Source organism: Haliea sp., from assembly GCF_040222615.1.
Classification (GTDB): Bacteria; Pseudomonadota; Gammaproteobacteria; order Pseudomonadales; family Halieaceae; genus Haliea.
This window is the reverse complement of the sequence record NZ_JAVKCQ010000108.1, coordinates 1-56,445: the sequence shown is the minus strand read 5'-3', so window position 1 is coordinate 56,445 and position 56,445 is coordinate 1. Positions and strand designations below refer to the sequence as shown.

Sequence of the window (56,445 nt, the reverse complement as noted above, 5' to 3'; positions counted from 1 at the left end):
ACATAGGAAAAGACAAACACCAGCACCAGGATCAGCGCCACTTTCTGGTCGATCGGGAACAGCCCGGTCAGCAGCAGGCTGCAGCCCACCAGGATGAGCACCACAAAAGTGATCGACAGCAGGTTGATGAACGCGAAGAACAGGCTCAGACCCCGGTGGTTGTAGCGGTAGAAGATCCACTGGGGAATGGTCAGGGCCTGGCTGCTTTCACCCAGGCGCAGAAACCCCCGGGTCAGGACCAGAAACGCGGAGAGAATGCCCAGGGATCCGGCGAGCCCGTAGTGCAGGTAGGCGCTCAGGCCGTGGCTGTAGACGAAGCCCGGGTTGATCACGAAGGTCGCGGTAGAGGCGATGGACGCCGCCAGCGTAATCCCGATCAGGTAGGGGCTCATATCCTTGTTGCCGATGGAAAAGCCGCGGATATCGCGGGTGCGGCGCATGCCCACCCAGGACAGCCACAGCACCAGCACAATGTAGCTTGCGGTGATCAGATACTTGAAAATTTCGGGAGTCATGGCAGGGGCCTGATTATGGTTATGGTGTCTGTCCGGACGGGATTCTGGACAAATCCGGCGCACATTTCAACAAGCGTTGAAATTTAAACTGTGCTATTGTCCCGCTGGTCAGGACCACGCATACCGCCAATGAGCAATTCCCGCAGCCTTCCCAAACGAGAACGCATCCTGGACGTCGCCGAGGAGCTTTTTGCGCTGCACGGCTACGACGGTGTGACCCTGCGCCAGATCGCCAAGGGCGCCGGAGTCGATGTGGCCCTGGCCAGTTACCATTTCGGCAAGAAGCTCGACCTGTTCAATGCGGTATTCGAGCGTCGGGCCGCGCTGCTCAACAGCGCGCGCCAGGACGCGCTGCGCGCCTGCCAGCTGTCGGCCGGCAGCGAGGGGCCCAGTGTTGAGCAGATCATCGAGGCCTTCCTCCGCCCGCTGGAACTCGCGCAGGAGACCGGCGACCCGGGCTGGCAGCACTATCTCGCGCTGATCGCCTACATCAACAATTCGCCCTACTGGGGGCCGCGCATGATGTCCAAGCTGTTCGACGGTCTGGTAGGCGAATTCATTGCCGCCCTGCGCAAGGCACTGCCTGAGGCGCGGGACGAAGATATCTACTGGTGTTACCACAATCTCTCGGGGGCGCTCACCCTGACCCTGGCCCAGACCGGGCGCATCGACAAGTTGTCCGGCGGCAAATGCCGCTCCGCTGATTTCGAGGCTGCCTACAACCACATGATTCCCTTCGTTGCGGCGGGCTTCAGGCAGGTGTGCGGCAGGGGGACCTCCTCATGAACGAGCTCGCCTCCTTCTGGAGCGGGGCCTGGCCGGCCCTGCTGACCGTGGCCCTGGTCCTGTCGGGCGTGCACGTCGCCAGGCTGGTGGCACTGCGAGGCCCCCAGGGCATGAGCAGCATTGCGTTCCAGCTCGCCGTCTGGCTGATTGTCTCCGGGGGGATCATCGCCCTGGTCGTCGTGCTCCCGATCAGTGATGAAACCCAGGGCCAGGTGCTGAGCCTGATGGGTGTGCTGCTCTCCGCAATCATTGCCCTGGCTTCCACAACCTTCGTCGCCAACGCAATGGCCGGTGTCATGCTGCAGGTCACCCGCCCTTTCCGCCCCGGAGACTACATCCGGGTGACTGACCTGTTCGGTCGGGTGACCCGCCGGGCACTGCTCAACACCCAGATCCAGAGTGAAATGCGCGACCTCGTTACCCTGCCCAATCTGCTGCTGGTCTCTCAGCCCTTCACCGTGCTGCACCGGGAGGGCACCATCATCTCCGCCGATGTTTCCATCGGCTACGACGAGCCGTACACCCGGGTCCAGGACCTGCTGTTGGCGGCCGGCGAAGCGGCTGGTCTCACCGAACCTTTCGTACTGGTGCAGGAGTTGCTGGACCATGCCGTGCTCTACCGGGCCTGCGGCTTCCTCGAGGAGGTCAAGCATCCGCTCACCGCGCGCTCCAACCTGCGGAAGAAGATTCTTGAGCAACTGCATGGCAACGGCGTGGAAATCGTCTCGCCCGGCTTCGTCTACCAGCGCCAGGTGGACGCGGGGCAAAGGGTCATTCCGGAACAGCCGGTGCTGGTCGCCGGCACGAGCGAAGTGGAGACACCGGCACCTGAAGAGAAGATTTTCGATGAGGCCGAAGAAGCAGCGAGCCTGGAAGAGCTGCGACTGCACCGGGAGCAAATCCACCAGGACTTGAAGGCCGGTCGCGAGCAACTCAAGCAGGCCGGTCCCGAGGAAAAGGCCGCGCTGGAGAGCCAGCTCGCACAGCTGGAGCGGCGGGAGGCCTGGCTGGTGGAGCGGATCGACAGCCAGAAAGAGAGCAAATCCTAGAGATCGATCTCGCGCTGGAAGTCCGCCTCTATCCGCTGCTGCAACTCGAAGCGGGTAACACCCTGTTCCCGCTGGCTGTCCCGAAGGCGCTGCTGATAGCGGTTGCGCCGATAGTGGGCCACCAGCCGCGGGAAGCGCTCCGGTTCCAGCTCGCCGGCGATCAGGGCCTCGATAAAAGCGATATCGATACCCACCCGGTAGGCGATGCGGCTGGGACGGATCCGGTGGGCGTGGAATTCCGCCACAATGTGCATCTGCTGTTCGCGACTGTAGTCGCACTCCCGGGAATAGCCATAGGGCGGCGATGGCGTGCGGGGGTCTTTCCTGGCGGGCGGGTTTTTCATGGCGCTGTTGTAGCAGGAGAAAATCCCGTTGCCAAGCCAAAACAGGCGGAAGCGTCGACAACGCTCCCCGCGGCCGACGCTGGCTGGCCATAAAAGACCTCTGCTGCCGGTTAATTTCGGCCCCCACGACTACTATACTTTGCTGGCAGGCAGAGTAGTTCAGCAACCCGGGCCAACAAGAGGATAGCCACCATGAATGCACCGCCATCCATCCCGCCGACCGCGGAAACCGGGCAGCGCATGCTGCTGGTACTGGAGGCCCAGCGCAAGGACTACCTGCGCGAAGGGGACGTGTCCGCCACAACCCGCATCGACCGCATTGATCGCGGTATCGATGTGCTGCTGAAGTACCAGGACAGGATTGTCGAGGCGCTGAACGAGGATTTCAGCTGCAGGGCCCGCCAGGTCAGCCTGCTGACCGATGTTGCCGCCTCAATTACGCCGATGAAACACGCGCGCAAGCACCTGCACAAGTGGATGCGGCCCCGGCGCCGGGCCACCATGTTCCCACTCAACCTGCTCGGCGGCCGCTCCCGCATCGAATACCAGCCGCTCGGCGTTGTCGGCGTGATCTCACCCTGGAACTTCCCGGTCAACCTGACCTTCGGCCCACTGGCGGGGATTCTTGCAGCCGGGAACCGGGCCCTGATCAAACCCTCCGAGTTTACCCCGGCAACGTCGGAAATCATGGCGGAAATGGTCGCTGCGGCCTGGGACGAAAAGGAAGTCGCGATCTTTACCGGCGGACCGGAAGTGGGGCAGGCTTTTTCCGCCCTGCCGTTCGACCACCTGCTGTTTACCGGAGCGACGTCCGTGGCCCGCCACATCATGACCGCGGCAGCCCGCAACCTGGTGCCGGTGACCCTGGAACTGGGCGGCAAGTCTCCGGTGATCATCTCCCGCAGCGCGAACCTCGAGCAGAGCCTCGAACGCATCATGCTGGGCAAGACCCTGAACGCCGGCCAGATCTGCCTGGCCCCGGACTACCTGATGGTACCGGAGGAAAAACTGCAGGAGGTGATTGCCGCGGCGGAGAAGGCCGTCACGGCGATGTACCCCAGGATTCTCGACAACCCGGAGTACACCGCGGTGGTGAACCAGCGCCACTATGAACGCCTGACCGGCTACCTGCGGGAGGCCGAGGAGCGGGGACTGAAGACCATCGCGATCAACCCGGCGAACGAAGATTTCAGCGCCCACCGGGACAGCCGGAAGATTCCCCCGACCCTGATCCCGCAACCCGCGGATGACCTCAAACTAATGCAGGAGGAGCTGTTTGGCCCCCTGCTGCCGATCCGCACCTACAAGGATTTCGGCGAGACCATCGATTACGTCAACGCCAACCCCAGGCCACTGGCAGCCTATTACTTCGGTACCGACAAGACTGAGGAAGAGGCCGTGCTCAAGCGCACCACCTCGGGCGGCGCCTGCATCAACGACGTTATCATGCATGTGATGCAGGAGGAGCTGCCCTTTGGCGGGGTCGGGCCCAGCGGCATGGGCGCCTACCACGGCGAGGCCGGCTTCCGCACTTTCAGCCATGCCAAGTCTGTCTACCGGCAGTCGGGAATCAACGTCGGCAAGCTGGGCGGAATGCTGCCTCCCTACAGCAAGGCCACGGAAAAGACCATCGGCATGCAGGTCCGGAAATAAGCTCCGGGGGACAGCGGCGGTACGATAACAGTTACAGCTTGTCGCCCTGATCGCCGCTGTCCTGCTACCATGGGCGGCTATGACCACAGCCGCCAGCTCACCGATTGTTATTGCCCACCGCGGTGCCAGCGGCTATGTGCCGGAGCACACCCTGGCCGCCAAGGCCATGGCCCATGCCATGGGCGCGGATTTCATCGAGCAGGACGTGGTATTGAGCCGCGACGGGATCCCGATTGTCCTCCACGATATCTATCTGGAGTCCACCACGGATGTAGCGGCACGCTTCCCCGACCGCGCCCGGGCGGACGGTCGCCACTACGCCATAGACTTCACCCTGGCCGAGATACGCAGCCTGCGGGTGCACGAGCGCACGGGGCCGGACGGCGCCGCCGCCTTCCCCTCCCGCTTTCCACTGGGCCCCGGGCTGCAGGGCGTCCCCACGCTGGCCGAGGAAATTGATTTCATAGCCGGGCTGGACCGCAGCCGCAACCGCCGGACCGGGCTGTATATTGAACTCAAGGGGCCCAACTTCCACCGTCTGGAGGGCCACGATATCGCCGTACGGGTGCTGGAAGTGCTGGTGGAGAGGGGCTATGACCAACGCCGGGACCAGGTCTTCCTGCAGTGCTTCGACGACGCTACCCTGCGCTATCTGCGCCATACCCTGCGCACCCCGCTGCCGCTGATCCAGTTGGTTGCCGATAACAGCTGGGGTGAAGACAGCGAGGTGGACTACGATTTCCTGCAAACGCCCGCCGGCCTGGACGCAGTCGCCGACTACGCCGATGGCATCGGTCCCTGGCTGATGCAGATCTACCGCGGCAGGCGCGCCGACGGCAGCGTCGAGCTCAGCAATCTGGTGCCATTGGCGCACGAGCGCGGATTACAGGTACATCCCTACACCTTCCGCGCCGACGCGCTGCCGACGGGTATCGACAATTTTGGAGAATTGCTGGATATTTTCTTCAACCAGGTCGGCGTCGACGGCCTGTTTACCGACTTTCCCGACCTCGCCAGGGATTTCTTGCTTCAGCACTTCGTCAACAGGACTGCATCGTGACACCCAGAGTCAACCGGCGCACCAAGATCGTAGCCACCATAGGCCCGGGCAGTGAGTCCGAGGACATGATAGCCCGGCTCATTGCGGCGGGCGTCAATGTCTTCAGGCTCAACTTCAGCCATGGCTCCGCTACCCAGCACGCCCAGGTCGCCCAGCGCATCCGCAAGCAGGCCGCCGTCGCCGGGCGCTATATCGGCATCCTGGCCGACCTGCAAGGTCCGAAAATACGCATCAGCAGCTTTCGCAACGGCTCTGTGCGGCTGGAGAACGGGGACCGGTTCCGCCTCGACCTGGGGCTGGGCGAGGGTGAAGGGGATGCCCACGGAGTAGGCCTGGACTACCGGGAGCTGACCACCAGCGTGTATCGCGGCGACACCCTGCTGCTGGATGACGGCCGGTTGCGGTTGCGGGTGGACGAGGTACAGGGCAACGCGGTGGACTGCACAGTTCTGGTCGGCGGTGTCCTCGGGTCCCGCAAGGGGATCAATCGCCTTGGGGGCGGACTCGCCGCGCCGGCGCTGACCACCAAGGATATCGCCGACATCGACAGCCTTGCCGAAGTGCGTCCGGATTTTGTCGCCGTATCCTTCGTCTCCAGCGCCGAGGACATTTTCCAGACCCGGGACCTGCTGCGCGCCCACCAGCTGGAGCCGTCCATCATCGCCAAGATTGAACGGGCGGAAGTCGTGGCGGACGATGTCACCCTGAACGGGATCATAAACGCCTCTTTCGGGATCATGGTCGCCCGTGGTGATCTCGGCGTAGAGGTGGGCGATGCGGAGCTGATCGGCCTGCAGAAGGACCTGATATCCCGGGCCCGCAAGATGGACCGGGTGGTGATTACCGCGACCCAGATGATGGAGTCGATGATCAACAGCCCCATGCCCACCCGGGCCGAAGTCTTCGACGTGGCCAATGCGGTTCTCGATGGTACCGACGCGGTCATGCTCTCGGCGGAAACCGCCGTTGGCAATTACCCCGTGGAAGTGGTCGCCGCGATGGCTGACGCGGCCCTGGGTGCGGAGCGCCACCCCGTGGCCCGCACCTCCCGCTATCGGCTAGACAAGCAGTTCGCGAGTGCCCAGGAGACGATTGCCATGTCGGCAATCTACGCCGCCAACCACTACAAGACCGTGCGCGGCATCGCCTGCCTGACCGAGTCCGGAACCACGCCGCTGCTGATGTCGCGGCTGAGCTCCGGGCTGCCCATCTTCGCCCTGAGCAACCGCAGCGAAACCCTGCAGCGCCTCTGCCTCTGTCGCGGGGTGGTACCGCTGTTCTTCGATGCCAGCGTTTTTGACCAGGATTCAGTCGACAGCTGTGCGATCGAGTTCCTCTGTGACGAGGGCCAGTTGCACAAAGGCGATGCAGTCCTGTTAACCAAAGGCGCCGTCATGGGCAGTCCGGGTTCCACCAATATCATGAAAATTCTGCCGGTGCCATGAGCACGGATACTGACAGGAGCGGACGGCTGGTAGCGGATATCGGTGGCACCAACACCCGCATTGCCCTGATCGCGGCGACAGGCAACAGGCTGCAGTACGTAGGTCGCTACCAGAACCGCGAGTTTGTCGGGCTCGATGCCGTCATTGCCCGCTGGCTGGACGAGCATCCCGACGCCCGACCCCGGCAGGCCTGTCTCGCGGTCGCCGCTCCGCCCGATGGCGACACCGCTACCATGAGCAATTGCAGCTGGTCCTTCAGCGGGCGCGAGCTGGCGGCGCGTTTTGCCTGGGATCGTGTCCGCCTGATCAACGACTTCCAGGCCAATGCCTACGCCCTGCCATGGCTGCAGCCGGAGGACTGCCACGAGATCCAGCCCGGCACCAGCGCCTACCCCCGCCTCGCCGTCCTCGGACCCGGCACGGGGCTGGGCGGGGCGGTGCTGGATACCAGTCACCGGCATCACCTGGCGGTAGCCTGCGAACCCGGACACATGGACCTGGCGCCGGGCGGAGCAGAAGAGCTGGAGCTGTGGCGGGTATTGATGCGTGAGCACGGCCGCATCTACACGGAACTGCTGCTGTCCGGGCCTGGCCTGCAACGTCTCCACCGGGCGCTGGGGCTGCTGCAAGGCCTCACCGCGGAGCCGCTGCGCAGCGAGGATATCACCGCCCGGGCTGTGGCGGGAACAGATGCACTGTGCAGGGCAACCCTGCACCAGTTTTGCGCGCTGCTGGGGGCCGCGAGTGCCGATTTCGTCCTGGCCAGCGGCGCTTTCGGCGGACTCTACCTGGCCGGAGGCATCCTGCCCACTATCCCCGCGTTCCTGCAAACAAGCGATTTCCAACGACGGTTTGCCGACCACGGGCCCATGCAAACGCATCTGGAGAGGATGCCGGTGCGGCTTGTCACCCACGCAAACCTCGGCCTGCTGGGTGCCGGGCACGCACCCCTGGCCTGAGACAGAAACACGACAACCGGCTATAAACGGGTAAAATTGCCCAAATTTTTTGTTCCTGCTGTAATCCCAGCAACTGGCGGCAGTGCTACACTTCTTGAAGCTGAGAAATCAGTGGTATTTATGCGCGTGGTCGAAGTTCCCTCAAGTTCCTCGGTACGTCGAACATAAATAGTGACTAAACCCCTGGGGCCCTGAAGGGCTTTCCATTGCTATACAGGTAACACTTATGTCTACAGAAACCGGCACCGTTAAGTGGTTTAACGAGACCAAGGGATTCGGCTTTATCGAGCGCGAAAACGGCCCCGATGTATTTGTTCACTTCAGCGCCATCAAGGGCGAAGGGTTCAAGACACTGACTGACGGTCAAAAGGTACAGTTCACTGTCACCAATGGCCAGAAAGGCCCCCAGGCCGAGAACGTAACTCCTGTCTAAGGAGCCTCGTTCGGGGAGATAAAAAAAGGAGCACCTGGTGCTCCTTTTTTTTGCCGCAACCAGAGCGGGATCAGCCGCTTTCCAGCTGCCTCTGGCGCTCGATCTCGGAGTCCATGTACTGGATCCACTGCCTGGCGTACTGCGCTGAACGCTCGTCGCGACCAGCTGCCTGGAACGCTTCCCGCGCCTTCTCGTACTGCTTGGTGTTGAAATATGCCATACCGAGCACCAGCCTCGCGGAATCCGGACGTCTTACGCCCCCGCGCTGCAGGCCCCGGGTAATCGCCCTGATGGCATCCTCATTGCGGTCGCCGTCCAGGTATATATTCCCCAGGCGCGCGTAAAGCTCACCATCTTCGGCTTTCTTTGCCGCCTCTTCCATGGCCGGAATGGCCTTGTCGACCTCCTGCGCCTGGCGCCAGGCATTACCGAGGATCTCGTAGTTGCGCGAGTTGGTCTCGATCGACTTGTTCTTGAGGCCCTTGTCCATCACCTTGGCCGCCTTGTAGGGCACCTCGGCATTCAGGTACAGGTAAGCCATCGTGACCTGCTCGGTGCCCTTGTCCAGCATGTCCTGGACATAGGCGGTCTCCATGGCCGCGAGCTGCTCGCCATCACGCTTCTGCTCACCGTACATGTGGGACAGCTGTACCCAATACTGCTTGTCCGGATAGTGCTTCAGCAGTTCCTCCAGCACCCGCACGGTATTGGTGACATCGCCTTTCTCAAAATAGAGGAAGCGAGCCAGGTTGTACCACTGTTCCTTGGGAGTCTTGTCTTCCTCCTGGTACAGGGAAATCGCCTTCTCCACATTGCTCAACGCCTTGGTGTAGTCGTTCAGCTGGTAGTAGCCCTGGGCCAGCAGGACGTAGGCTTCCTCATTGGGATTCTCGGTCAGCTTGAACCAGTCCAGCAGCGCGTTGACCCCCCGCTGCCACTGCTCCTGCACAAAGTACAGCTGGGCAATCGTATAGCGGGTATTGATCTCCATCGCCAACGGGATATCGGGCTGGCGCGCGACATTTTCATAGGCCTGCAGCGCCGCGTTATAGTCTTCACGGGTGTAGTGGATAAACGCGTACAGGTTGTAGACGTTGGCCAGCTCGTAGCTGTTCAGTTCGTTCTTGCCACCAGAGGCAAGCATCCCGTCCAGTACACGTGACGCGGTTGCCATATCTCCGGCTTCCGCGGCGGCCTGGGCCTCTGCCAGTTTTTCGTAGACGGCGTTGCGCAGTGCCGGGGTGCGGCGCGTCTCACGCTGCTCACCTTCCTGGGCCTGGGCCGCAGCAAACGTGCGCATGCCGAGTTCGGACTGGACCTGGGTGACGGCGACCTGGGCTACCGCCACCGGCAGAGCCAGGAGGGCTGCGCGCAGCCAGACACCGGAATCATGGAGTTTCATACGTACCAACCTTCCTAGTTTTCCAGCTCGTAGGTAAACAAGTTCTGCACACCCGCCACCTCGATAGGCTCGCCATCCACAACGCGGGGCCGATACTTGAATTTCTCCGCCGCCTTGATGGAGGCCGACTCAAACACGCCCGAGGGCTGGCAGTCCACCGCGCGCGGATCCCGGATCGAGCCCGTACGGGTCACCGTGTATTCCACGATGCAGTACCCCGAGATGCCGCGGGTCTGGGCCCGGCGCGGGTATACCGGAGCCACCTTTACAATCGGCAGATACTCGCCATCGCCACTGATGCCCGTCGCGCTGATCGATACATCGACGGAGGCCCGGGGCGCGGTGTTGACCACGTTCAGGTCCATGTCCATGTCCAGGTCAGGGGTAGGCAACTCTGGCGGCGGCTCTTCCGGATCTTCCACTTTCTCCGGTTTCGCCTGTTTGACGTTCACCTCGATCTCGTTCTCGGGGACCACGATGTCCGCAATTTTCCGCGCCTCGATTTCCTGCTGCTCATACTCACGGTTAATGAGGCTGTGCATCACGAAAAACAGGCCTATCGCGACGGGAACCGCTACCAGTGCTCCGACCAGTACCCTCACAAAGCTACTGCCCATTTCGATTAAACCTCGTCATCCGTTGAAATACACGGCGGCGCTGTCAGCATGGGCCGCAATTCATCAATCAGCTGTTCCACGGCAAATGCCGGTGTCTCACGATCGACCTGCACGACCACGTTGGCCTGCGGCGCCTCTTTCTTGGCCGCTTCGGCAAGGCGCATGGCGCGATCCAGGGACACCTTGTTCTTGTCGTAGTGGATCTCGCCGCGGCCATCCACCGCAAAGATTATGGTGCCGCGCTCGCAGGCCTCGGTGGTTGTCGCCTGGGGCTTCATCAACTCGACCCCGGGCTCCTTGACGAACGATGATGTCACGATGAAGAAGATCAACATGATGAACACCACATCCAGCATGGGCGTCAAGTCGATGGTGCTGTCGTTGCCGGAGGGCTTGCGCGCGCCAGCTTGTCTCATGCTCATGGCTACTGCTTCCCTTCGCTGGCCCAGTTAACCGAGGGTGCACCCGCCTCGCGGGCGGCGTCGGCGACGTCGACGACGGCACCGGCTCGTGCTCCTTTCTCGACCTTGATGGTCACGCCCTGCTCGGGATCGTTGGCCAGCAGACGCTGGATGTTGGCGCGGACCGCTCGCGTATCAACGCGACGGTTCTCCATCCAGATCTGGTTGTCGCTGCGGATCTGGACCAGGATACTGGTGGCATCACTGGGGTCTGACTTGGAACTGTCGGGCCGGTTGATCTCGACCCCGGCTTCCTTGATGAAGGAAGCCACCACGATGAAGAAAATGAGCATGATGAACACGACGTCCAACATCGGCGTCAGGTCGATTTCCGCTCCTTCATCTTCGCTATGCTTTGCAAGTCTGCGCATCTGATATGTACCTTTGGACGTTCGCTCAGTGATCGGACGTCAAGTTATCCTGAAGGAATTCCTGTTCCCGCGCGGCAATACGGCTGATATAGGTATTGGCAAACAGACCGGACAACGCAGCAACCATCCCGGCCATGGTGGGGATCGTTGAGCGCTCGACCCCGCCGGCCATCGACTTGGCATCGCCGCCACCTGTAACCGCCATCACGTTGAACACCTCGATCATCCCGGTCACCGTGCCCAGCAGACCGAGCAGCGGGCACAGGGCCACCATCGTGGTGATGATGGGCAAGTTGGCATTGATCGCTTCGCGGCTTTGGGAGAGCAGGCGCATGCGCACCTGCTTCGCGTTCCAGGACTTGCGCTCCGGGCGGGCCTCCCAGGCCTTGATGACCTCAAAGACTTCCTTGCGCCAGGTAAAAGTGAAATACCACAGGCGCTCGAATATCAGCGTCCACATCACGAAGACGAGGATGGCGATGAGCCAGAGCACATCCCCGCCCTTGTCCATAAAGGCGAGAATGGCTTCGAATATACCTCCCATGGTCGAACCCCTGTCTACTTAGCGTTGGATTCGGAGTGTTCTGCCACGATACCGGTCGCCTGCTCATTGAGCACGTGAATGATGCGCTGGGCGCGGCCATTCACGATCGTGTGCAGGAGCACCGTGGGTATCGCCACCAGCAGACCCAGAACCGTGGTCACCAGAGCGCTGGAGATACCGCCGGCCATGGCCTTTGGATCGCCCGCACCGAAAATGGTGATGGCCTGGAAGGTGATAATCATACCGGTTACGGTACCCAGCAGACCCATCAGCGGCGCGACCGCGGCAATGATCTTCAACAGGGTGAGACCGGATTCCAGCTTCGGAGTTTCGCGCATGACACCTTCGGCCATTTTCAGCTCCAGGGTCTCCGGGTCCATGCTGGGGTTGTCCTCGTGGATCTTGAGCACGCGGCCCAGCGGGTTGTTGGTGCTGGCGGTGCTGCTCTTCAGCTGACTGCTAACCTTGGTGCTGACCACAGAGAGCACAAGCAGGCGGAAGATAGCGAGGATGAAACCAAACACGCCCACTGCGGTAATCGCGTAGCCCACGTAACCGCCCTGGTGCCAGCGCTCTTCCAGCGTCGGGCTGTCGATGATGGCAGCCAGGAACGAGCCCCCGGTGGGACCGGTGGGATCGATGCCGAACTGGTGCATGCCGCTGTCGGCGTTGGCCAGTGACTCGGCCCAACCGGTGAAGCGACCGGCCGGCTGGCGGGGCAGCACACTCAGGGTGTCGTTGTTGTAGGCGAGATAGTTGCCGTCGGTGTCGATCACGTTGAACGCGCCGACCCGGACCACTTCGCGCTCGGAGCGCTCACCGGCTGCGCTGGCCACTTCGGTAGTGAACTTGACCACTTTGCCGGTCTCGGTGATTTCACGCAGCATTTCGTACCAGACGCGCTCGATCTCCTCGATCCGCGGCAGTTTGTCAGAGCTGCTCATCTTGTTGATCAGTTCGCGCAGGAAGTCGCCGCGATCGGGGTACTGCGCGGAAACCAGCGACACCTCGATGTTCGAAGCGAGGTCGCCAGAAGCGGCTGTCAGGTGGCCGAACAGCTCGGTCAGCGAACCGAGGCGCTCACGCAGCTGCTCTTGCTTGGCAGCAACCAGCAGCTCGTTCTCTTCAAACTTGTTCTCCAGGCGAGAGGATTCCTGCTCCTGCCGGGTCCGCTCAGCTTCAGCCTCCCGCAGCAGCCGGGCCTGGTCGGCCTTGGCGGCGGCGAATTCCCTTTCACGCTGGGCATTTTCACGTGCTTCGGTAGCCTGTCCCTGCTTGACCAGACCGAGCAGCTGGTCGAGAGTGGCGGCCTCCTGCGCATTGACAGCACCAGACACGGCCAGCGCACCACCCAGCACCAGGGCCGGGAAAATCTTGTTAAGCGCTTTCATTAGTTAGCCTCCGGTGCAGCTACGGGCATGTTGAGAAGATCGATGGTGGCCTGGCGCTTGGCAATGCGGACACCCTTGCGGATGTCGTTGGCATAGTCGCCAGATGGCAGCGGATCCCAGCTCTTGGTCTCGTTGTTCCAGACGCCGCTTTCGTTGCCGTCGGTGGTCTGGTAGACCAGGGACAGACGACCGATGCGCAGGAAGTCCACGTCACGAATCACGCCGTTGATTTCGATTGAGTCGCTGTAGCTGTCGAAGCCGCGACCATACTGCAGCTCGATGTTGTAGGCTTCCAGCACCTGGCGGAACTTTTCGGCAACGGTCAGATCCGAGCGATCGACGTTGCTGCGCAGGAAGGCAATACGCTCGCGACGCTCGTCTATGTTGAACGGCACATCCAGATTGACGAACTGCTCAAGGCTGTCAATCATGCGGATTACCAGTGGCGTCATCTGACGCTGGATGACCGTCACCTCGTTGATGGACTCCTCGATGTCCGCAATGCGGCGCATCTGGTTGTCTATCTGACGCTGCAGGCGCGCGTTGTAGACCTTGAGGCCATCAACCTGCTTCATCACCGCCTTGTAGTCGGTCAGCAGGTCACGGGTTTCGTCCGCCAGGCGGTCGATCTTCACCTGCGACTCACGGGCAGCCTTGTTGCGGGATTCCCCGACCTCCAGAATGGAGTCCAGGGTATTGGCTTGCACTGCTGCCGTGGCGCCCAGGAGGGTGCCAGTGGCTACCAGCGCAGCGATCAATACGTTCTTCAATCGATGCATAGTCATGGGAATTGTGCTTCCTATTTCCAACAAGAGTGATTCAGTGCTGAGACAGCGCGACTCGGTACTAGGTTCTACGATACTACGTTAATCAGTGGAAATCTGCGTGCCGGTAAACCGAGGTGAAGAATTTAAACTCAATACCCCACCATTTTCAATCAATCCTCTGCAGAGCTCCCGGCATTTTCCAGAAACGTGTAGAAAGGTTACGGGGAATGGCGAAAAAGATGGTAAAGGTAACACTTGTTGGCGTCAAGCAACTGTGAATCTAGCCCTGAGCCCGCTCGTAAACCACAACAGCGTAGGGATAAGGATTGTCGGGGCTTGCTGCGTGCTCTTCCCTGGCGATTTCCCGCCACCGGGCGAGATCTACCGGGGGAAACCAGGTATCGCCGGCAACCGCGGCGTGAACTTCAGTAACGTAAAGGCGGCTCGCCAGCGGCAGCGCCGCCTCGTAGACCTGCGCGCCACCGATCACTACCAGCTCTTGCGCGCCGCTCTCCTGCGCCAGCGCCCGCGCGCACGCCAGGGCAGACTGCAGGGAATCCGTCACCGTCACACCGGCCGCCGACCACCCGCCACTGCGGGAAACCACGATATTGGGGCGCCCGGGCAGTGGCCGGCCGATGGACTCGAAAGTCTTGCGCCCCATGATCACCGGCTTGCCCAGCGTAGTGCGCTTGAAATAACGCAGGTCTTCGGGCAGATGCCAGGGCAGGCCATTGTCGCGACCAATGACCCCGTTCGCAGCCATCGCCACCATCAGGGCGAGCCGGGCGGGCACAGCTAGACCGCCACCGGCGCAGCGATATGGGGGTGCGGGTCGTAATCGTGCAGGCGGAAGTCCTCGAACCGGTAGTCGTAGATCGAGCCCGGGCGACGCAGGATTTCCAGCCGCGGCAACGGCCGCGGCGCACGTCCCAGCTGCTCGCGTACCTGATCGAGGTGATTGCTGTAAATGTGGGAGTCGCCGGTACAGATGACGATCTCTCCCGGTTCCAGGTCGCACTGTTGCGCCAGCATCAGGGTCAGCAGGGCGAGGCTGGCGGTGTTGTAGGGCAGGCCGAGGAAGGAATCGCTGGAGCGAATCAGCAGCTGGGAGGACAGCTTCCCCTGCGCCACGTAGAACTGGTAGAGAAGGTGACAGGGAGGCAGGGCCATTCGCCCCGCGCGGACGTTGTCCTGGGGGCTCAGCTTTTCGTCTGGCAGGAACTCGACGTTCCAGCCATGAAACAGGATCCGCCGGCTGTCGGGATTGTTGCGCAGGCAATCGATCACGTAGTCAATCTGGTTGATGCTGCCGCCATCGCGGGTCGGCCAGGCGGTCCACTGGGCGCCATAGATCGGCCCCAGATCGCCCGTTTCGGTAGCCCATTCATCCCAGATGCTGACGCCGTTTTCCTTCAGCCAGCGCGTATTCGTATCGCCATTCAGAAACCAGATCAGCTCGTTGACGATGCTCTTGAGGTGCAGTTTCTTGGTGGTCAGCAGCGGAAAGCCGTCCGCCAGGTCGTGACGGAACTGGCGGCCGAACACCGACAGCGTGCCCGTGCCGGTGCGGTCTCCCTTGTGAGCGCCGTGGTCGAGTATATCCTGCAGCAGATCCAGGTACTGGCGCATATCAACGCAGCTCCTTGCCGGCTTCAACCGGGTGACGATAGGCCCACCACAGCAGGAACAGGCCCAGCACCAGCATGGGCAGGCACAGAAGCTGGCCACGGGTCAGCCAGCCGAAAGCCTGGAAGCCGATGTGAATGTCCGGCTCGCGAAAAAACTCCGCGAAGAAGCGCAGGCAACCGTAGCCCACGCAAAACACCCCGCTGGCGGCCCAGGTCGGGCGCGGCCGGGCGGTGAACCAGAGCATGACAAAAAACAGCAACAGACCCTCCAGGGCGAACTGGTACAACTGGGAGGGGTGGCGCGCGAGCTGCAAGGGATCATTGGGGAACACCATCGCCCAGGGAACATCCGCGGGACGGCCCCAGAGCTCCTGGCCGATGAAATTGCCCAGCCTGCCCAGCGCCAGCCCCATGGGGGTCAGCAGGGCGGCCAGGTCCAGCACCGAGCCCACGGCCAGCTCTCGGCTGCGGGCAAACCAGAACATGGCGATGATGACGCCGAGCAGGCCACCGTGGAACGACATCCCACCCTGCCAGACCTGCAGCAACCAGAGCGGGTTCTCCAGCAGGCGGTCGCCGCCATAGAAGATCGCGTAGCCAATCCTCCCGCCCAGCACAACGCCGAGGGCACTGAAGAAAATGAGATCGTCTATGTGCTCGCGCTGCAGCGGCACATCGGGCCGGGCACTGCGCCTGACACCGAGCCACCAGGCAAAGGCGAGCCCCGCCAGGTAGGTGAGTCCATACCAGTGCACCTGGGCCGGTCCCAGCGAAAAGGCAACGGGGTCTATATCGGGATAGGGCAGCATAGTCTCCGGTCTTGAAGCAATGTCGCGCGCAGCGGTGGCAGTGCCTGTCCGGACGGCGGCGAGTCAGGGCCGCTCATTATCCTGCACGGCGGGCCGATTCACAATTACAGCGACAACTGGCACGATGGCTCCCTGACGCGAGGAGCACTGCGACGCGATGTGTCTGATTGTATTCGCCTGGAAAGTCAGGCCTGCCTTCCCCCTGCTGCTGGCCGCCAATCGCGACGAGTTCCACCGCCGCGCGACAGCGCCCTCAGGCTTCTGGCCCGAGCACCCGGACCTGCTCGCCGGCCGGGACCTTGAGGCCGGCGGCACCTGGATGGGGGTCACCCGCCAGGGCCGATTCGCGGCGATTACCAATTACCGCGACCCCGGCCGGACCCAGCCTGCGCCGCGGTCCCGGGGCGAGTTGCCGCTGGCGTTCCTGACCGGGACCGGGAGTCCCGCTGCCTTCCTGCGGGGAGTAGAAGAGCGCGCCGGTGACTACGCCGGGTTCAACCTGCTGGTGGGCGATACCGCGGGCCTTTGGTACTTCAGCAACAGCACGGCCGAGCACCGGCCACGAGCGCTGGCGCCAGGGGTTTACGGCCTGAGCAATGCACAGCTCAACACCCCCTGGCCAAAACTGGCGAGAGCCAGGCAGCGGCTCGAACCGCTGCTCGACTCGCCCAGCCTGGACCACGAGGCGCTGCGCCGGGCAGTATCGGACCGGAGCCTGGCGGACGAAGCCGACCTGCATCCGCTGGGTTTGCGGGAAACCATGGACCGTCTGTTATCGGCCCAGTTTATCGTTTCGCAGGATTACGGCACCCGCTCGACCACCAGCTTGTGGCTGCAGCAAGGCGGGCGCGCGGGAGGTGTGACTGCGAGCTGGGAAGAGCTCAGTTTTGACCCGTGGGGCCGCGAGACCGCCCGCAACAGCGCGACTTTCAGCTGCGCCGCCGGGCCTCAATCCAGCGGCGCGTGAATGAATTGCTGCAACCCGGTCTCGGCCACCAGCCGCTGCAGGCGCTGGAGTACCTCGCTGGAGTGCTCCAGCAGCATTACTTCCTCCAGCAGATCGCAGGCATCGGCCCGGGTGATGCTGCGCAGTGTTTTCTTTACTCTCAGTAGAGCGGTCGCGTTCATCGACAGCACGTCGTAACCCATTGCCAGCAGCAGCACCGCTGCCAGCGGGTCTCCCGCCAGCTCGCCACAGATGCTGACCGGTTTACCCTCCGCTCGCCCCGCCTCGGCCACGTCGCACAGGGCCTGCAGAACCGCGGGATGAAACGAGTGGTAGAGATCCGCCACCCGTGAGTTGTTGCGATCCACCGCCAGCAGGTACTGGGTCAGGTCATTGCTGCCCACCGACAGGAAGTCCGCCCGCCGCGCCAGGGCGCGTGCCTGGTAGACCGCGGAGGGCACCTCCACCATCACCCCGATGGGCGGCAGCGGCACATCGGTACCTTCCTGCACGATCTCCCGGTGCCCCCGCTGAATCAGGCGCATCGCCTCCTCCAGCTCGACGATATTGCTGATCATGGGCAGCAGAATACGCAGGTTGCCGAGGCCGGCATTGGCCTTGATCATGGCCCGGACCTGGGCGAGGAAGATCTCCGGATGATCGAGGGTGACGCGGATGCCGCGCCAGCCCAGGAAAGGGTTGTCCTCGCTTATGGGGAAGTAGGGCAGCGCCTTGTCGCCGCCGATGTCGAGGGTGCGCATGGTGACCGGCCTGGGGGCAAATGCCTCCAGCTGCTCGCGATAGATCTGGCGCTGCTCCTCTTCACTGGGAAAGCGTTCGCGCAACAGGAACGGGACTTCCGTGCGGTACAGGCCGACACCCTCCGCGCCCTGCTCCAGCGAGCGGGTCACGTCCGCCATGAGACCGGTGTTGACCCAAAGCGGCAAGCGGTGGCCGTCCAGGGTTTCGCAGGGCAGGTCACGCAGGGACTCCAGGTCCCGGGATACCGCGTGGTCCTGGTCCACCAGGTCCTGGAACCGCGCACGCACCTCCGGCAAGGGGTTCAGGTGCACGATGCCGTTGTAGCCATCGATCACCACCTCGCGGTCCTGGAGCCGGGTATAGGGGAGGTCCACCGCGCCCATGACGGTGGGTACGCCCATCGCCCGCGCGAGAATAGCGACGTGTGAGTTGCCGGAACCGCGCACCGATATCAGCCCGGCCAGCCGCTCTCTGGGCACCTCTCCCAGGGCCGATGCCGTCAGCTCCTCGCCAACCAGAATGGTCTGCTCCGGGTAGGACTTGAGCTCTTTCTCTGCCTCATCCTGCAAGTAAGCAAGTACTCGCGTACCCAGATCCTTTACATCGACTGCGCGCTCCCGCAGGTAACTGTGCTCCATGCGCTCGAAATGGCGTATGTGTTTGATCATCACCTCGCTGAGAGCGCCCTGGGCCCACTGCCCGGCCTTGATCAGGCGGGCCACTTCGCCGCCGATAGCGGAGTCGTCGAGTATGCCCAGGTAGACATCAAACAGGGCGTGGTCTTCCGGATTCATTTCCCCGCGCAGGTTCTCGGATACCGCCTGGATATCGTTGCGCACCGCCGCCAACGCCGCCTTGAAGGCGCGTAACTCGGCGCGCCGGTTGCCGGCCTGCTTGCGGGGCACCGCGTAGAGGTCCGCGACCGGGGAGACCACCACCGCGGTGCCAATCGCGATTCCCGGCGCTCCGGCGATACCGTTGATGCGCGCCGGGCCACCGGCGCCGTTGCGCAGCTCTTCCTGCACCGCGCCGGTAACCCGGGCGTGGGCAATGACCCCCGCCAGCTGCGCCGACATGGTGACCAGAAAGGCTTCTTCGCTCTCGTCGAACCGACGCCGCTTGGCCTGCTGGATAACCAGCACCCCCAGCACGTCGCGCTGGTGGATGATGGGTACGCCGAGAAAGGCGTGGAAGGACTCCTCACCGAGTCCCTTGAGCAACTGGAAGCTGGGGTGGCTCTCGGCATCCTCCAGGTTGACCGGCTCTTCGCGACTGGCCACCAGGCCCACCAGCCCCTGCCCGGGAGCAAGGCTGGCTTCGCCAATCTGCAGCGGGTTCAGGCCTTCGGTGGCGCGGAACACGAGGCGCCCGCTGTGCTCATCGCGCATGTAGACACTGCAGACCTCCGTGCCCATCGCATCGCGGACCCGCTTGACGATGATATTCAGGGCATCATTGAGGCCTTCGGCAGCATTGACCTCCTGGACAATGTTGCGGAGTGTTTCCAGCATCATCGCCGCCATCAGGCGCGCTCCCGGGTAATGCGTGCCAGCGGTGGGGCCAGTTCCTTGAGGGCGCGGCGGTACACCTCGCGCTTGAACGCAACCACCTGGTTCAGCGGATACCAGTAGCTGACCCACTGCCAGTGGTCGAACTCGGGCTTGCTGTTGGCATCCAGGCGGACGGCGTCATCGTCGGCCCGCAGATGCAGCAGAAACCATTTCTGCTTCTGGCCAATGCAGACCGGCTGCTCCCCTTTGCGGATAAAGCGCCGGGGCAACCGATAGCGCAGCCAGCCGCGTGTCGCAGCCACCACCCGCACAGCGTCCTCGGCCAACCCGACTTCCTCTTCCAACTCGCGGTAGAGGGCCTGCTCGGCGGATTCACCGGTGTTGATCCCGCCCTGCGGAAACTGCCAGGCATCGCGGCCGCCTATGCGCCGCGCCCACAGCAACTGGCCGGCATCATTGGCCAGCATGATGCCGACGTTGGGCCTGAATCCATCCGAATCAATCACCGCAGACTACCTTTTTATCAGGCGGGCTATTGTTCCACACTTTCCCGTCGCCGTGAAATTTACTCTGGGTACTCCCCACGCTACCATAAACGGCTGCCTGGAGACGCCATGACACTTGCCATATTCGACCTCGACAACACCCTGATAGGCGGCGACAGCGACAATCTCTGGGGCCAGTTCGTCTGTGAACAGGCCCTGGTGGACAGCGCTTCCTTTGCCCGCGACAACGAACGCTTCTACCGCGATTACCAGGCCGGCACCCTGGATATCGATGCCTACCTGCGCTTCGCGCTGGGCCCGCTCAAGGGCCACTCGCCGGAAGAGCTGGCGCCCCTGCACCGGCAGTTCATGCGGGACAAGATCGAACCCATCATGCTGCCGCAGGCACTGCGGCTGATAGACAGCCACCGGCGCCAGGGGCACCGGCTGCTGGTCATCACCGCCACCAACCACTTCATCACCCGCCCCATTGTCGACGCGCTCGGCATCGCCGACCTGCTGGCCTGCGAGGCAGAAATCAGCGATGGCCGCTACACCGGGGAACCCGTTGGCGTTCCCTCGTATCACAGCGGCAAGGTTGTGCGCCTGCGGGCCTGGCTGCAACAACAGCAACTGAACCTGGCCGGGAGCTGGTTCTACAGCGACTCACACAACGACCTTCCCCTGCTGGAGCAGGTGGACTACGCCGTGGCGGTGGACCCGGATCCGACCCTGAAAGCGCGCGCCCTGGAGGCCAGCTGGCCGATCATATCCCTGCGGGGCTGAGGCGGCGCGCAAACACCGATTTCAAATACTCGGTTTCCGGGATCAGCGGGTGGACCGGGTGGTCCGGGCCCTGCCCGCCCTGCTCCAGTATCCGCAATTCGCAGTTACTGCGCCGGGCCGCGCCCTGCATGGCCGCAATGAGATCCGCCCGCGCCAGGTGCATGGAGCAGGAACCCGAAACCAGTACCCCGCCGGGGCGCAGCACACCGAGCCCCAGCTCATTGATCCGCTGGTAAGCCTTGATGCCCTTCTTGATATCCTTGCGGCGCTGGATAAACGCGGGGGGATCCAGAATCACCAGGTCGAAGCTCTCGCCCTCGCGCTGCAGGGCCTGCAGGGTTTCCGCCGCCTGGCCCTGGCGCACATGAACCCTGTCCTCGAAGCCGTTCAGCGCGGCATTGGCCAGCACACCCTCCAGCGCGGTGGCCGAGCTGTCGACGAAGTGCACCTCGCTGGCGCCGAAGGCGGCGGCCTGGATACCCCAGCCACCGATATAGCTGTAGACATCCAGTACCCGCTGGCCGGGGGCATAGCTGGCGAGCCGCGCCCGGGCCATGCGATGGTCGTAGAACCAGCCGGTTTTCTGGCCCTGAAACACCGGCACCTGGAAGGACACGCCGTTTTCCCGCAGCGGCACCGTGTCCGGCACCTCGCCATAGACTACCTCGATCCGCTCCGGCAGGTTCTGCTCGCGGCGGCTGCGGCTGTCGGCGCGCAGCAGGATACCCCGCGGCTGCAGCAGGGCCACCAGCGCCGCCACAATTTCCGCCTCGTAGCGCTCAATGCCGGCGTTGTGGAACTGCATCACCAGGTAATCGCCAAACCGGTCCAGCACCAGCCCGGGAATACCGTCGCTGTCGCCGTAGACCAGCCGGTAACAGCTGTCCGCCAGCAACGCTTCGCGGCTGGCCAGGGCGCGCGCAGCCAGGGCCTGCAACCAGGCGGCGTCGAGGACCTGGTCCCGGCCTGGAGCATATATCCGGGCGCAAATCAGTGCCTGGGGCTCCATGTAGGCCGAACCCAGCAGAGCGCCGTCAGCCTTGCGCACAGCGACCCGGTCACCGGCGCTGAAGGCCTGCAGAGGGCTGCGCTGAACATCGACTTCGTTGGAGTAGACCCAGAGATGCCCCGCCCCGATGCGGCGGTCAGCGCCGGCGCGGAGGAAGAGGTCGGCGGTCACTCGTCGGCACAGTGCTCGGTGTAGTCCTCCGCACTCAGCAGGTTTTCCAGTTCAGCAACGTCATCGGGCTGGATCCGGAAGAACCAGCCATCGTTGTAGGGGTCACCGTTGACCGTCTCGGGCTCGTCTTCCAGAGCCTCGTTGATGGCGATGACCTCGCCGCTGATGGGGGCGTAAATATCGGAAGCTGCCTTCACGGACTCTACCACGCCGGCCTCATCCCCCGCCGCCAGGCGGTCGCCAACTTCCGGGAGCTCCACGAAAACCACGTCGCCGAGCGCTTCCTGGGCGTGATCGGAGATACCAATGGTCACCGTGCCGTCTTCCTCGAGTCGCGCCCACTCGTGGCTGCTGGCGTATTTCAGTTCACTGGGGGTCTGGCTCATGGTACATCCTCTCGTTCAGAATCCGGCGGCCGCCGCGATTGGCAATGCCGCACATTCTAACGGCAGGACCATGAAAAACAATCTGCCCCGGCAAGGTACCGCGGATTGCTGCGATCAGTCGCGGGGCGCTACGCCCATGGCCTGTTGCATCAGGCGCTGTTTCAGCGGGCGGGCGCGGTCCACCCCACGCATACCGACGTTGCGCAGCCAACGCAGCGGCAGGGCGGGCTGCTCGAACAGGCGCTTGAAACCGTCCATCGCCACCATCATGGCCAGGTTCTCACCCTTGCGCCGGCGCTGATAGCGCTTCAGCACCGCCAGACTGCCGGGGTCCTCGCCCCGCTGTCCTGCCCGCAGCAGCTCTTCCGCCAGGACGGCGACATCCTGCAGGCCCAGGTTGATCCCCTGGCCGGCGAGAGGGTGAATCGTGTGCGCGGCATCCGCCACCAGCGCCACTCCCGGCTTTATATAATCAACCGCGTGACGCTGGCGGAGCGGGAAGGCGTGGCGACGGGAACAGGCCAGTACCCGGCCAAGACGCCCCTCGAAGGCGCGTTCGAGGGCTTGGCAGAACGCCGTCGCTTCCAGGTTCATCAGCGCCTCCACCCGCTCCGAATCCACGGACCAGACCAGCGAGCAGAAATGCATCCTTGCGCCCCCGGGCAGCGGCAGGAAGGCCAGTGGCCCGGTGCTGAGGAACCGCTGCCAGGCCGTGGCCTGGTGATCGTGCTCAACCTGCACTGTGGCGACAATGGCGTGGTGGCCGTAGTCCCACTCGCGGGTGCGAAATTCCAGCATCTCCCGCACCCTGGAGTTGGCGCCATCCGCGGCCACCAGCAGCCCCGCCCGCAGCTGGCTGCCGGACTCCAGCTCCAGCAGCATCGCGCCCGCCGCGTCGCGACTGCAGGCGAGCAGCCGCTCCGGCGCGAGCAGGCGCACATCGGCGCAGGCCTGCACCCGGGCCAGCAGTGAGCGCACCAGGGCCCGGTTTTCCACGATATGACCGAGAGCGCTGGCACCTGCATCGTTGCTGTCGAACTCGATCGCGCCGGTACCGTCCGCATCCCACACCGTCATGTGGCGGTAAGCGCAGCTGCGGTAGTCTTCGATACCCTGCCAGGCACCCCACTGCGCCAGCAGGGCCTGCGAGCGGGGATTCAGGGCCACCACCCGCGGATCGAAATCCTCCAGCTCACGGCCCGCAGGCAGTTGCCCCGAATCCAGCGGCTGAGCCTCGATCAACACCACCGACAGGCCGTGGCCGGACAGCGCCAGCGCCAGGGCGCTGCCGGCGATACCGGCCCCGACAATCGCCACGTCGCAACCCGGCGACTCAGCCACGGACAGCCTCCAGGCCAGCGGCATGCTCGACAAAGGCGCGCTTCAGTGGGGTCGCCCAGTCCAGCCCGGACAGGGCAAGGTCGCGGGCCAGTGCCAGCATTGGGTCAGAGTGCATGAACAGCGCCGGCAGCCGGTCACTGAACTGGATGGTGCGGAGCTGGTCCGCGCGCTGCTGCTCTTGGTATCGCCGCAGCACCGTCAGCGCGCCGGGGCTCTCCCCGGCAGCCACCGCCGACGCCAGCACCCGACCCAGGGCGGCGATATCGCGCAAGGCGAGGTTGAAGCCCTGCCCGGCCACGGGATGCAGGGCGTGAGCCGCATTGCCCATGACCACCACACCGGCGCGCACCTGCTCCTCGCAATGCCTGAGGACCAGGGGATAGGCCTGGCGCGCCCCCGCCTGCTGCAGGCGCCCGAGGCGGTAGCCGAAGCGTTGCTGCAGGGCCGCCAGGAATTCGCTGTCGGAACAGGCCAGAAGATGTTCTGCCCGCTCCGGGGGCAGCGTCCAGACCAGGGCACTGCGTTTGCGCGTGCCCGCTGCCGGCAACAGTGGCAGCAGGGCCAGTGGCCCCTCGTCGGTAAACCGCTCGAAGGCGCAGCCCGCATGCGGCTGTGCGGTGGCGATGTTGCAGATCAGGGCGTGCTGGCGATAGGACTTTTCACTGCTGCCGACACCGAGACCTTGGCGCAGGCCCGAATCGGCACCGTCGGCGACCACCAGCAAGGCCGCCTGCAAACGCGAGGGGACGGCTCCTTCCAGCGTCAGCTCAACCCCGCCACTGACCGGCGTGGCAGCGACCACTTTCGCCGGGTTCAGCAGTTCCACCCGGCCCTGGTCGCGCAGGGCGTGCAGCAGCGCCTGGCCCAGCCAGGGGTTTTCAACCACATGGCCCAGGGCCTGCCAACCGTAATCCGCCGCCCGCAGCAGAGTACTGCCGAAATGGCCGCGGCTGGAAACGTGAATGGTGGCAATCGGGCACAGCCAGCGCTGCAGCGCGGGCCACAGCCCCATGGCCTGGTAAATCAGCTGCGAGCCGTAGCCGAGTGCGGTGGAACGGGCGTCGAATGAGGGATGGTAGTCCGGCATCCGGGCGGCCGGGGGTGGCAGGGCAAACCCTTCCACCAGCGTGATGCGGGTGCCCGGGGGCAACAGCCGACCCAGTTCCAGGGCCAGGCTGATGCCCACCATGCCGCCGCCGGCAATGACTATGTCCCGCTGTTCCGCCATGAGGTCAGCCCGCCATCAGCGCTTCAATCGCGTCGGGCTGGCGCGGCACCCCGTCGGTCAGGACCCGACAGCCCGACTCTGTCACCACGACATCGTCCTCGATCCTCACCCCGATCCCGCGCCAGCGCGGCGCAACCCGGGTATTGCCGGGGGCGATGTAGATACCCGGCTCCACCGTCAACACCATGCCCGCTTCCAGCTGCCGCCACTCACCGGCGACCCGGTAGTCGCCGACATCGTGGACATCCAGGCCCAGCCAGTGGCCGGCTCGATGCATGTAGAATTCCTTGTAGGCCTCGGCGGCGACCAGCTCCTGCACATCCCCCTGCAGCAGGCCGAGATCACGCAGGCCGCGGGTGATGACGTCGACCGTCGCCTCATGGGGCGCGTTCCAGTGATTGCCCGGGCGCACCGCCTCGATGGCCGCCTGCTGCGCCTCCAGCACGAGGGCGTAGATGGCGCGCTGCTGGCGGTTGAAGCGCCCCCCCACCGGGAAGGTACGCGTGACATCCGCGGCGTAACCCTGGTATTCGCAACCCGCGTCAATCAACACCAGCTCTCCCTTGCGCAGCGCCCTCGCATTCCCGGTGTAGTGCAGGATACAGCTGTTGGGACCGCTGCCGACAATACAGGGATAGGCCGGGTGGCGGGCCCCGCCGCTGGCAAATTCGTGCAGCAGCTCTGCCTCCAACTGGTACTCGAACACTCCCGGACGGGCGTGGCGCATGGCCCGGCAATGCGCCCGGGCGGTGATCTCTCCGGCGTGGGCCAGCAGTCGCAGCTCAGCCGCGCTCTTCTTCAGCCGCAGGTCGTGCAGCATGTGGTCGAGATCGGTAAATTCTCCCGGGGGCACCGCCCCGCTGGACTCCTTGCTGCGAATCAGGTTGACCCACGCCATGATCCGGCGATCAAAGTCGGCGCTGCGCCCCATGGAGTAATAGACCCGGTCACGCCCCTCGATCAGTCCCGGCAGGATGTCGTCGATGTCGCCTATGGGAAAAGCATCATCGGCGCCGTACTCTGCGCAAGCGCCCTCGGGACCGGCTCGATAGCCGTGCCAGAGTTCCAGCCTGGTATCGCGCTCGCGGCAGAACAGGACGAACTCACCGTGCCCGCGACCGGGCACCAGCACCAGCACCGCATCCGGCTCCGGAAAGCCGCAGAGATAGTGGAAGTCGCTGTCCTGGCGAAACGGGTACTCCGTGTCCCGGCTGCGCATCTGCTCTCTGGCGGCGGGAACAATCGCAATGCTGTTGGGCTCCATAAGCGCCATCAGGCGCTGTCGACGCCGTTCGAATTCACTCTTGCTGATTTTCACCAAAGTTGCGAACTCCCGTTCCGCCGGCCGCCGGGCAGGCCGTTAATGCAGGGAATCCTGGCCCCGGGCCGCCTTGTCCCGCTCTTCACCCCGGGCACGGCTATCGAGAAACACGTTGACGGCAGCAACCCGCATATACTCCACCAGCTCGGCGTAGCTGTTTTCCGCATCTTCGTCATCCTCCTGCTGGGCGTCCGCATCGGCCTGCGCCATGGCGGCAAAGTCGCGCAGTATCTCGGTGCTGTCACCGGGTAGTGTCTCGGCGCCGGTACCCGACACCGCAATGGCCCGGGCAAAACCGGCGAGGAAACCCTGGCACCAGTGCGCCAGACACTGGGTCCGCACCGCAAGTTCATGACTGTCATCCGGCAGCAGTGGGCAGAAGTCAAAGAGATCCTCGGCCAGGGCCTCACCGCTCAGTGTATACAGCTGCATGACCTCATCCGCCAGGTCACCATGCAGGTCCAGCTCCAGCGCCTGATTGACGGCGGCGAGCCCCGCACCGGGGTCTTCACTATGGCCTGCGGCCAGCAGACCGACCAGGCAACCGTGCAGTTCCGATGGTGACAGGGCCACCCCCTGCTCCAGCAATTGATCCGCCACTTCATCAAAAACAAACAGATCCGTTTCACCCGGCAACCTGTCAAACATCGAAGAAACCCCCGCAGCCTTCGCCGCACCTCGACCGAAAACTGCGAAAAGGCGGGCAGGCTATTGAAATATCGCAACTTTTGCTGCGTTGACCTGTTCCACAGGCAGCTCTATAGTAAGCCCTATACTCACACAGCCCAAGTACAGCGTCATGGCCGATACCCCGCTTCAGGCACTGGAGTCAAAAATAGACGAATTGATAGCCCTGTGCCGGGAACTCAATCGTGAAAACCAAAAGCTGAAGGTCGAAAACGACAACTGGCGCCACGAACGGGAGGACCTTGTCAGCAAGAACGAGCTGGCCCGGTCCAAAGTCGAAGCCATGATAGCCCGACTGCGGTCAATGGAGTAACGCTGGTGAATCCTGTCAACACAGTTTCCGTGCATATTCTCGATAAAGAGTACCAGGTCGCCTGCCCGGAAGAGCAGCAGGCTGAGCTGATAGTATCGGCCCGCTATCTCGACCGGCAAATGCGTGCCATCCGCGACAGCGGCAAGGTTATCGGGCTGGAGCGCATCGCTGTCATGGCGGCGCTCAATATCAGCCACGAGTTGCTGAAAGCCTCTGATCAGGGCGGCAGCTCCGCGGCGGCCGCGGGCCCGGACAACCAGGCTGTCCAGGGTCTGCAACGCAAAATCGACCAGGCCATGTACCAGCTACGGCAGCTGGAGATCAACTGAGCCCCAAGCGCGGCCCCGGATCGTGTATAATTCTCCCCGGATCCCTGGCATAGACGCCAGGCAGACAGTCCTCGAGCCGATAAGTCTGTACCCGGAGGATCCTCGTTGCTGTTGGTGTGCATGTCCGGCCCGTTCCGGAAAGCCTGAAACAGTGCAGGAACCTCCTCCTTGAACCGTCGGGTTCAGGGCAACTCTGCCAACGCTATGCCGGGAATCCATCTTCTTCCATGAGCCTTGAGCATCAGGCCAAGCCAGCCCTCCGCCAGCAGTTGCGCGAGCGCCGGCAGCACCTCGCTCCGGCCTTCAGGGCACAGGCGGCTACTGCCGCCGCCGCATTGGCCCCGGGCCTGCCCGGTTGGCTGAACACCCGCCACATCGCGATGTACTGGCCCGGCGATGGCGAACTGGACCCGCTGCCGCTGGCAGACGCCTGTCGCGAACAACGCCGCGCTCTCTACCTGCCGGTACTCGCTCCCGGGAAGCGGCTGCTGTTTCGCCGCTGGCAGGTGGCCACCAACCTCGTCCCGAATCGGTTCGGCATTCCTGAACCCGATGCGGACAGCCCCCATCGCGCTGCCGCCGGGATGGACATCATCTTCCTGCCCCTGGTGGGCTGGCGCAGGGATGGCTATCGGCTGGGGATGGGTGGCGGGTTCTACGACCGTACGCTCGGTGGCGTGGACCGTCCGTTGCGGGTAGGGCTGGGATTCGATTGCCAGGAGATCGTCGGCGGACCTGCGGCGGAACCCTGGGATGTGGGGCTGGACTACGTGCTTACAGAGACCGCTCTGCACCGCTGTGAGAGGGCGGCATCAGCATGACATACCGGCCTGGCCGGCCGCGCCTGGCCAACCGCGCGAGGGTTACTCGGAAATAATGACCCCGGCCTGTAGCTCAGACGCGGGCGCGGCCACCGTATCGTTGGCCGTCAAGGGCAACAGCATGGTAACAAGCACGCCGACGCCAAAGGCAGCGATGAGGACGAGAATAAAATCCGGCTTACTGTTCACGGCACCACTCTCAAAAAGTCCTGTTAAAACGATTTTTTTGGCATTATTTCACAAACGGGAACCGAGTTTAGCCCAGCGTTTCCCAAAATGAAACCCTGAATCCGCGGCAATCCACTGTTTTCGGGGCTCAGGGGCTGCCCACTACCCCATTTTGGGACTGCCGCAGGTACAGTTGATAGGCGCGGTTGCCGGTTTCCTCCCAATAGGGGTAACCCACCGCTTCCAGCACCTCGCGGAAATCGCGGCGTTCACCCCTGGGTACCTGCACCCCGAGCAGAATGCGGCCGTAGGCGGCGCCGTGGTTGCGGTAGTGGAACATGGAAATGTTCCAGCGCTGCCCCAGCCCCGACAGGAACTTGAGCAACGCTCCCGGGCGCTCGGGAAATTCAACCCGGTACACCACTTCGTTTTCCAAATGGGCAGGGGCGCGACCGCCGACCATATAGCGGATATGCAGTTTCGCCATCTCGTTTTCGGTCATATCCTCGGTGGCATAGCCCTGCTGCTGCAGATCCGCCAGCAATTCGGCGAGGTCGTCGCCTCCCGGCACCACCGACAGGCCGAGAAATACCAGCGCGGCACCGGGATCCGAGTAGCGGTAGTTGAACTCGGTGATATTGCGGCGCCCGAGAGCGCTGCAAAAAGACCGGAAGCTGCCGGGGCGCTCGGGAATGGTGACGCTGATAACGGCCTCCCGATGCTCGCCAATCTCGGTCCGCTCGGAGATATAGCGCAGGCGATCGAAATTGGTATTGGCCCCGCTGACAATCGCCAGCAGATCCTGGCCCTGGACGCCGGTGCGCTCCACATACTTCTTCAGTCCCGCCAGAGCCAGCGCGCCGGCTGGCTCGGCGATGCCGCGGGTGTCCTCGAAGATATCCTTGATGGCGGCGCAGATTTCATCGGTACTCGCAGTGACGACTTCGTCCACCGTGTCGCGGATAACGCGAAAGGTCTCCTTGCCGATCTGGGCCACGGCACAGCCATCGGCAAACAGGCCCACTTCCGGCAGGATCGCGCGACGGCCTTTCTGCAAAGCCAGCTGCAGGCAGGCAGCGTCCTCGGGCTCAACCCCGACCAGGCGGGTTTCCGGCCAAACGTACTTGATGTAGGCGGCGACCCCGGCCAGCAGGCCACCCCCGCCTACCGGCACAAAGATGGCGTCCAGAGGGCGCGACAGCTGGCGCACAATCTCCATGCCCACCGTGCCCTGGCCGGCGATCACGTCCGGATCATCGAAGGGGTGCACGTAGACCATGGATTTCTCTGCCACCAGTTTCTGCGCGTAGACCGATGCCTCGTCGAAGGAGTCGCCGTGCAGGACCACCCGGGCGCCGCGGTTGCGCACAGCGTCCACCTTGATCTGGGGTGTGGTCCGGGGCATGACGATAATGGCCTTGACCCCCATGTGCTGCGCCGCCATGGCCAGGCCCTGGGCGTGGTTGCCCGCCGAGGCCGCAACCACACCACAGGCCAGCTGCTCCGGGGACAGTTTCTGCATCTTGTTGTAGGCGCCGCGCAACTTGAAGGAGAAAACCGGCTGCAGGTCCTCGCGCTTGAACAGGACCCGGTTGCCCAACCGCCGGGACATCAGCATCGCCTCGTCCACCGGTGTCTCCCGCGCCACGTCATAGACGCGGGCGTCGAGTATGCGCTTGATATAGGACTTGGGCATGGGAACTGCTATCCAGAGAAAAGCCAGCGCACCATGGTAATGGAGCCAGCGGGTATTTTCAGCTCCGATACCACGCCCGCGGCAGGTATTTTTCGTGTACTGCCACACTTCCTCTCTTATACTGCCGCCCACACTGGCAATGGCGGGAGCGGCAGGCAATGACCCAGGACGAGCTGAAACAGGCAGTTGCAAACGCAGCGCTGGACTACATCCGGCCCCATCTGGAGAGCAATACCGTGCTCGGCATAGGTACCGGCTCCACCGCCAATCTGTTTATTGACAGCCTCGCTGCCCTGCGCGGTCAGGTGAACGCCACGGTGGCCAGTTCCGACGCCTCCGCCGAGCGCCTGCGCCAGCACGGCATCCCGGTATACGATCTGAATACCGTCGACCAGGTCGATTTCTACATCGATGGCGCCGATGAGAGCAACTCCGCCCTGCAGCTGATCAAAGGCGGCGGCGCAGCGCTGACCCGGGAAAAGATCGTTGCCGCGGTTGCCCGCACTTTTATCTGCATCGCCGATGAGAGCAAGCTGGTCCACACCCTGGGGCAGTTTCCCCTGCCGGTGGAAGTCATCCCCATGGCCCGCAGCCACGTCGCGCGGGAACTGGTAAAGCTGGGTGGCGACCCTGTCTACCGCGAAGGCGTGATCACCGACAACGGCAACATCATCCTCGACGTACACAACTTTTCCATCCCGCAGCCGCTGGCAACGGAAGCGAAAATCAACAACATCGCCGGGGTGGTCAGCAACGGCCTGTTTGCGCTGCGACCGGCGGATGTGCTGCTGCTGGGCACCGCCCAGGGCGTGAAAACGCTGCGGGCGTCGTGAGCAGAGCTAGAGGTCGAATATCTTCCCGGGGTTCATGATCCCCCGGGGATCAAAGGCCTGCTTGATCTGGCGCATGATCGCGATCTCTGCCGCGGACCGGGTGTAGTGCAGGTAGTCTTTCTTCAACAGTCCCACCCCGTGTTCCGCTGAAACGCTGCCCTCGTAGCGCTGCACGATCTCGAACACCCAGCGACTGACCTCGCCACAGCGCAGCTGGAAGTCAGCCATGGGCAGCGCGTCGGGCTTGAGTACATTGAGGTGCACGTTGCCGTCCCCGATATGGCCAAACCAGACGATCTCGAAGTCCGGATAGGCACTGGAGACCACCGCGTCCACTTCCGCCAGGAAGTCAGGCACCCGGGCAATGGTGGTACTGATATCGTTCTTGTAGGGAGTCCAGCGCGAGATGGTCTCCGAAATGTCCTCCCGCAGACGCCACAGGGCCTGGGCCTGCGCCACACTCTGGCTCACTACTCCGTCGATCACCCAGCCCTGCTCCACACAGTGTTCAAACAGAGCCATGGCCTGCTCCATGTCCGCCGCCGTGGTCTGCTCGAACTCCAGCAGGGCGTAGAAGTCAGCCTCGGTTTCGAAGGGCCGCTGCAGGCCCTGGTGGGCAACAACCTTCTGCAGCGCCAGCTCGGAAAAGAACTCGAAGGCCTGCAGGTCCATGGCCCCCTGATAGGCCTCCAGCACCCGCATCACGGCGGTCATGTCCGTGACTCCCAGCACCAGCACTGCGAGATCTTTCGGCGGTCGCCCCAGTTGCATGGTGGCTTCGACCACAATGCCCAGAGTGCCCTCGGCGCCGATGACCAGCTGCCGCAGGTCGTAGCCGGCATTGTTCTTGACCAGGCCCCGGTTCAGGTCCAGCAATTCCCCGGTGCCAGTCACCACCTTCAGCCCCGCTACCCAGTCACGGGTCATCCCATGCCGGATCACCTTGATGCCGCCGGCATTGGTGGAAATATTGCCGCCTATCTGGCTGGACCCGCTGGAGGCGAAGTCCACCGGGTAGAACAGGCCCTGCTCCTCCGCAAACGCCTGCAGCTGGGCGGTAACCACCCCGGCACCGCAGCGCACCGTGCGGTCGATGGGGTTGAAGTCAGCGATGCGGTTGAGCCGGTCCAGGGCGACCACGATCTCGCCATTGCAGGCCACCGCGCCGGCGCTGAGGCCGGTGCGTCCGCCGGAGGGCACGAGGGCCAGCTGGTGTTCCACCGCCAGCCGAACCAGCGCCTGCACCTGTGCGATGTCGCCCGGCAGCACGACCGCGGAGGGCGCCGGGGTGTGGACCCGGGTCCAGTCGCGGCCGTACCGGGCAAATGCTTCGGCATCGGTGAGGACGCGTTCAGCGCCAACACAGGCCTGCAACGCCAACAGGATATCAGGGCTGATCGGGGTCACTCGGGGGCTCCTCGGCAGGCGGGATCAGGGGACTCAAAACGAGCGCCATATGTTAGCATATGCGCCCTCTTATCTTCCTGCCCACAGTGCATAGCCCCGGGAGCACCGACGCTTATGGCGCCCAAGTCGCTAGAGAAAAGCAAGATCAAGTTCCTCCTGCTGGAAGGGGTGCACCCTTCGGCTGTCGAGACCCTCCGCAATGCCGGCTACGAGAATATCGAGCTGCACCAGAAAGCGCTGGCACCGGAGGACCTGAAGGCCGCCATCGCCAATGCCCACTTCGTCGGCATCCGCTCGCGGACCCAGCTCACCGAAGAAATTTTTCAGGCCGCCCGCAAGCTGGTTGCGGTGGGCTGCTTCTGCATCGGCACCAACCAGGTCGACCTCAGCGCTGCCACCCGGCGCGGGGTCGCCGTATTCAATGCACCGTTCAGCAATACCCGCAGCGTAGCGGAGCTGGTGATCGCCGAGGCCATCCTGCTGCTGCGCGGTGTCGCCGCGAAAAACGCCGCGGCCCACCGGGGTGAGTGGCAGAAAACCGCGGCCAATTCCTATGAAATTCGCGGCAAGCGCCTCGGCATCATCGGCTACGGCAACATCGGCATGCAGCTGGGCGTGATTGCCGAGGGCCTGGGCATGCAGGTGCAGTTCTATGACGTGGTCAGCAAGCTGCCCCTTGGCAACGCCCGCCAGCTGCCCAACCTGGAGCAACTGCTGGCCCAATCCGAGGTGGTCAGCCTGCACGTGCCCGAGACCCGCACCACCCGCAACATGATCGGCGCGAGCCAGTTGGCGCAGATGCCAGCGGGCAGCATTCTCATCAATGCCTCCCGGGGTACGGTGGTGGATATCGATGCCCTCGCCGACAGCCTGGCCAATGGGCATCTGGGCGGGGCGGCCATCGATGTGTTCCCGGTCGAACCGCGCTCCAACGACGACGAGTTCATCTCCCCGCTGCGGGCCTTCGACAATACCTTCCTGACCCCTCACATCGGCGGCAGCACCGTGGAAGCCCAGGCGAACATCGGGGTGGAAGTAGCGGAAAAGCTGGCCCGCTACAGCGACAACGGGACCAGTACCTCCTCGGTCAACTTCCCCGAGGTGGCGCTCCCGGAACACGAGGGCAGCCACCGCCTGCTGCATATCCACCACAACGTGCCGGGGATCATGAGCGCCATCAACCGGGTTTTTTCCGAGAACAATGTCAATGTGTCCGCACAATTCCTGCAGACCAACGATGCCGTCGGCTATGTTGTCATCGACGTCGATGCCGAGTACTCGGATGTGGCCCTGGAAAAACTGGCCAGCATAGACGGTACAATCCGCAGTCGCGTACTATTCTGAGATTCGGGCGCCCGCCAGCGGGCGCATTTTCCATCGCAACGAGGGTTGAGCTATCACCTTGGCGGCGAACACCAAGAACCAGTTTCTCGCCGAACTGGTCGCGACCCATGGCACCGCCCTGGAGCGCTACCTCGCGCGCAAGCTGGACAGCCCGGAGGACGCCGCCGAGGTCGCCCAGGAGGCGTTTCTGCGCCTGCACCGCCTGGAGGCCCCGGAAACGCTCGACAACGCCAGGGCCTTCCTGTTCCAGGTGGCCACCAACCTGGCCCTGGACCAGCTGCGGCGGCGCAAGCTCCACCTCCAGTTTGTCCGCGGCGAGCGCAACCAGGCCGCCGATAGCGGACCGCGGGATGCCAATGCCAGCGGTGCATCACCGGAGCACATCCTGGGCGCAAGGCAGAAGCTGGCGCTGATTTTCGCCGCCGTCGAGGAACTGCCGGTCAACGTTCGCCAGGCCTTCCTCCTGCACCGGCGCAACGGACTCTCCTACGGGGAAATCGCCGACGCCATGCAGGTGTCGGTGTCCAGTGTGGAAAAATACATCCTCCAGGCCCTGCAGCACTGCCGCAAGCGCCTGGCGTCGCTGTACCCGCCCGAGGAGGGCGGATGAACAGCGTAAATATTTACTTGAGGGAACTTCGATCTTTCTCGTTACACTAATAGCTATAAGACAGGGATGGGTCCGTTGCGGATTGTCAACACTGCGCTAGCTTTACAAACCGCAACCGGGCCGGGGATGAGATGAACCAAACCTTTACACGACAGTTCGAGCGGGATTGCGACGCGGCCATGGGCTGGATTGCGCGCTTTCGCGGCGATGATGCCTGCGAGCAGGACCACCGCGAGTTCGCCCTCTGGCTGGCCGCCGACGCCAGTCACCGGCAGGCAATGGACCTGATGCTGGAACTGTGGGACGACCTTGGCAGTGTCCGACACCTGCCGTTCGAGGAGCCCCTGCACGCCACACCCCGCAGCTCGCGGCGGCAGTGGCTGGCGGGAGCGGCCGCCCTGGCGGCAGGGCTGGTGCTGGCAATAATCGTCCTTCCGACCGGAGACCAGCAGGTCTACTCGCAGGAGTTCCAGACCGCCCAGGGTGAAAGAGCGACCTTTACCCTGGATGACCAGTCCCGCATCACGCTCAACACCGCGAGCCGGGTCGAAGTTGAATTCAGTGACTCCGGGCGCCAGGTCGCGCTGCTGCGGGGCGAGGCCTACTTCAATGTGGAACCCGACACCGAGCGGCCGTTCCGGGTGGATACCGGCAACGCGGTGGTAACCGCCGTCGGCACTGCCTTCAATATCTACCGCCGGGAGGACGCCACTGACATCGCAGTGACCGAGGGCGTCGTCCAGGTTACCGAGTCGGCACAGGCCGGGCGCAGCGCGCGCTCGACCATGCTCCACGCCAACGAGTACCTGCAGGCATCGAATACCGGTCTCGGCAGCACTCGCCAGATCGACCCGGCTCCGCTCACAGCCTGGCAGCACGGCGAGATCATCGCCAGGGAAATGCCGCTGCTGGAACTGACCCGCGAACTGGCCCGTTATACCGATACCCGCATCGTCATCCGCGACCGGGACGTGGCCGACCTCACGGTCTCCGGCGTGTTCAACCTCGATCACCCCGCCAGCGTACTGCAGGCAGTCGAGCTGAGCCTGCAGTTGCAGGTAGTGCAGCTGGACGAGGGCACCGTGCAGTTGCTGAAACCCCGCCAGTAGGATATAACACTACCTTTCCAGCCCGATTTCCGGGCCGCGGTAATTTCTCCTGATTTATCAGTGAGTTGCAACAACAAACGGGCAGGGTCCGAGAATGCTTGCCGAGTCCCGGGCGACAAGATGCATCGCGCAGGGTATCGTTTCGGCATGGCTGGCGATAGCCGCCGCTTGTGGCTGGGCGCAGGACCCGCGCCCAGCCAGCGTCCCCTCCTATTTCTTCGATATTCGCGAAAGCTCCCTGTCCTCGGCACTGCTGCAGTTCAGCCGCCAGAGCGATACCCCTATCGTGTTCTCGGATCGGCTCACCCGGCACCTCGCCGCCCCGGAACTGGTGGGCAATCTGCGGCGGGACGCGGCCCTGGCGCAACTGCTGGCCAGCAGCGGCCTCAAATGGGAGCTGATTGACGAGCGCATCATCGCAATATACGCCGTCAACTGCGGGAACGGCCCCTGCAACGACCCCGAGCAGACCAGCGCACTGTTCCCCGTCTACGAACCCGGCATGGAAGAGACCTACGTCTATGGCAGCAGCCTGACCGGCTCCCGTATCCGCCGCGACCCCAACCGCTTCAGCGCGCCGGTCGACGTGTACGCCCGCTCTGACATCGAGCGCAGCGGCGCCCAGACGCTGGGCGAGCTACTCAAGTTCGTGCCCGCGGTTATCGGCAACTCCACCAGTACCGCGATATCCAATGGCGGTGACGGCACTGCGACCGTCACCCTGCGCGGCCTCCCCGCCAGCAACACGCTGATTCTCATCAACGGGCGCCGGGTCGCCAACGACGGCCTGTCCGGCGAATCAGTGGATCTCAACAGCATTTCACCGGCCGCTGTGGAACGGGTGGAAATCCTCAAGGACAGCGCCTCTGCCATTTACGGCTCCGATGCCATCGGCGGCGTGGTCAACGTGATCATGAAGCGCGATTTTCACGGGGTACTGGCCGAAACCTACTACGGCGAGAGCAGCCGCGGCGACCTCACCACCACCACCCAGACCCTGCAGTACGGCACCAGTTTCCGCGACGGCGGCCTGTTCCTCAGCGCCTCTCACTATGAGCAGGAACCCCTGTTCAGTCGCGATCGCGCGGTCTCGCGCAGTGCCGACACCCGCGCCCTGGGAGGCACCGACCAGCGCTCCAGCGCCACAGCGGATGCCCGCGTGGTCCTGCCCGATGGCCAGAGCCTTATCGCTACCGGCGAAGGCAGCTATCGGCCGACCGGCCCCGACGACCTGTTCGATTTCCAGGCCTTTACCACGGCTGTCGTGCCGATGCGCCGCAGCAGTGTCTACGCCAGCGCCAACCGGGATCTGACGCCGCAGGTTACGGCCACTCTCGAGGCCAGCTACCTGCAGACCAATGCCCGTGCCACGCTGGCCCCTACGCCGATATTCACGGGTTTCGAGCAGACTCCGCTGACTGTGGCGGCGACCAACATCTACAACGATTTTGGCACCGATATCACCGATGTTCGCCGCAGGCTGGTCGAATTTCCGGCCCGGACCCAGCGCAATGAATCCCGGGTCGGGCGCGTCAGCGCCATCCTCGAGGGCCTGTACGCCGACTGGCACTGGGATCTGGGCGTCAACTGGAGTCGCAGCGAGGCCACCGAAACGGTGACCAACCTGGTGGATGCAGAACGCCTGCGGCGTGCCCTCGGGCCCGCCGATCGCTGTCTCGGTGCAACTATCGACGGCTGCGTGCCGGTGGCCATCATGGGGCCCGCGGGCAGCATAGGGCCGGAGCAGGTCGACTACCTGCGTGTAGCCGGTGAAACCAACGGCTACTCGTCGCTGTCCAGCGCCGCCATCAACCTGAGCAACGCCCTGTTGCATCTGCCGGCGGGCCGCGGCGACCTGGCACTGGGAGTGGAGTTCAGGCACGAGGCCACCTCCAAGCGGCCCGACGCCCGCCTGGCCAGCCTGGGCACTATCGGCGCCACCAATTTTGAAGCCACTCGCGGCAGCCGCAAGATCATCGAACTGTACGCCGAGTCCCGGCTCCCGATCTGGAACAGTGCCAGCGGCGGTCGCAGTCTGGAACTGGAGGCCGCCCTTCGCCAATCGAACTACAGCGATTTCGGTGCCAGCACCAACCCCAAACTGGGGCTGAAACTGCAGCTGGGGCCCTCTCTGACCCTGCGCGGTGGCTATGCGCGCGGCTTCCGGGCCCCCAGCCTCAATGAGCTCTATGAAGGCAGCAAAGAACAGCAGGCCTTTCTCAGCGATCCCTGCACCCAGGCCGCCAACATCGGCGTGCTGCCGGGCTGCACGCAGCGGGCGGACCCGACCCGCAACCAGTTCCTGACCGTCAAGGGCGGCAATCCGAACCTGGAGGCAGAGACCTCCGACTCCCTCAGTGCAGGGCTGGTCTGGATCCCGGTGCGAATACCCGGACTGCGGCTGAGCGCAGACTACTGGGAGATCAAGCAGGACGACGTGGTATCGTCCAGCGCCCAGTTCATCATCGACCAGAACGCCCGCAATGGCCGGTTCGCCGACCGGATCAACCGGGATGGACTCGGCAACCTGGTGCGGGTCGAGGCCAACAACATCAATATCGGCAAGCGACGGATACGCGGGGCCGACCTGGGTCTCTCCTACCACTTCCCCGACCAACCCTGGGGACAGCTGTCGATTACCGGCAGCGGCGCCTGGATTCGCGAGTACCTGGCCCAGCCCGACCCCGGCGCAGCGGCCGTTGACCTGGCCGGCACCTTCCTGGATGAAGCCTCCGACGGGCTGGGAGGCATCCCCGAGTGGAAGGGTCAGCTCGGGATACGCTGGAAACGGGAGCGCTGGGAGGCCAACTACGAGATCCAGCATGTCAGCGCCATGCGGGAAACCCTTCCCGGCAGCAGCCAGCAGCGAACCATCAGCGACTGGACCGTGCACGACCTGCAGCTCAGCTACGTGTTCGACCTGTGGTCCGGGCTGCGCCTGACCATGGGCGTGGACAACGCCCTCGACGAGCCGGCCCCTTTGGCTGCCTCCGCGTTTAACGATAACATTGACGCCCGAACCCACGACCTCAAAGGCCGCTTCTGGTACACCCGTATCAGCCAGCGCTTCTGACCCACGGAGCCCGCCCCATGCGCCACCCACTCCTCGCCCCACTCCTGTTCAGCGCAGCCTGCCTCGCGGCCCCACTCATGGCAGCGGAGACCTTCCCCGGGGTGGAGAAACTGATGTCGGCGGAGCAGTTCGAGGCGGCGGGCCTGCACAAGCTGACCCCGGCCGAGCGGCAGGCCCTGGATCACTGGCTGGTCAGCTACACCGCCGAGGAGGCACCGGCAATGCTGCGCAGTAACCCGGAGGTGCGCGCGGCGGAGGAATCGATCCGCATTGAGGCCAGGATCAAACCTCCCTTCGAGGGCTGGTCCGGTGAAACCCTGTTCTACCTGGACAATGGCCAGGTCTGGCGCCAGCGCCTCCGGGGCCGCTACTTCCACCGCGGGGAAGACACCGCCGTGGTGATCGAAAAGAACCTGCTGGGCTTCTACAAAATGACCGTGGTGGCCTCTGGCAAGTCCATCGGCGTGACCCGTCTCAAGTAACCCCCGGCTTGCGATTTCACTCCCGGGCCCCGGAGGCTCGGGAAAATTCCGGTAATTTGCCGGGTTCCCTCGTGATTACGTGAATTTGTCACAAAACCACGGGGGAACTTTGAGGCCCCACCCTCTGAATTCGTCTAATGTTCGTCTCCAGTGGCATCGGCCACAGGAAAACATACTTACATAGAGTACAGGGGTATTAATATGTTGAGGAAAAATCGTCTGACCATGGCAGTCTCGGCTGCTCTGGGCATGGGCGCCGCGGCTGTCCTGCCGCAGGTTGCCAGCGCCCAGGAACAGCTGCTGGTCGAGGAAGTGGTCGTTACCGGTTCCCGCATCCAGAAAGCCAACCTGGTATCCGCCAGCCCGGTCACCCAGGTTGACGCCGAAGACTTCAAATTCCAGGGTACCGTCCGGGTCGAAGACCTGATGAAGAACCTGCCGCAGGTGTACTCCAACCAGAACTCATCGACTTCCAACGGCGCTACCGGCACCGCGACCCTGAACCTGCGCAACCTCGGCGACGAGCGGACCCTGGTGCTGGTCAACGGCCGCCGCCTGCCCGCGGGCTCACCGCTGCAGGGCGGCATCGGCGCTGACATCAACCAGATCCCCGCCTCGCTGATCCAGCGCGTGGAAGTACTCACCGGTGGCGCCTCCGCTACCTACGGCTCCGACGCGGTAGCCGGCGTGGTCAACTTCATCATGGTGGACGATTTCGAAGGCGTCCAGTTTGACTACCAGTTCAGCCAGTACCAGCACGACAACGACAACGGCCGCGTCCAGGGTATCGTCGGCGATGCCGGCTTCCCCTTCCCCGACGGCAGCGAAACCGGCGGCGACATCCAGAGCTGGTCGCTGATCATGGGTGGCAATTTCGACAACGGCCGCGGTAACGTCACGGCCTACGCCACCTACCGTGAAATCGACCCAGTGCTGCAGAGCGAGCGCGACTACAGCGCCTGCGCCCTGAACAACCCCGGTACCGGCTGCTTCGGTTCCGGCACCAGCGCCGCGGGGACCTTCATCCCCGGCGACGGTAGCCAGGGTGTGTACCGGGTCTCCGGCAACCAACTGGTCGAGCCCACAGAAGTCTACAACTACGGTCCGCTGAACTACTACCAGCGCCCTGACGAGCGCTACACCGCCGGTGCCTTCGGCCGCTACCAGATCAACGAGCACGTCGAGACCTACACCGAGCTCATGTTCATGGACAACCAGACCAACGCGCAGATCGCGCCGTCCGGCGCCTTCTTCCTGAGCGTGCCGATCGCCTGTGACAACCCGTTCCTGTCAGACCAACAAGTCGGCGCCATCTGCGGTGACTACGGCCTCGGTATGGATGACACCCAGACTGTCGTCATCGGTCGCCGCAACGTCGAGGGCGGCCCCCGTAACCAGGACCTGCGTCACACCTCCTTCCGCGGTGTACTGGGCTTCCGCGGCGACATCAACGAAACCTGGCGCTATGACGTTTCGGGCCTGTATTCCGAAGTGAGCATGGAAAACACCTACAACAACGACCTGTCCAACGCCAAGATCCTCAAGGCCCTGAACGCGGTAGAGGACCCTGACACCGGTGCAACCGTCTGTGCCTCCGTCCTCGACGGCACCGACCCCAACTGCGTGCCCTGGAACCTCTGGACCGAGGGCGGCGTTACCCAGGAGGCAACCGATTACCTGTCGCTGCCCCTGTTCGCCCGCGGCACCACCACCCAGAAGGTCTTCAACGGCTTTATCGCCGGTAGCCTCGGGGACTACGGCGTCAAGCTGCCTTCCGCCAACAACGGCGTCGAGGTCGTTATCGGCGCTGAATACCGCAAGGAAGAGCTGAACTTCAACCCGGATGAAGGTTTCCGTCTCGGCCTTGGCGCTGGCCAGGGTGGCGCCACTGTTGCTGTTGAGGGCGCCGCCTACGATGTCAATGAATTCTTCTTCGAGGCCAGCGTCCCGCTGGTAGAAGGCGCCGCCTACGCCGAAGAAGTGACTCTGGACCTCGGCTACCGCTACTCTGACTACTCCACCGACGTGACCACCGATACCTACGGTATCCGTGCCGGTTGGGCCATCAACCAGGACGTCAAACTGCGCGCCAGCTTCCAGCGCGCGGTGCGTGCAGCCAACCTCCGCGAGCTGTTCCGGCCCCAGGGCCTCAACCTGTTCGACATGGACGTGGACCCCTGTGGCGGTGCAACCCCGGATCGCAGCTTCGAAGATTGCGCCCGTACCGGTGTCACCGCCGCACAGTACGGCAACATCCTCAACTCCTTCGCGGGCCAGTACAATCAACTTGAGGGCGGCAACACGGAACTGGACCCGGAAGAGTCCGATACCTACTCGGTGGGCTTTATCTGGTCGCCGGCATTTGTTGAGGGCCTGGTCCTGAGCGTCGACTACTACACCATCGAAATCGAGAAAGGCATCGACAACCTGGGCGCAGAATTCACTCTCAATCAATGTCTGGACGGCAACGACTCCCAGTGCGAGAAAATTCGCCGCGGCCCCCTCGGTGACCTGTGGATCGGTTCCGATGTCAACGTCAGCGGCCGGGTATCTGCCCTGCTTGACAACCTTGCCATCGAGGAAGTCAAGGGCTGGGACATCATCGCTGACTACGATGTAAGCATCGGTGACATGGGTACCCTGATGTTCAACAACACCATGTCGATCATCGATACCTGGGACCAGCAGGAGCTCGAGGGTGCACCGGTTGTGGATTGCAAAGGTAACTGGGGCGGCGAGTGTGGCTACCCCACGCCCGACTTCCGCAACAACCTGCGCGCCACCTGGATGACTCCCTGGGACGTCACCGTGAGCGGCTACTGGCGCCACATCAGCAAAGTGACCGATCTGAACGGCAACCTGAACCTGCCCTCAGTCAACTACTTTGACATCGCTGGTTCCTGGGACGTCATGGACGGCGCCTCGATCCGTCTGGGCGTGAACAACGTCTTTGACAAAGAGCCGCCGATTGCTGGTAACGCTGCCGGGCCGTCCATCAACGGTAACGGCAACACGTTCCCCGGCATGTACGACGCACTGGGTCGCTACATGTTCGTGGGCGTCAGCGTCAGCTTCTAAATCCGGAATCGAGTGCAGTCCGCCCCGCGGGCTGCACTCCTGGATGCAGATATAACCCGGCTACCCTGCCGGGTTTTTTTTAAGCAGGGCACACGCTCTGCCCATGTTTGACCTTTACCCCGGAGCGGAGGACACTGCTTTGGAAATTCAGGAGGATCTATGAAAACTATCATGACGACAATCGCTGCGAGTACCCTGCTGGCCCTGCTCGCGGGCTGTGCCGGAACCAGCGGTTCGAGCAGCAGCGCCGCTACTGGCGGTAACGCCGCCCAGGCGGTCGCCAGCAATGAAGGCGTCACCTGCAAAACCGTGATCAAGACCGGCACCCGGCTGGGCACCCGCGTCTGCAAGAAAGACGAAGTGTGGGCACAGGAAGCCGGGGACAGCCGCGACGCGATCAACGACATCCAGCGCAACAGCGCCCAGAGTGCGGGCCCTGCGGGCGGCTAGCACCGGCCATTGCAGCCCGCTACGGCGGGCTCAGTCCCGAGCCAGTACCAGCGTCCAGGCGGCGGGCAGTGTACTCCCCGTCACCGCCAGCTGGTCGCGCTGCACCAGCCTGAAACCCCGGGATACAACCCGATCGATCAGCGTATCCAGTGTGGAATGGCTCCAGGCGGCATCCAGCATGCTTTGCATGCGCCCACTATAAGCCTCAAGTTCCGCTGCCATACCGGTGAGCCACTGCAGGATGTCGCCGGGTTCGTAGGCGGACATCCGGCGATACATGTGGGCGATATCCTGGTACAGCTGCTGCAGCAGGCCCCCCGCAACGGCGGGCCCGCGATCGCGCAACAACTGCTCGAGTCCACGCACGGCCGGGGTGAAAGCGCGCTCCGCTGCGCGGAATTCGTCGGGTGAGCACTGACCCCGGTTGAGGGCGAATCCCGCGGCAAAAGCCTCCCGCGCCAGCCCCAGGATATTCAGCGATTGCAGCGCGGCCACGGTATCCCGGTTGTATTCACACTCGCGGTAAATGGCGCCCTCGTGAACGTGGACCAGCAGCGCCATCACCCCCCCCGGCGCTAGCAGCCCCGCAGCTTCCTCAAGCGCCGCGTTACCCGCGTATTCGAGCCCGAACTGGCTGACCACGAGGTCGAAGCTGGCCGCCGCCAGGGGCAGGCACGCGGCGTCCGCCGCCACGCAGGGGCAGCCGGGGTAACGCCGCTGCAGATCGAGCAGCGCACTCAGGGAAAAGTCGCTGCAATGAACGCGCAGCTCCGGGACCAGGCGGCGAGCGTGGCCGGTCACCGCGCCATTGCCGCAGGCGAGGTCCAGTATCGCCGGGGCCGTGCGCGCGGCCAGTTCACGGCGAAAGAACTCCTCCCAGAACCGGGCCAGTACCGGCTCCTGCGCCCCGCCTTCCTTGTGCGCGGCATTCTCGTGAGTACCGCGCCAGTAGGTATCCCAGAAGCCCGCCGAATGCGGCCCCGCCTCCAAACTGCTCACGATGCCTGGTACGTCTTGACGGCCTGCAGCATGGTCGAGACCCAGTGTCGTTCGCTGTCGCTGAGCTCGGGCCGCCAGATATCGAACAGCAATACCACGCGCGCCTCCCGGCTCTGGTTCCAGGCCTCGTGTTCCATGCTGTCATCGAATACCAGCAGCTCGCCCTCCCGCCAGGACCTGCTGTCGTTACCGACACGGAGTTCCCCGCAGTTCTGCGGGACCACCAGCGGCAGGTGACAGATCAGGCGGCTGTTCACGGCACCGTGATGGGGTTCGATCCGCGCCCCCGGCGCCAGCTTGGAAAACAGCACCGAGGGCATTTGCCCGGGAATCAGGCACAGCGGCACCCCGGCCAGCGCCGCCATGGTACGGGGGCAGCGGCTGGCCACCTCTTCCACCAGAGTACCCTCGCGCCACAGGTAACAGGCGCTCCAGTCCATGCTGTCGAAATTGCGGCTGGTATTCAGGCGGGGGCGGTTAGCGTCGGACTCCAGGTAGGGTTCGAACTGTTCTGGGCCGGACATCAGGCCCAACAGTTCCTCCCGGATCGCATCGGTGTGTGCCTCCAGTCCCGCCACCCAGGAAAATTCGCTGCGCTCGTAGAAAGCCCGCTGGGGCAGACCGGGAAAATAGTAGCGGGTCGGCTGCTGCAACTGGACCGGCAGCTTGCCACAGGCAATATCCAGCGACTCGGCGAAACGGGGATTGTCGCGGCGCGTGAAGCCGGCGGCCTCCATTTCCTCCAGCAGGTAGTTCTCGTAGTGCGCTGCCCAGCGATCGGAAACCTCCCGGGCCCGGTTTACTCCCTGGGCGACATCCGGCGGTACCTGTTGCATGCCAGCGGCGACCCGCAGCGCCGCCTGGTAGAAACCGAGGGCGATCCTCGGCTGATCCATGCGGTCCAGATGGTCTGCCTTGAACAGCAGCGCGCGGATATTGCGCGGCTCCAGCGCCAGGGCCTGGTCGACCGCCGCCAGGGCGTCGTCCGGCCGCTCCAGATTGACCCGGGCAAAGGCGAGTGCAAGCCAGGTGGCGGCAGCAACCGGGCCGTTCTCGACCAGCTGTTGCAGGCGCTGTTCCGCCTCTGCCGCCCTGCCGGCGCGCAGCGCCGCCAGGGCCTCCTGCAGACCCTGTCCACTGTCGTTACTCATCGCTGACTTCCCCCCCACGTCGGGCAGTGGCCACAGTGTAAAAAGGTCAGGCGCGATAGCTGGCTCGGCATCTGGTGATCCAATTGAAAAGGCAGGTCTCGAAGCTGCCCATGGTACCAGAATCAAACTGTGGTTGGCCCCGCAGGGCAGGCGTCAGCGGGCGACCAGCAGGTCCAGCTTGTTGCGGTAGCGCAGCTGGTGCGCGGCGTCGGCATGGCGGGCGGCCAGCTCGAACTGCGCCCTGGCCGCGGGCAACTTGCCCTGGCGCAGGTAGGTCAGACCGAGCAGGCGGTAAAACTCGTGTTCGCCCGGTTCCCGGCGAATGGCGGTCAGCAGGAACTGGCGCGCACTGACGTAGTCCGCCCCGGCATAGGCCTCTTCCGCCAGGTGAAACAGGTAGTAGGGGTTGCGAAGTCTGAACAATTGCACCCGATCGCGGTACCAGGCGCTCAGTTCCGCCTCTCCCAGCTGTGCGTAGAGCCGCGCCAGGTTGCTGTTGGCGGCCGCCTCATCGCCGATCGCCACAGCGTGCAGATAGCCGGCCTCGGCAGCCGCAAGGTCGCCCTGACGCCGATACAGGGTGCCGAGGTTGGTCCACACGTGCGCGGCGTAAGGTTGCAGCCCAAGGGCGGCGCGAAAATGGAGAAACGCCCGCTCTGTCTCCCCCTGCTCCATCCAGTGCACGCCCATATTGTTGTGGTAGCGCGCCAGGGCCTCCTCATCACTCAGCAGCCAGCGCTGGAAGTCGCGGTCGTAGTCCCCGAGATTGAAGTCAACCACCTGCTCGCCCACAGGCAATTTGACCAGGGCATTGATGTGCAGGTTGTACATCCAGGTGTCGCCGTCCACAGTCCAGGATGGCGGAATCTCAACCTCCTGGTAGTGTGCTTTGATGCCGGCTTCCCTGGCGAGAGCAACGAACAGGTTGGTAAACGACATGCAGTTGCCTTCCCGGGCATAGAAGGCTTCTTCTGCGGTATAGGTCCTGAAGTTGTCGTAGCGCAGTTCGAGTCCATCCTGCAGCAGCGCCTGCAGGATCAATTCAATGGTGCGCGTGGGCCCAAGTCCAGCGGGCACATGGTGGTGCAGGAAGGCTCGCATGTCGTCGTTGACCGCGGTCAGCTGCACCGGCCGCGGCGCCGCGTCGCGGCCTATCCCAAGCCGCTCTCCGCTCAGCAGCTCGGCGTGGCTGACCGCCGGCGCACGCGCTCCCGGCGGCTGTACGGCGCAGGCCGCCAGCGACAGGGCGAGGGCGAGGGCGAGGGCCAGGGTCACGGCGGCCAGAACGGGGGGGCGTGTCTTCCTGATCATGTAAGGACTCATAGCCATCCTCGCCACGGTTAGAGTTCTCAGCATAGCACTTTGCGGCGGAGATGCCCCCGGTGCCCTTAACGCCCACCCTGCTGAGAGGGTACACTGGACGCCCCTGCCCAGGAGCACTCATGGACACCGTATCCGCCTTCGTTACCCTGCTGTTCGTGATGGACCCGCTGGGCAATATTCCGGTATTCCTCGCCGTGCTGAAGGATGTGGAGGCGAAGCGGCGCCAGTGGGTCATCTTTCGCGAAATGCTGATCGCCCTGGTTGTGCTGCTGCTGTTCCTCTATGCGGGGTCAGCGATGCTCGACCTGCTCAACCTGCGCCAGGAATCCATCAGCATCGCCGGCGCGATCATCCTGTTCCTCATCGCCCTGCGGATGATTTTCCCCAACCCCCATGGCGTGATGGGCGATACCCCCGACGGCGAGCCTTTCATTGTGCCGCTCGCCATCCCCATGGTCGCGGGACCCTCGGCGCTGGCGATTACCATGCTGCTGGTCCATAAGGACCCGGCGCGGATGCTGGACTGGACCTTCGCCGTGGTCGGCGCCTGGGGCGTCTGCGCCATTCTGCTGCTGGCATCCCCCCTCTTGCTGCGCGCGCTGGGAGCGCGGGGGCTTATCGCCATGGAGCGGCTGATGGGGATGATCCTGGTGATTATCTCGGTGCAGATGTTTTTTGACGGGGTGCAGAAGTTCCTCAGCCTGGCGGCGGCGTAACTGGCCGCGGGTCGCGGGCCGCGTCACCCGGGCCCCGAATCTGGATCTGGCAACAACATCGCGGCCTTACCAACCAAGGTATCTATCAACCACCTTCAGGTATCTCTCCCGCAAAGGCTGCGACTCGTTGGCCAGCTGGTGCCCGGCCCCATGCACCAGCTCGATCCGCAGCCCCGGGAACAGCTTGCCATAGCGCGGCAGGTTGTAGCGCCAGTCCACGGTAGTGTCGGCATCGCCCTGGACCAGCAGCGCCGGCCCCACGCCCAGGTCCTGCAGCGGCAGCTCCGCCAGCCAGCGGCGCAGGGCACCGACCCAGCTCAGGTGAATGCGGTGGGACTGCAGCGGATCGCGGCGGACAAATGCCAGAAAGTCCCGATCGCCGGAGTTGTCGGCAAAACCCCGGGGCACGGTGTCCACAAAGCGGTGCACCAGGCTATGGGCGCCGCGCACCCGCCACCAGCCCGCGGGGCGCAGCAGCGGCGCGAGCAGCACGGTGCCGCTGAAAGGCCAGGGGGGATGGTGGCGGGCGAACTCGATCAGGGCGGCGCCGCCGGTGCTCTGGGCCATCGCCTGCCAGGGCAGATCCGGCAACTCGACTGCAGCCAGTACGTCGCGGATGGCGTCACCGTATTCGCGAAAGGCTCCTATTCCGACCGGGGTACCGGTGGACAGGCCGTGGCCCGGCAGATCAAAGGCGACAACGTTACAGCCCCGGGCCAGGGCGTGGCGGATCAGGTGGCGATAAAGGCCAACGTGATCCAGGTAGCCGTGCACCAACAGCAGGTTGTGGCGGGCGCCGACTCGCTGCCAGCAGTGCACTGCCAGGCGGTAGTGGCCGCTTGCCACGGTGCCGATCCGGTAATCCACACCCGGCAGCTGCCGGCGAAAAACCAGACCGTAGAACTCAAGGTATTCGTCAAGGCCCGGTAGGGGGCGCGCCTCCCCAAGCGGTGGCAGGGCCTTGCCCAGCGCTCGCAGGGCCTCGCGGTCGGGACGCGCCACGGCGTCTTGTCAGTTGACCTTGGGGTCCAGCTGGCCTGCGTCGTAGGCTTCCTGCATGGCGATCAGGGAGCGAACCTTGATCTTGTCCGCCTGGCCGGCGGTGCCAAAAGCCTCGTAGCGGGCAATGCAGATGTCCTTCATCGCCACCGTGGTCGCAGCGAGGAACTTGCGCGGATCAAACTCGGCGGGGTGCTGGGCCAGGAAGCGACGCACCGCACCGGTGGACGCCAGCCGCAGGTCGGTGTCGATATTGATCTTGCGCACGCCGTGGCGGATACCCTCCTGGATCTGCTCTACCGGTACACCGTAGGTTTCGGGAATTTCGCCGCCGAACTCGTTGATGATGGCCAGCCACTCCTGCGGCACCGAGGACGAGCCATGCATCACCAGATGGGTTCCGGGAATGCGGGCATTGATCTCCTTGATCCGGTCGATGGCGAGGATATCCCCCGTGGGTGGGCGGCTGAACTTGTAGGCACCGTGGCTGGTGCCGCAGGCGATGGCGAGGGCATCGACGCCGGTGGCCTTGACGAAGGCAGCGGCCTCTTCCGGGTCGGTCAACAGCTGCTCGTGGCTCAGGGTGCCGGCCGCGCCGACGCCGTCTTCCTCACCAGCCTGGCCGGTTTCCAGCGACCCCAGGCAGCCCAGCTCGCCCTCGACAGAAACCCCGCAGGCGTGTGCCATCTCCACCACCTTCCGGGTAACGCCCACGTTGTAGTCGTAATCCATGGGCGTCTTGCCGTCCACACCCAGTGAGCCGTCCATCATCACCGAGCTGAAGCCCAGCTGGATGGAACGCTGGCACACCGCCGGGGATACGCCGTGGTCCTGGTGCATCACTACCGGAATATGCGGAAATTCCTCGATCGCGGCCTGGATCAGGTAGCGCAGGAAGGGTGCCCCGGCGTATTTGCGGGCGCCGGCGCTGGCCTGCATGATCACCGGGGAATTGGTGGCATCGGCCGCCTCCATGATGGCCCGGGTCTGTTCCAGGTTGTTGACGTTAAAGGCGGGCACGCCGTAGCCGTGTTCGGCGGCGTGGTCCAGCAACTGACGCATACTGATAAGAGCCATGGAAAAATCCTCGATGGGTTGCTGGCGGAGGCGCTGCCCTCAGGCATCCTCTCCGCGTTGTTGGAGAATGGCGACCGCGGGCAGGGTCTTGCCTTCCACATATTCCAGGAAGGCGCCGCCGCCGGTCGAGATGTAGGAAACTTTGTCCGCAATGCCGTACTTGTCGATTGCCGCCAGGGTGTCGCCGCCGCCCGCCAGGGAGAACGCGGGGCTGTCGGCGATGGCGCGTGCCAGGGCCTCGGTGCCGCCACCGAACTGGTCGAATTCGAAAACACCGACAGGGCCGTTCCAGAGTATGGTGCCGGCGCCGGCGAGGACCGCGGCAATGGCGGCGGCAGCCTGCGGACCGATGTCAAAAATCATGTCGTCCTCAAGCACCGCGTCAGCGGATTTGGTTTCCGCCGCCGCGGTAGCCGAGAACTCCTTGCCAGTAACCACATCCTCCGGTAACGGGATGCTGGTCTTTGCCATCAGGGCCCGTGCCGCCGGGATAAGGTCGTGCTCACACAGGGACTTGCCCACCGGTTTGCCACTGGCGGCCAGGAAAGTGTTGGCGATGCCGCCGCCAACCACCAGCTGGTCGACCTTGTCGGCGAGATTTTCCAGCACGGTCAGTTTGGTGGAGACCTTGGAGCCGCCGACAATTGCCACCAGGGGCCGGGCCGGATTGGCCAGGGCCTGCTGCAGCGCCGACAGCTCTGCAGCCAGCAACGGCCCGGCGCAGGCGATCGGGGCAAAGCGGGCTACCCCGTGAGTTGAGGCCTGCGCGCGGTGGGCAGTGCCAAACGCATCCATCACGAAAATATCGCAGAGTGCGGCGTAGGTCCTGGCCAGCGCCTCGTCGTTCTTTTTCTCACCCGGGTTGAAGCGCACGTTTTCCAGCAGGGCGACCTCGCCGTCGGCCAGGTCAACCCCGTCCCGCCACTCGGTCAGCAAGCCCACCGGCTGGCCCAGCAGCTCCGCCAGATGCGCGGCAACCGGCGCCAGGGAGAATTCTTCCGCGAACACACCCTCCTCCGGCCGCCCGAGATGGGACATCAGCAGCACCCTGGCACCCGCCGCAGCCGCCTGGCGGATCGTCGGCAGGGCGGCGCGAATACGGGCGTCGCTGCTGACCGCACCGTCGTGTAGCGGCACGTTGAGGTCCTCGCGGATCAATACCCGCTTGCCGGCAAGATCCAGATCTGTCATCAGTATCATCACTGCTCTCCAGCGCTGTTGTTCAGCTTACAGGCCGCCCCACGTCGCAGCCACATCCAGCATGCGGTTGGCGTAGGCCCATTCATTGTCGAACCAGGTAAGCACTTTGACCAGTTGCTCGCCGCTGACCCGGGTCTGGCTGGCATCGACGATGCTGGAACGCGGGTCGTGGTTGAAGTCACAGGATGCCAGCGGTTCGATGGTAAAGCCAAGCACGCCGTGATACCTGGTCGCCGCGGCCTCACGGAGGATGCGGTTCACGGCCTGCTCGCTGGTGGGCTGGCTTACCAGCGCGGTGAGATCCATCGCCGAGACATTCAGGGTCGGGACCCGCAGGGCCTGTGCGGTGAAGCATCCGGCCAGTGTCGGCAGGATTCGCTCAATGCCCCTGGCCAGCGCGGTATCCACCGGGATAATCGACTGGGCCGCGGCGCGGGTCTTGCGCAAATCCGTGTGGTGGTAGGCATCCAGCACCGGCTGGTCATTCATGGCTGAGTGGATGGTGGTAATGGTGCCGTTGACGATGCCCAGGACCGAGTCCAGGGCGTGAATGACCGGCACGATACCGTTGGTGGTGCAGGAGGCGGCGGACACGATCTGGTGCTCCGCGCGCAGTGTATCGTGGTTGATGCCATACACCACGGTCGCATCCACATCACCCTGTGCCGGCTGCGAGAACAACACCTTGGCGGCCCCGCCACGCAGGTGCAGCTCGGCTGTGCCACGGTCGCTGAAGGCGCCAGTACATTCCAGCACCATATCCACCCCCAGGTCAGCCCAGGGCAGTTTTGCCACATCGGGCTGGCTCAACAGGGCAATGCGATCTCCCGCTACCCGCAGTTCACCGACATCGCCCTCCAGCGGCTGGCCGAAGCGCCCGTGGGTGCTGTCGTAGCGAGTCAGGTGCAGGACCGTGCGGGCGTCGGCCAGCTCGTTGATGGCAACGACCTGCAGCCGGTCCCGCAGTGGCCCCTCGTACAGGGCGCGCAGGATACTGCGCCCTATGCGGCCATAACCGTTGATGGCAAGGCGCAGCATGGCGCTAATCCTCGAGCAGGACCTCTTCCGCCACCGCCACCACATTGTCGACGGTGAAGCCGAATTGGCGCATGAGATCGGCCGCGGGTGCTGACTCGCCGAAGGTGGTCATGCCCACCACCCGACCGTCGAGGCCAACGAACTTGTACCAGTAGTCCGCGTGCCCGGCTTCCACCGCTACCCGGGCCAGCACGTCGCTGGGCAGGACCTGTTCGCGGTAGCTGGCATCCTGCTCCATAAACAGCTCGGCACAGGGCATGGAAACGACCCGCACCTGCCTGCCTGCTGCGGCCAGGGTCGCCGCGGCTTCTACCGCGAGCTGCACTTCGGAGCCCGTGGCGATCAGGATCAGCTCCGGATGCCGGTCGCAATCCACCAGGGTATAGGCGCCGCGGGCTATCGCGGCCACCTGCTCCGGATCGCGGGCCTGGTGGGCGAGATTCTGCCGCGAAAACACCAGTGCGGTGGGCCCCTGGCTGCGCTCCAGCGCCGTTTTCCAGGACACCGCGGATTCCACCGTGTCGCAGGGGCGCCAGGTATGCAGGTTCGGGGTGGTCCGCAGGGATGTGAGCTGCTCCACCGGCTGGTGGGTCGGGCCGTCTTCACCGAGCCCGATGGAGTCGTGGGTGTAGACCAGAATGGAGCGCAACTTCATCAGCGCCGCCATGCGCACGGCATTGCGGGCGTATTCCATGAAAATCAGGAAGGTGGCGCCGTAGGGCACAAAGCCACCGTGCAGGGCGATACCGTTCATGATGGCGGTCATCCCGAATTCGCGCACACCGTAGTAGATGTAGTTGCCCCCGGCATCGGCGCTGCCGACACCCCTGGCCCCGGTCCACAGGGTCAGGTTGGAACCGGCGAGGTCGGCGGAGCCGCCCAGAAGCTCGGGAAGCAGCGGCCCCAGCGCGTTGAGGCAGTTCTGGGAAGCCTTGCGCGAGGCAATGGTCTGGCCATCGGCCTGGCACTGGTCCACCCAGGCCTGGGCCCGCGCGGAAAAGTCCTCCGGCAGATCACCGGCCAGGCGTCGCCGCAGCTCTGCGGCAAGGTCCGGATGAGCGCTGGTGTAGGCCGCCATGGCGTCCTCCCAGTTCTGCTCGCGGGTGGCACCGGCGGGACGCGCGTCCCAGCCGCCGTAAACATCCTCGGGAATCTCGAACGGCGCGTGGTGCCAGCCCAGTGCTTCACGGGTTGCGGCGATCTCCTCCGCGCCCAGCGGCGCCCCGTGGCAGGACTCCGAGCCCTGTTTGTTCGGGGCGCCCTTGCCGATGATGGTCTTGCAGCAAATCAGGGTCGGCTTGCTGCCTTCGGCGCGTGCGGTTTCCAGGGCCTGGCGGATTTCCACGGGATCGTGGCCGTCGACGCTGGAAATGACCTGCCAGCCGTAGGCGCGGAACCTGGCCGGCGTGTCGTCGGTGAACCAGCCTTCCACCTCGCCGTCGATGGAGATGCCGTTGTCATCGTAGAAAGCGATCAACTTGCCGAGGCCAAGCGTACCGGCCAGCGAGCAGGCCTCGTGGGAAATTCCTTCCATCAGGCAGCCATCGCCGGCAAACACGTAGGTGTAGTGGTCAATAACCTCGTGGCCCGGACGATTGAACTGGGCCGCCAGCACCCGTTCCGCCAGCGCCATGCCGACGGCATTGGTGAGACCCTGGCCCAGGGGACCAGTCGTGGTCTCGATCCCCGGCGCGTAGCCGTATTCCGGGTGGCCGGCAGTGAGACTGTGCAGCTGGCGAAAATTCTGCAGCTCATGCATCGGAAGATCGTAGCCGCTCAGGTGCAGCAGTGAGTACAGCAACATGGACCCGTGGCCATTGGAGAGCACGAAACGGTCGCGGTTGGGCCAGTGTGGATTGGCCGGATTGTGTTGCAGGAAGTCGTTCCACAGCACCTCGGCAATATCCGCCATGCCCATGGGCGCACCCGGGTGACCGCTGTTGGCGCGCTGGACGGCGTCCATGCTGAGGGCTCGGATGGCATTGGCAAGTTCATTACGGGCTGGCATCGGCAACTCCATGGCGGAAAGCGTTGAGGGTCTTGCGACAGAAGGGGCGGTATTTTCGCGTAAGCAGCCGCTAACGGCAAACAAATCACCAAACATTTGGCCAATACAGCGGCCCCGCTTGCCGGGGGCCGCATCTATATCAAAATCTTTTGATATAGATGCGGTCGCCTGCTACACTCCCGCGCCATGATACTCGCCGTCAGTCCACAAGCTGCAGCCGGGACCTCCCCGGACTCGCGCATTGAGGCACTCGCCAGCCTGTGCAAGGCCAGTGCGGATCCCCTGCGCCTGCAAATCCTGCGGGTGCTGCGCAAGGACTCCTTCGGCGTCTCCGAACTCTGCACCCTGTTCGACATGCGCCAGCCGGCCTTGAGCCATCATCTAAAGGTGCTGGCCGGCGCCGGGCTGGTAGCCACCCGCCGCGAGGGCAATTCCATTTTCTACCGGCGCAGCGAACTCGGCCAACAGCCGGGACTGGATGCCGTGCAGCAACAAATCTTCGATACGCTGGATGCCCAGGCCCTGCCCGCCGCTCTGGCTCACCGCCTGGCCGCGGTACAGGAGCAGCGGGAAACCAATTCCCGGCACTTTTTTCGCGACAACGCCCACAAGTTCCGCCAGCAACAGGACCTCATCGCGAGCTATGAGCAGTACGCGGACACCGTGGCCCAGATCCTGCGGGATGCTCCGCTGCCGCGCCCGGATACGGCTCTCGAGGTAGGCCCAGGCGATGGCAGCTTCCTCGCCGAACTGAGTCCCCGGTTCCGGCGGGTCATCGCCCTCGACAATGCCGCGACCATGCTGGACCGGGCCAGGAGCGCCGCCGCCGGGCTGGGCAATATCGAATTCATCCACGGCGATACCGGCCACGCCAGCCTCGCCGGGTTGCAGGCTGCTTGCGTGGTGATCAACATGGTGTTGCACCACACTCCCAGTCCCCAACAGATGCTGCGCGATGTGGCCGGCTGCCTCGCGCCAGGCGGGGTCGTGCTGGTCACCGACCTGTGTCGTCACGACCAGGCCTGGGCGCGGGAGAACTGCGGCGATCTCTGGCTGGGCTTCGACCCCGAAGAGCTCGCGAGCTGGGCCCGGGAAGCGGGCCTGACGGACATTGCCAGCGTCTATCTGGCACAACGCAACGGTTTTCAGATCCAGGTGCGCCTGTTTGGCCACCCACACACAACAAGGAATGCGGTATGAGCGAGTACGCCATTTTCACCTCAGAGTCGGTTTCCGAGGGACATCCGGACAAGATGGCCGATCAGATTTCCGATGCCATCCTCGACGAGATCCTGAAGGATGACCGGGATGCACGGGTCGCCGTGGAAACCCTGGTCAAGACCGGTATGGTGGTGATCGCCGGCGAGGTGACCACCAACACCTACGTCGATCTTGAGGACGTGGTGCGCAACGTGGTGCTGGATATCGGCTACAACAGCTCCAGAGTCGGCTTCGACGGCGCCTCCTGCGCCGTGCTCAACGCGATCGGCAAGCAGAGCCCCGATATCGCCCGCGGCGTCGACGAGAGCACGGAAAAAGAACAGGGCGCCGGCGACCAGGGCCTGATGTTCGGCTACGCCACCAATGAAACCGACACCCTGATGCCCGCTCCCATCTTTTACGCCCACCGCCTGGTGGAGCGCCAGGCTGAGCTGCGCAAGCACGGCACCCTGCCCTGGCTGCGGCCCGACGCCAAAAGCCAGGTCACCCTGCGCTATGAGAACGGTATCCCGGTCGGGGTTGACGCGGTCGTGCTCTCCACCCAGCACGACGAAGCCATCAGCCAGGCCGATATCCACCTGGCGGTGATGGACCTGATCATCAAGGAGGTCCTGCCCGAGGCCTGGCTGGGGCCAGACACCCGCTACCACATCAATCCTACCGGCCAGTTCATTATCGGCGGCCCCGTGGGTGACTGCGGTCTCACCGGGCGCAAGATCATCGTCGACACCTACGGCGGCATGGCCCGTCACGGCGGCGGCGCTTTCTCCGGCAAGGACCCGTCCAAGGTCGACCGCTCCGCAGCCTACGCCGGTCGCTACGTGGCCAAGAACATCGTCGCCGCAGGCCTCGCCGACCGCTGCGAGATCCAGGTCTCCTACGCCATTGGCGTCGCTGAGCCGACCTCGATCTCGGTCAATACATTCGGTACCGGCAAGCTGTCGGACGCCACCATCGTCAAGCTGGTACGTGAGCATTTTGACCTGCGGCCCAAGGGCATCGTGGACATGCTGGATCTGAAGCGGCCCATTTACCGTAAAACTGCGGCGTATGGTCACTTTGGGCGCGAGGACGCGGATTTCACCTGGGAGCGGACCGACAAGGCGGAGGTATTGCGGGCAGCGATGTAACGCGGACGCCGGCGGGCAAGCGGGGCCGCGCTACCAAGCACCAGACACAGGAACACGGAACACGGAACACGGAACACGGAACATAAAACAGTAACTATCGAATCAACCAGCAGGAAGGACATGACTATGAGCACAGCCACCAAACTCGACACCAAGCCCGACTACAAAGTAGCCGATATCAGCCTCGCCGACTGGGGCCGCCGTGAACTGGATATCGCCGAAACCGAGATGCCTGCACTGATGGCCATGCGGGAGAAATACCGCGCCAGCCAGCCGCTGGCCGGTGCAAAAATCCTCGGCTGCATACACATGACCATCCAGACCGGCGTGCTGATCGAGACCCTGATAGAACTGGGCGCGGAAGTACGCTGGTCCTCCTGCAACATCTTCTCCACCCAGGATCACGCCGCCGCTGCGATCGCAGCCGCCGGCATCCCCGTCTTTGCCTGGAAAGGCGAGACCGAGGAGGAGTATGAGTGGTGCATCGAGCAGACCATTCTCAAGGATGGCAAGCCCTGGGACGCGAACATGGTCCTGGACGACGGCGGTGACCTGACCTCCATGCTGCACCAGAACTACCCCGCAATGCTGGACCGCATCCACGGTGTTACCGAAGAAACCACCACCGGCGTGCACCGCCTGCAGGAAATGCTGGCGCGCGGCGAGCTGAAAATCCCTGCGGTGAACGTGAACGACTCCATCACCAAATCCAAGAACGACAACAAGTACGGCTGTCGGCACAGCCTCAACGACGCAATCAAGCGCGGCACCGACCACCTGCTGGCGGGGAAGAAGGCACTGGTGATTGGCTATGGCGACGTCGGCATGGGTTGGGCCCAGTCCCTGCGCCAGGAAGGAATGTTTGTGCTTATCACCTACCTCGACCCCATTTGCGCCATGCAGGCCTGCATGGACGGGTATGAGGTGGTCTCCCCTTTCATCGACGGCCTCAATACCGGCAATGCTGACTCCATCGACCACAGCATCCTCGGCAACGTCG

General features: G+C 63.9%; 55 protein-coding genes and 1 other RNA gene (1 of these 56 only partly in view). 25 read left to right on the top strand and 31 right to left on the bottom strand.

The genetic code is table 11. The features are described from left to right. A protein-coding gene (locus RJQ10_RS08875; RefSeq protein ID WP_350145697.1) for a sodium:solute symporter family transporter crosses the window boundary here: on the bottom strand, positions 1 to 515 show its 5' end (the start). It extends 928 nt beyond the left edge of the window; only the first 515 of its 1,443 coding nucleotides appear in the window; its start codon is at positions 513 to 515; its stop codon lies beyond the left edge, outside the window. A 129-nt stretch (positions 516 to 644) separates the two neighbouring features. On the opposite strand from RJQ10_RS08875, the gene RJQ10_RS08870 reads away from it, so the two are divergent. Next, positions 645 to 1,301, top strand: coding sequence for a TetR/AcrR family transcriptional regulator (locus RJQ10_RS08870; protein WP_350145695.1), 657 nt, complete (start codon positions 645 to 647; stop codon positions 1,299 to 1,301). Further along, positions 1,298 to 2,350 (top strand): mechanosensitive ion channel family protein, encoded by a 1,053-nt coding sequence (locus tag RJQ10_RS08865; RefSeq protein WP_350145693.1) that lies wholly within the window; start codon positions 1,298 to 1,300, stop codon positions 2,348 to 2,350. The genes RJQ10_RS08870 and RJQ10_RS08865 overlap by 4 nt, the downstream gene beginning before the upstream one ends. Here RJQ10_RS08865 and RJQ10_RS08860 read toward each other — a convergent pair. Continuing rightward, a complete protein-coding gene (locus RJQ10_RS08860) occupies positions 2,347 to 2,694 on the bottom strand; it encodes a hypothetical protein (protein WP_350145691.1) in 348 nt (115 codons plus the stop codon). The genes RJQ10_RS08865 and RJQ10_RS08860 overlap by 4 nt on opposite strands. A gap of 192 nt (positions 2,695 to 2,886) precedes the next feature. Here RJQ10_RS08860 and RJQ10_RS08855 point away from each other — a divergent pair, with 192 nt between their 5' ends. From RJQ10_RS08855 to RJQ10_RS08835, 5 genes are all read left to right on the top strand, one after another. After that, positions 2,887 to 4,347 carry a coniferyl aldehyde dehydrogenase gene (locus RJQ10_RS08855; protein ID WP_350145689.1) on the top strand — a complete coding sequence of 487 codons (1,461 nt, stop codon included), beginning with the start codon at positions 2,887 to 2,889 and terminating at the stop codon, positions 4,345 to 4,347. A gap of 46 nt (positions 4,348 to 4,393) precedes the next feature. Continuing rightward, positions 4,394 to 5,407 carry a glycerophosphodiester phosphodiesterase gene (glpQ, locus tag RJQ10_RS08850; protein ID WP_350145761.1) on the top strand — a complete coding sequence of 338 codons (1,014 nt, stop codon included), beginning with the start codon at positions 4,394 to 4,396 and terminating at the stop codon, positions 5,405 to 5,407. Beyond that, positions 5,404 to 6,852, top strand: a complete 1,449-nt coding sequence (pyk, locus tag RJQ10_RS08845) for a pyruvate kinase (protein ID WP_350145687.1) — start codon at positions 5,404 to 5,406, stop codon at positions 6,850 to 6,852. The genes glpQ and pyk overlap by 4 nt, the downstream gene beginning before the upstream one ends. After that, entirely contained in the window at positions 6,849 to 7,811 is a 963-nt protein-coding gene (gene glk, locus RJQ10_RS08840; protein WP_350145685.1) for a glucokinase, read from the top strand. The genes pyk and glk overlap by 4 nt, the downstream gene beginning before the upstream one ends. A gap of 226 nt (positions 7,812 to 8,037) precedes the next feature. Beyond that, positions 8,038 to 8,244, top strand: coding sequence for a cold-shock protein (locus RJQ10_RS08835; RefSeq protein WP_350145683.1), 207 nt, complete (start codon positions 8,038 to 8,040; stop codon positions 8,242 to 8,244). Positions 8,245 to 8,314: 70 nt separating this feature from the next. On the opposite strand, the gene RJQ10_RS08830 is transcribed toward RJQ10_RS08835, so the two are convergent. The 10 genes from RJQ10_RS08830 to lgt all read right to left on the bottom strand — a co-directional run bounded on the left by RJQ10_RS08830 (position 8,315) and on the right by lgt (position 16,237). Then, positions 8,315 to 9,646 carry a tetratricopeptide repeat protein gene (locus RJQ10_RS08830; protein ID WP_350145681.1) on the bottom strand — a complete coding sequence of 444 codons (1,332 nt, stop codon included), beginning with the start codon at positions 9,644 to 9,646 and terminating at the stop codon, positions 8,315 to 8,317. A gap of 14 nt (positions 9,647 to 9,660) precedes the next feature. Further along, positions 9,661 to 10,263 carry an energy transducer TonB gene (locus tag RJQ10_RS08825; RefSeq protein ID WP_350145679.1) on the bottom strand — a complete coding sequence of 201 codons (603 nt, stop codon included), beginning with the start codon at positions 10,261 to 10,263 and terminating at the stop codon, positions 9,661 to 9,663. A gap of 5 nt (positions 10,264 to 10,268) precedes the next feature. After that, positions 10,269 to 10,685, bottom strand: coding sequence for an ExbD/TolR family protein (locus tag RJQ10_RS08820; protein ID WP_350145677.1), 417 nt, complete (start codon positions 10,683 to 10,685; stop codon positions 10,269 to 10,271). Positions 10,686 to 10,687: 2 nt separating this feature from the next. After that, positions 10,688 to 11,095: an ExbD/TolR family protein gene (locus RJQ10_RS08815; protein ID WP_350145675.1), complete on the bottom strand. Its 408-nt coding sequence runs from the start codon at positions 11,093 to 11,095 to the stop codon at positions 10,688 to 10,690. A gap of 25 nt (positions 11,096 to 11,120) precedes the next feature. After that, positions 11,121 to 11,639, bottom strand: a complete 519-nt coding sequence (locus RJQ10_RS08810; RefSeq protein WP_350145673.1) for a MotA/TolQ/ExbB proton channel family protein — start codon at positions 11,637 to 11,639, stop codon at positions 11,121 to 11,123. Between the two features lie 14 nt (positions 11,640 to 11,653). Beyond that, a complete protein-coding gene (locus RJQ10_RS08805) occupies positions 11,654 to 13,030 on the bottom strand; it encodes a MotA/TolQ/ExbB proton channel family protein (protein WP_350145671.1) in 1,377 nt (458 codons plus the stop codon). Continuing rightward, positions 13,030 to 13,815, bottom strand: a complete 786-nt coding sequence (locus RJQ10_RS08800) for a DUF3450 domain-containing protein (RefSeq protein ID WP_350145669.1) — start codon at positions 13,813 to 13,815, stop codon at positions 13,030 to 13,032. The genes RJQ10_RS08805 and RJQ10_RS08800 overlap by 1 nt, the downstream gene beginning before the upstream one ends. 262 nt (positions 13,816 to 14,077) lie before the next feature. After that, the gene (locus RJQ10_RS08795; protein ID WP_350145759.1) at positions 14,078 to 14,572 is read right to left on the bottom strand and encodes a dihydrofolate reductase; all 495 of its coding nucleotides are present in this window, start codon (positions 14,570 to 14,572) and stop codon (positions 14,078 to 14,080) included. Positions 14,573 to 14,595: 23 nt separating this feature from the next. Beyond that, positions 14,596 to 15,429, bottom strand: a complete 834-nt coding sequence (locus RJQ10_RS08790; RefSeq protein ID WP_350145667.1) for a thymidylate synthase — start codon at positions 15,427 to 15,429, stop codon at positions 14,596 to 14,598. 1 nt (position 15,430) lies between these two features. Continuing rightward, positions 15,431 to 16,237 (bottom strand): prolipoprotein diacylglyceryl transferase, encoded by an 807-nt coding sequence (lgt, locus tag RJQ10_RS08785; protein ID WP_350145665.1) that lies wholly within the window; start codon positions 16,235 to 16,237, stop codon positions 15,431 to 15,433. Between the two features lie 157 nt (positions 16,238 to 16,394). On the opposite strand from lgt, the gene RJQ10_RS08780 reads away from it, so the two are divergent. Continuing rightward, entirely contained in the window at positions 16,395 to 17,204 is an 810-nt protein-coding gene (locus RJQ10_RS08780) for an NRDE family protein (protein ID WP_350145663.1), read from the top strand. Here RJQ10_RS08780 and ptsP read toward each other — a convergent pair. Beyond that, positions 17,186 to 19,456, bottom strand: coding sequence for a phosphoenolpyruvate--protein phosphotransferase (gene ptsP, locus RJQ10_RS08775; protein ID WP_350145757.1), 2,271 nt, complete (start codon positions 19,454 to 19,456; stop codon positions 17,186 to 17,188). The two genes, RJQ10_RS08780 and ptsP, sit on opposite strands and share 19 nt — an antisense overlap. An 11-nt stretch (positions 19,457 to 19,467) precedes the next feature. After that, entirely contained in the window at positions 19,468 to 19,962 is a 495-nt protein-coding gene (locus RJQ10_RS08770; protein WP_350145661.1) for an RNA pyrophosphohydrolase, read from the bottom strand. 108 nt (positions 19,963 to 20,070) lie between these two features. Between RJQ10_RS08770 and RJQ10_RS08765 the strand changes: the two genes are divergently transcribed. Then, entirely contained in the window at positions 20,071 to 20,727 is a 657-nt protein-coding gene (locus RJQ10_RS08765) for a histidinol-phosphatase (protein ID WP_350145659.1), read from the top strand. Here the strand turns inward: RJQ10_RS08765 and RJQ10_RS08760 are convergent. The 6 genes from RJQ10_RS08760 to RJQ10_RS08735 form a co-directional block, all read right to left on the bottom strand. Continuing rightward, entirely contained in the window at positions 20,708 to 21,907 is a 1,200-nt protein-coding gene (locus RJQ10_RS08760) for a class I SAM-dependent rRNA methyltransferase (RefSeq protein WP_350145657.1), read from the bottom strand. The two genes, RJQ10_RS08765 and RJQ10_RS08760, sit on opposite strands and share 20 nt — an antisense overlap. Then, complete coding sequence (gene gcvH, locus RJQ10_RS08755) at positions 21,904 to 22,293, bottom strand: glycine cleavage system protein GcvH (protein WP_350145655.1); 390 nt, start codon at positions 22,291 to 22,293, stop codon at positions 21,904 to 21,906. The genes RJQ10_RS08760 and gcvH overlap by 4 nt, the downstream gene beginning before the upstream one ends. Before the next feature lie 114 nt (positions 22,294 to 22,407). Then, on the bottom strand, positions 22,408 to 23,634 hold the full coding sequence (locus tag RJQ10_RS08750) for a UbiH/UbiF/VisC/COQ6 family ubiquinone biosynthesis hydroxylase (protein WP_350145653.1): 1,227 nt from the start codon (positions 23,632 to 23,634) through the stop codon (positions 22,408 to 22,410). Next, positions 23,627 to 24,862, bottom strand: a complete 1,236-nt coding sequence (gene ubiH, locus RJQ10_RS08745; RefSeq protein WP_350145651.1) for a 2-octaprenyl-6-methoxyphenyl hydroxylase — start codon at positions 24,860 to 24,862, stop codon at positions 23,627 to 23,629. The genes RJQ10_RS08750 and ubiH overlap by 8 nt, the downstream gene beginning before the upstream one ends. Before the next feature lie 4 nt (positions 24,863 to 24,866). After that, complete coding sequence (gene pepP, locus RJQ10_RS08740; protein ID WP_350145649.1) at positions 24,867 to 26,180, bottom strand: Xaa-Pro aminopeptidase; 1,314 nt, start codon at positions 26,178 to 26,180, stop codon at positions 24,867 to 24,869. Between the two features lie 42 nt (positions 26,181 to 26,222). Further along, positions 26,223 to 26,831 (bottom strand): UPF0149 family protein, encoded by a 609-nt coding sequence (locus RJQ10_RS08735; RefSeq protein WP_350145647.1) that lies wholly within the window; start codon positions 26,829 to 26,831, stop codon positions 26,223 to 26,225. A 151-nt stretch (positions 26,832 to 26,982) separates the two neighbouring features. On the opposite strand from RJQ10_RS08735, the gene RJQ10_RS08730 reads away from it, so the two are divergent. The 4 genes from RJQ10_RS08730 to RJQ10_RS08715 all read left to right on the top strand — a co-directional run bounded on the left by RJQ10_RS08730 (position 26,983) and on the right by RJQ10_RS08715 (position 28,333). After that, complete coding sequence (locus RJQ10_RS08730) at positions 26,983 to 27,183, top strand: TIGR02449 family protein (protein ID WP_350145645.1); 201 nt, start codon at positions 26,983 to 26,985, stop codon at positions 27,181 to 27,183. Between the two features lie 5 nt (positions 27,184 to 27,188). Continuing rightward, on the top strand, positions 27,189 to 27,512 hold the full coding sequence (locus tag RJQ10_RS08725; protein WP_350145644.1) for a cell division protein ZapA: 324 nt from the start codon (positions 27,189 to 27,191) through the stop codon (positions 27,510 to 27,512). A 38-nt stretch (positions 27,513 to 27,550) separates the two neighbouring features. Further along, positions 27,551 to 27,730, top strand: a non-coding RNA gene (ssrS, locus tag RJQ10_RS08720) — 6S RNA. Positions 27,731 to 27,739: 9 nt separating this feature from the next. Beyond that, positions 27,740 to 28,333: a 5-formyltetrahydrofolate cyclo-ligase gene (locus tag RJQ10_RS08715; RefSeq protein ID WP_350145643.1), complete on the top strand. Its 594-nt coding sequence runs from the start codon at positions 27,740 to 27,742 to the stop codon at positions 28,331 to 28,333. A gap of 42 nt (positions 28,334 to 28,375) precedes the next feature. On the opposite strand, the gene RJQ10_RS08710 is transcribed toward RJQ10_RS08715, so the two are convergent. Next, on the bottom strand, positions 28,376 to 28,522 hold the full coding sequence (locus tag RJQ10_RS08710; protein WP_350145642.1) for a hypothetical protein: 147 nt from the start codon (positions 28,520 to 28,522) through the stop codon (positions 28,376 to 28,378). A gap of 127 nt (positions 28,523 to 28,649) precedes the next feature. Then, on the bottom strand, positions 28,650 to 30,197 hold the full coding sequence (gene ilvA / locus RJQ10_RS08705) for a threonine ammonia-lyase, biosynthetic (protein WP_350145641.1): 1,548 nt from the start codon (positions 30,195 to 30,197) through the stop codon (positions 28,650 to 28,652). Between the two features lie 158 nt (positions 30,198 to 30,355). Here ilvA and rpiA point away from each other — a divergent pair, with 158 nt between their 5' ends. Then, the gene (rpiA, locus tag RJQ10_RS08700; protein ID WP_350145640.1) at positions 30,356 to 31,030 is read left to right on the top strand and encodes a ribose-5-phosphate isomerase RpiA; all 675 of its coding nucleotides are present in this window, start codon (positions 30,356 to 30,358) and stop codon (positions 31,028 to 31,030) included. A gap of 6 nt (positions 31,031 to 31,036) precedes the next feature. On the opposite strand, the gene RJQ10_RS08695 is transcribed toward rpiA, so the two are convergent. Next, positions 31,037 to 32,437, bottom strand: coding sequence for a D-2-hydroxyglutarate dehydrogenase (locus RJQ10_RS08695; RefSeq protein WP_350145639.1), 1,401 nt, complete (start codon positions 32,435 to 32,437; stop codon positions 31,037 to 31,039). 114 nt (positions 32,438 to 32,551) lie between these two features. Between RJQ10_RS08695 and serA the strand changes: the two genes are divergently transcribed. The 7 genes from serA to RJQ10_RS08660 all read left to right on the top strand — a co-directional run bounded on the left by serA (position 32,552) and on the right by RJQ10_RS08660 (position 42,583). Continuing rightward, positions 32,552 to 33,781, top strand: coding sequence for a phosphoglycerate dehydrogenase (serA, locus tag RJQ10_RS08690; RefSeq protein ID WP_350145638.1), 1,230 nt, complete (start codon positions 32,552 to 32,554; stop codon positions 33,779 to 33,781). 58 nt (positions 33,782 to 33,839) lie between these two features. Beyond that, positions 33,840 to 34,391 (top strand): RNA polymerase sigma factor, encoded by a 552-nt coding sequence (locus RJQ10_RS08685; RefSeq protein WP_350145637.1) that lies wholly within the window; start codon positions 33,840 to 33,842, stop codon positions 34,389 to 34,391. Positions 34,392 to 34,522: 131 nt separating this feature from the next. After that, entirely contained in the window at positions 34,523 to 35,500 is a 978-nt protein-coding gene (locus RJQ10_RS08680) for a FecR family protein (protein ID WP_350145636.1), read from the top strand. Positions 35,501 to 35,594: 94 nt separating this feature from the next. Then, on the top strand, positions 35,595 to 38,573 hold the full coding sequence (locus RJQ10_RS08675; protein ID WP_350145635.1) for a TonB-dependent receptor: 2,979 nt from the start codon (positions 35,595 to 35,597) through the stop codon (positions 38,571 to 38,573). 17 nt (positions 38,574 to 38,590) lie between these two features. Continuing rightward, positions 38,591 to 39,055 carry a hypothetical protein gene (locus RJQ10_RS08670; RefSeq protein ID WP_350145634.1) on the top strand — a complete coding sequence of 155 codons (465 nt, stop codon included), beginning with the start codon at positions 38,591 to 38,593 and terminating at the stop codon, positions 39,053 to 39,055. 201 nt (positions 39,056 to 39,256) lie between these two features. Beyond that, a complete protein-coding gene (locus RJQ10_RS08665; RefSeq protein ID WP_350145633.1) occupies positions 39,257 to 42,133 on the top strand; it encodes a TonB-dependent receptor domain-containing protein in 2,877 nt (958 codons plus the stop codon). A gap of 159 nt (positions 42,134 to 42,292) precedes the next feature. Then, entirely contained in the window at positions 42,293 to 42,583 is a 291-nt protein-coding gene (locus RJQ10_RS08660; RefSeq protein WP_350145632.1) for a hypothetical protein, read from the top strand. A 30-nt stretch (positions 42,584 to 42,613) separates the two neighbouring features. Here the strand turns inward: RJQ10_RS08660 and RJQ10_RS08655 are convergent, their stop codons facing one another. From RJQ10_RS08655 to RJQ10_RS08645, 3 genes are all read right to left on the bottom strand, one after another. Beyond that, entirely contained in the window at positions 42,614 to 43,582 is a 969-nt protein-coding gene (locus RJQ10_RS08655; protein ID WP_350145631.1) for a class I SAM-dependent methyltransferase, read from the bottom strand. After that, positions 43,579 to 44,733 carry an aspartyl/asparaginyl beta-hydroxylase domain-containing protein gene (locus RJQ10_RS08650; protein ID WP_350145630.1) on the bottom strand — a complete coding sequence of 385 codons (1,155 nt, stop codon included), beginning with the start codon at positions 44,731 to 44,733 and terminating at the stop codon, positions 43,579 to 43,581. Before RJQ10_RS08650 ends, RJQ10_RS08655 begins: the two co-directional genes overlap by 4 nt. A 153-nt stretch (positions 44,734 to 44,886) precedes the next feature. Then, complete coding sequence (locus RJQ10_RS08645; RefSeq protein WP_350145629.1) at positions 44,887 to 46,044, bottom strand: transglutaminase domain-containing protein; 1,158 nt, start codon at positions 46,042 to 46,044, stop codon at positions 44,887 to 44,889. A gap of 131 nt (positions 46,045 to 46,175) precedes the next feature. Between RJQ10_RS08645 and RJQ10_RS08640 the strand changes: the two genes are divergently transcribed. Next, positions 46,176 to 46,772 (top strand): YhgN family NAAT transporter, encoded by a 597-nt coding sequence (locus RJQ10_RS08640; protein WP_350145627.1) that lies wholly within the window; start codon positions 46,176 to 46,178, stop codon positions 46,770 to 46,772. A 66-nt stretch (positions 46,773 to 46,838) separates the two neighbouring features. On the opposite strand, the gene RJQ10_RS08635 is transcribed toward RJQ10_RS08640, so the two are convergent. The 5 genes from RJQ10_RS08635 to tkt are packed head-to-tail and all read right to left on the bottom strand — an operon-like array spanning position 46,839 to position 53,094. After that, a complete protein-coding gene (locus tag RJQ10_RS08635; protein ID WP_350145626.1) occupies positions 46,839 to 47,774 on the bottom strand; it encodes an alpha/beta hydrolase in 936 nt (311 codons plus the stop codon). Positions 47,775 to 47,783: 9 nt separating this feature from the next. Beyond that, entirely contained in the window at positions 47,784 to 48,848 is a 1,065-nt protein-coding gene (fba, locus tag RJQ10_RS08630) for a class II fructose-bisphosphate aldolase (protein ID WP_350145625.1), read from the bottom strand. 39 nt (positions 48,849 to 48,887) lie between these two features. Further along, positions 48,888 to 50,039, bottom strand: a complete 1,152-nt coding sequence (locus RJQ10_RS08625) for a phosphoglycerate kinase (protein WP_502880226.1) — start codon at positions 50,037 to 50,039, stop codon at positions 48,888 to 48,890. Between the two features lie 36 nt (positions 50,040 to 50,075). Beyond that, positions 50,076 to 51,086, bottom strand: a complete 1,011-nt coding sequence (locus RJQ10_RS08620; RefSeq protein ID WP_350145623.1) for a glyceraldehyde 3-phosphate dehydrogenase NAD-binding domain-containing protein — start codon at positions 51,084 to 51,086, stop codon at positions 50,076 to 50,078. 4 nt (positions 51,087 to 51,090) lie between these two features. Continuing rightward, entirely contained in the window at positions 51,091 to 53,094 is a 2,004-nt protein-coding gene (tkt, locus tag RJQ10_RS08615) for a transketolase (protein ID WP_350145622.1), read from the bottom strand. A 186-nt stretch (positions 53,095 to 53,280) separates the two neighbouring features. Here tkt and RJQ10_RS08610 point away from each other — a divergent pair, with 186 nt between their 5' ends. From RJQ10_RS08610 to RJQ10_RS08600, 3 genes are all read left to right on the top strand, one after another. After that, positions 53,281 to 54,294, top strand: coding sequence for an ArsR/SmtB family transcription factor (locus RJQ10_RS08610; RefSeq protein WP_350145621.1), 1,014 nt, complete (start codon positions 53,281 to 53,283; stop codon positions 54,292 to 54,294). Further along, positions 54,291 to 55,445, top strand: a complete 1,155-nt coding sequence (gene metK, locus RJQ10_RS08605; RefSeq protein WP_350145619.1) for a methionine adenosyltransferase — start codon at positions 54,291 to 54,293, stop codon at positions 55,443 to 55,445. Before RJQ10_RS08610 ends, metK begins: the two co-directional genes overlap by 4 nt. A gap of 126 nt (positions 55,446 to 55,571) precedes the next feature. Then, positions 55,572 to 56,445: adenosylhomocysteinase (locus tag RJQ10_RS08600; protein WP_350145617.1), on the top strand; the 874-nt coding region annotated here is incomplete at its 3' end.

Coding starts and splice junctions, on each gene's coding strand:
- RJQ10_RS08730 (WP_350145645.1), top strand. CDS start 26,983: ATGGCCGATACCCCGCTTCAGGCACTGGAGTCAAAAATAGACGAATTG.
- RJQ10_RS08610 (WP_350145621.1), top strand. CDS start 53,281: ATGATACTCGCCGTCAGTCCACAAGCTGCAGCCGGGACCTCCCCGGAC.
- RJQ10_RS08865 (WP_350145693.1), top strand. CDS start 1,298: ATGAACGAGCTCGCCTCCTTCTGGAGCGGGGCCTGGCCGGCCCTGCTG.
- RJQ10_RS08870 (WP_350145695.1), top strand. CDS start 645: ATGAGCAATTCCCGCAGCCTTCCCAAACGAGAACGCATCCTGGACGTC.
- gcvH (WP_350145655.1), bottom strand. CDS start 22,293: ATGAGCCAGACCCCCAGTGAACTGAAATACGCCAGCAGCCACGAGTGG.
- RJQ10_RS08680 (WP_350145636.1), top strand. CDS start 34,523: ATGAACCAAACCTTTACACGACAGTTCGAGCGGGATTGCGACGCGGCC.
- RJQ10_RS08620 (WP_350145623.1), bottom strand. CDS start 51,086: ATGCTGCGCCTTGCCATCAACGGTTATGGCCGCATAGGGCGCAGTATC.
- RJQ10_RS08625 (WP_502880226.1), bottom strand. CDS start 50,039: ATGACAGATCTGGATCTTGCCGGCAAGCGGGTATTGATCCGCGAGGAC.
- RJQ10_RS08800 (WP_350145669.1), bottom strand. CDS start 13,815: ATGACTATGCATCGATTGAAGAACGTATTGATCGCTGCGCTGGTAGCC.
- ubiH (WP_350145651.1), bottom strand. CDS start 24,862: ATGGCGGAACAGCGGGACATAGTCATTGCCGGCGGCGGCATGGTGGGC.
- RJQ10_RS08805 (WP_350145671.1), bottom strand. CDS start 13,030: ATGAAAGCGCTTAACAAGATTTTCCCGGCCCTGGTGCTGGGTGGTGCG.
- glk (WP_350145685.1), top strand. CDS start 6,849: ATGAGCACGGATACTGACAGGAGCGGACGGCTGGTAGCGGATATCGGT.
- RJQ10_RS08735 (WP_350145647.1), bottom strand. CDS start 26,831: ATGTTTGACAGGTTGCCGGGTGAAACGGATCTGTTTGTTTTTGATGAA.
- RJQ10_RS08825 (WP_350145679.1), bottom strand. CDS start 10,263: ATGGGCAGTAGCTTTGTGAGGGTACTGGTCGGAGCACTGGTAGCGGTT.
- ilvA (WP_350145641.1), bottom strand. CDS start 30,197: ATGCCCAAGTCCTATATCAAGCGCATACTCGACGCCCGCGTCTATGAC.
- RJQ10_RS08640 (WP_350145627.1), top strand. CDS start 46,176: ATGGACACCGTATCCGCCTTCGTTACCCTGCTGTTCGTGATGGACCCG.
- serA (WP_350145638.1), top strand. CDS start 32,552: ATGGCGCCCAAGTCGCTAGAGAAAAGCAAGATCAAGTTCCTCCTGCTG.
- tkt (WP_350145622.1), bottom strand. CDS start 53,094: ATGCCAGCCCGTAATGAACTTGCCAATGCCATCCGAGCCCTCAGCATG.
- RJQ10_RS08675 (WP_350145635.1), top strand. CDS start 35,595: ATGCTTGCCGAGTCCCGGGCGACAAGATGCATCGCGCAGGGTATCGTT.
- RJQ10_RS08650 (WP_350145630.1), bottom strand. CDS start 44,733: ATGAGTAACGACAGTGGACAGGGTCTGCAGGAGGCCCTGGCGGCGCTG.
- RJQ10_RS08715 (WP_350145643.1), top strand. CDS start 27,740: ATGAGCCTTGAGCATCAGGCCAAGCCAGCCCTCCGCCAGCAGTTGCGC.
- RJQ10_RS08790 (WP_350145667.1), bottom strand. CDS start 15,429: ATGCGCCAGTACCTGGATCTGCTGCAGGATATACTCGACCACGGCGCT.
- RJQ10_RS08780 (WP_350145663.1), top strand. CDS start 16,395: ATGTGTCTGATTGTATTCGCCTGGAAAGTCAGGCCTGCCTTCCCCCTG.
- RJQ10_RS08670 (WP_350145634.1), top strand. CDS start 38,591: ATGCGCCACCCACTCCTCGCCCCACTCCTGTTCAGCGCAGCCTGCCTC.
- RJQ10_RS08815 (WP_350145675.1), bottom strand. CDS start 11,095: ATGCGCAGACTTGCAAAGCATAGCGAAGATGAAGGAGCGGAAATCGAC.
- RJQ10_RS08855 (WP_350145689.1), top strand. CDS start 2,887: ATGAATGCACCGCCATCCATCCCGCCGACCGCGGAAACCGGGCAGCGC.
- RJQ10_RS08810 (WP_350145673.1), bottom strand. CDS start 11,639: ATGGGAGGTATATTCGAAGCCATTCTCGCCTTTATGGACAAGGGCGGG.
- lgt (WP_350145665.1), bottom strand. CDS start 16,237: ATGCTGCCCTATCCCGATATAGACCCCGTTGCCTTTTCGCTGGGACCG.
- RJQ10_RS08820 (WP_350145677.1), bottom strand. CDS start 10,685: ATGAGCATGAGACAAGCTGGCGCGCGCAAGCCCTCCGGCAACGACAGC.
- rpiA (WP_350145640.1), top strand. CDS start 30,356: ATGACCCAGGACGAGCTGAAACAGGCAGTTGCAAACGCAGCGCTGGAC.
- metK (WP_350145619.1), top strand. CDS start 54,291: ATGAGCGAGTACGCCATTTTCACCTCAGAGTCGGTTTCCGAGGGACAT.
- RJQ10_RS08795 (WP_350145759.1), bottom strand. CDS start 14,572: ATGGTGGCGATGGCTGCGAACGGGGTCATTGGTCGCGACAATGGCCTG.
- ptsP (WP_350145757.1), bottom strand. CDS start 19,456: ATGCTGGAAACACTCCGCAACATTGTCCAGGAGGTCAATGCTGCCGAA.
- RJQ10_RS08765 (WP_350145659.1), top strand. CDS start 20,071: ATGACACTTGCCATATTCGACCTCGACAACACCCTGATAGGCGGCGAC.
- RJQ10_RS08860 (WP_350145691.1), bottom strand. CDS start 2,694: ATGAAAAACCCGCCCGCCAGGAAAGACCCCCGCACGCCATCGCCGCCC.
- fba (WP_350145625.1), bottom strand. CDS start 48,848: ATGGCTCTTATCAGTATGCGTCAGTTGCTGGACCACGCCGCCGAACAC.
- RJQ10_RS08645 (WP_350145629.1), bottom strand. CDS start 46,044: ATGATCAGGAAGACACGCCCCCCCGTTCTGGCCGCCGTGACCCTGGCC.
- RJQ10_RS08835 (WP_350145683.1), top strand. CDS start 8,038: ATGTCTACAGAAACCGGCACCGTTAAGTGGTTTAACGAGACCAAGGGA.
- RJQ10_RS08665 (WP_350145633.1), top strand. CDS start 39,257: ATGTTGAGGAAAAATCGTCTGACCATGGCAGTCTCGGCTGCTCTGGGC.
- RJQ10_RS08660 (WP_350145632.1), top strand. CDS start 42,293: ATGAAAACTATCATGACGACAATCGCTGCGAGTACCCTGCTGGCCCTG.
- RJQ10_RS08830 (WP_350145681.1), bottom strand. CDS start 9,646: ATGAAACTCCATGATTCCGGTGTCTGGCTGCGCGCAGCCCTCCTGGCT.